This window comes from uncultured Maribacter sp., assembly GCF_947496775.1.
Classification (GTDB): domain Bacteria; phylum Bacteroidota; class Bacteroidia; order Flavobacteriales; family Flavobacteriaceae; genus Maribacter_B.
The window spans coordinates 1-57,671 of sequence record NZ_CANMDU010000009.1; the positions used below are offsets into that span (position 1 = coordinate 1).

Genomic DNA, 57,671 nt, shown 5'->3' on the forward strand with positions numbered 1-57,671 from the left:
TGGTACTGCTACACCAAGTGGGAGAGTAGGAAGCCGCCTTCTTCAAAGTCCGATACATTACGTATCGGACTTTTTTTTTTGACTATAAATTAAAAATTAACCCCTTTATGTATACGGATATCAGAAACCAATGATTTTGATTAGGATTCTTTTTCTATAAAATAGAAACTCTATAGGGAAATTGGAGGTGTAACTTGTGAGTTTAACATATTTTACTCGATAATCGAGATTTAAATGCTCCGACGCAAGCGTCGAAATCAATGCTAATTTTCCTTCTAATGACTCGTGGACTTGACCCGAGGTTGTTTGCTATTAGACTCTATGATAGGTCGTTGGTTACGAAAATATGTTATTTAGATTAGGAGCAATCAAAGTTTAAATAACGTGTCAAAGACTTAATAACAGCAGATATTTCAGGTAAAATTGCTAAAGTAACATAAGGCCAGAGCAGAGCATTTAGCAGAACGAGTAGATAAGAAGACTATCATTTTTGATATGTTAATCGATTTGGCTGAAAAAGAATATGATATTCAAATAAGAAAAAATTACAAGCCCAAGTTATTGGAGAGTTCAAAGAAGAACACAAAGAAACTCTAGTTTCTATCTGTAATTTACTTGAGCTAGATAGACAGGTATACTATCGATCCATTAAGGCTAAAGTTTATAAACAATCTATAGTACAGTAAGTGATATTGCCTATTTAGGTACAAGGAATAATCCAACCTATTTAGCTTTAATTACTGATGCTTATTCTAAAATAATAGGTTGTAAGGTATCTAATTCTCTAGTAGTAGAAGGTTCGCTAAGAGCATTGCAAAAGGCTCTTTATAATAGAAAAAACAAAAACATTCCTCTAATACATCATTCAGATAGAGGACTGTAGTATTGTTTTAATGATTATCAAAACTTGTTGGTTCAGAATAATATTCAAACTAGTATGGCTGAAAAATATGGCCATTATAAAAATGCAATAGCATAAAGAGTCAATGGGATTTTAAAACAAAAATTTAATATAAATCAGAAAGTAAACGACTTAAATATCAAAACTAAATTAATTAGAGATGTTATAGAAGTTTACAACCACATTAGACCACATGTATCACATATACTTACTCCCAAGCAAATGCGTCAACAAAGGAAACTAAAATCAAAACAGTATAAAACAAAAATTCTCAGAGAAGTTAGCTTCTCTGAGAATTAAATAATAATTTTAATTATCAATAATCTGTATCGATTATTCAGGACTAGTCAATTTTATATTATACACCAGGTAAATCTCCCACAGCATTTTTGGAAGATAAATCGGATTTTCCCATTAGGTATATATCTACTTGGCGAGCAGCTTCTCTACCTTCTGATATAGCCCAAACAATTAATGATTGTCCACGACGCATATCACCTGCTGTAAATATATTAGAAACATTAGTCTGGTATTTTCCATAAGCTGCCTTATAATTAGAACGAGCGTCTTTTTCTAGTCCTAATTTATCTGCAAGTGTGGTCTCCGGTCCTGTGAATCCAAGCGCTAATAAAGCTAAGTCACAAGGCCAGGTTTTTTCTGTTCCTTCTATTTCAATTAATTTAGGACGTTGTCCAGGAACCATTTCCCATTCTACATTAACGGTTTTAAGAGCTGTAAGCTTTCCGTTTTCATTCGTTACGAACTCTTTGGTGTTAATTAACCAGTTACGTTCTACTCCTTCTTTATGCGAAGAAGAAGTTTTTAATTGTAAAGGCCAAAAGGGCCATGGAGTAGTAGGGGAACGATGCCCAGGTGGTTTTGGCATAATTTCAAAATTTACTACTGATTTTGCTCCTTGACGGTTGGATGTTCCGATGCAATCTGAACCAGTATCTCCCCCTCCAATTACAATAACATTTTTGTCTGTAGCTAGAACTTGGTTTTTAATTTCTTGTCCAAAAACTACTTTGGTTTGCTGTGTTAAAAAATCCATAGCTTGTACTACACCGTCAGCATCTATACCTGGAGTTGGTAAGCTTCTTCTTTCTGTAGCACCACCACAAAGGACAATGGCGTCAAAAGATTTTAGTTCTTCTACATCGTAGTTTACACCAACATTTACATTTACTTTAAATATAATGCCTTCAGCTTCAAGGATAGCGACACGTCTATCAATAATTCCTTTTTCTAATTTAAAATTTGGAATACCGTATCGTAGCAATCCACCAATTTCATCATCTCTTTCAAAAACAGTAACTGTGTGACCAGCTCTATTTAACTGCTGAGCAGTTGCCAATCCGGCTGGACCAGAACCAACAACCGCAATTGTTTTTCCTGTTCTTGTTTTAGGAGGTTGTGGTTTAATCCAACCTTCTTTAAAAGCACGTTCTACTATGTTTTTTTCTATATTTTCTATAGATACAGGATCCTCTATTATACCTAAAACACATGCTTGTTCGCATGGTGCTGGGCATAAACGCCCTGTAAATTCAGGAAAATTGTTAGTAGAGTGTAATATCCAAGAAGCTTTTTGCCATTCTCCTTGGTGTACCATGTGATTAAAATCTGGGATTAAATTACCAAGTGGACAACCACTATGGCAAAAAGGTATTCCACAATCCATACAACGAGAACCTTGCTCTGTGATTTTTTTCTCACTCAAAGGAACTGTAAATTCATTATAATGCTCTACACGATCTTTTACAGGTGTGTATGCTTCATCTTTTCTTTCGAATTCTTTAAAACCTGTTACTTTTCCCATTGTCCTATGCTGTTGTTAATTCTTCTACCATTACTTCACCTTTTGCTAAACGAGCTAATGCTTTTTTGTATTCTGTAGGCATTACTCTTACAAAATTCTTTAAGCTATTATCCCAGTCTGCTACTAATTTTTTTGCCAAAGCACTATTTGTATATGTAATATGTTTTCCAATCCATTGTTTTAAATCTGCAGCGTCTTCTGGTAAGATTTCTTCAAAATCGATAGTTTCTGTATTACATAATCCATTTGTAAATTTATTTTCAGGATCATATACGTAGGCAATACCGCCACTCATTCCAGCAGCAAAGTTTCTTCCAGTATTTCCTAAAACTATAACTTTTCCTCCAGTCATATATTCGCAGCCATGATCACCTACCCCTTCTACAACGGTTGTGGCTCCAGAGTTGCGAACAGCAAATCTTTCTCCTGCAATACCGTTTATAAATGCTTCTCCTTCTACAGCGCCAAACAAACATACATTACCTACTATAATATTGTTTTCGGCAATAAAATCTGCTTTAGCAGGTTTCTTTACAATAATTTTTCCGCCAGATAGCCCTTTTCCTAAATAATCGTTGGTATTACCTTCTAAATTAAATGTTACTCCGTTTGCTCCAAAAGCTCCAAAACTTTGACCAGCTGATCCGGTGAAATTTAAGTTTAACGTATTTTCTGGTAATCCAAGATGTCCGTGTCTTTTGGAAATTTCATTGCTAATAATGGCACCTACTGTTCTGTCTATATTACATATAGGATATTCTAAAGTAGTTTGTACTTTATTTTCTATAGCATTTTTAGCATCTTTTAAGATGGTAAAGTCTAAAACATTTTCTAAGTTATGATCTTGCTTTTCAGAATTTTTAACAGACATCTCTCTATAAGACTCAGGTCTGTAAAGTATAGAGGATAAATCTAATCCTTTGGCCTTATAATGTTTAATAGCCTTGTTAGCATTTATTTTATGGGTTTGACCAATCATTTCATCCATGGTTCTAAAACCTAATTGTGCCATAATACCTCTTAATTCATTTGCTACATAATAGAAGAAGTTGATTACGTGTTCTGGGGTACCTTTAAAGTTTTTACGTAATTCTTTATCCTGGGTAGCGATACCCACTGGGCACGTATTTAAATGGCATTTTCGCATCATAATACATCCAGAAGCTACTAATGGAGCAGTTGCAAAACCGAATTCTTCAGCACCTAAAAGTGTTGCAATTGCAACATCACGTCCTGTTTTTAACTGTCCGTCACATTCTACAACAATACGAGAACGTAAGTTGTTTAGAACTAATGTCTGTTGTGCTTCGGCTAAACCAAGCTCCCAAGGAAGGCCTGCATGCTTTAAAGATGTTAATGGAGAGGCTCCAGTACCACCATCATAACCAGCAATTAAAACAACATCTGCTTTAGCCTTAGAAACTCCTGCTGCAATAGTACCTACGCCAACTTCGGATACTAATTTAACATTTACTCTGGCCTCGCGATTTGCATTTTTTAAATCATAAATTAATTGGGCTAAGTCTTCAATAGAATATATATCGTGATGCGGTGGTGGAGAAATTAACCCTACAAAAGGAGTAGAATTTCTTGCTGCCGCAATCCATGGTAATACTTTTTCTCCAGGTAATTGTCCCCCTTCACCTGGCTTAGCTCCTTGAGCCATTTTTATTTGAATCTCTCTGGCATTTGTTAGATAATGGGATGTAACACCAAAACGACCAGATGCAACTTGCTTAATTGCTGAGTTACGACTATCTCCATTAGCATCTGGAATAAAACGTTTTCTGTCTTCACCACCTTCACCAGAATTAGATTTACCTCCAATTCGGTTCATAGCAATTGCCAAATTTTCATGCGCTTCTCTAGATATAGATCCATAAGACATTGCCCCTGTTTTAAAACGTTTTACAATTTCTGTCCAAGGTTCTACTTCGTCGAGTGGAATAGGGTCAAGGTTGTCAAATTCAAATAATCCTCGAATAGTCATTAAATTCTCGGACTGTTCATTTACTGCCTTGGCATATACATTATAGCTGTCTTGATCATTTAATCTTACAGCTTGCTGTAGTTTAGAAACGGTAGTAGGATTAAACATATGTCTTTCTCCATTACGTCTCCATCTGTAATCTCCACCAATATTAAGACCTAATCTTTTATCTATAAATGTGTCTGGATATGCATATTTGTAACGCTCAGTAATTTCTTTTTCAATTTCATATAACCCAATACCCTCTATTCTTGAAGCAGTATATGGGAAGTATTTTTCTACGAATTGAGAATTGAAACCAACTATTTCGAATATTTGAGAACCTCTATACGAATGTAATGTAGAGATTCCTATTTTGTTCATCACTTTTAGGATTCCTTTACCAATAGCTTTGTTAAAGTTATCTACAGCTTTTTGTTCATCTATGCCTGTAATGAAACCTTCTTTAACCTGCATTCTGATAATTTCATTTACCATATATGGATTTATGGCACTAGCGCCATAACCAAATAAAGTGGCAAAATGATGTGGCTCACGCGGTTCCGCAGATTCTATGATAATATCAAAATAAGACCGCTTACGAAGTCTGTTTAATTGATGGTTTACATAAGAACAAGCTAATAAGGCTGGGATAGGAGCTAAATCTTTATTTACACCTCTATCAGATAAAATAATAATATTAGTTTTTCTTTCTAGTGCTTTTTCAACTTGTACTACAATATCTTCTAGGGCATCTTCTAAACCATTTAATCCTTTGGCTTTAGGGTATAACATATGAATGGTCTCCGCTTTGAAGCTTTCTACGGATACCGCTCTAATTTTTTCTAAATCGGCATTAGATATTACCGGATTTTGGATTCTTAATTTTCTACACTGTCTCTCGGTAATGCTGAAAATATTTCTGTCTTTTCCTAAATTTAAACTAATATCAGTTACTATTTCTTCACGAATTCCGTCTAGTGGCGGGTTGGTAACTTGAGCGAATAATTGTTTAAAGTAGTTAGATATTAATTGTGGTCTGTCTGATAAAACAGCTAAAGGGGTATCAATCCCCATAGAACCTAGTGCTTCTTTACCTACAATGGCCATAGGGGTAATTACTTCCTGAATATCTTCAAAAGTGTAATTAAATAAACGTTGTCTTGTTTTAATATCTATAGTTTCTATAGGACAAGTTTCGTTATTATAAGGTATATCTTTTAAGTGAAGTCTTGTTTTGTCTAACCATTCTTTATATGGTCTTTCTAAAACAATTTTATCTTTAATTTCTTCATCTTTAATAATACGTCCTTCATTCATGTCTACCAAGAACATTTTTCCCGGTTCTAAACGTCCATGACTTTCTACGTCTTCTGGGGCAACTTCTACAACACCAATCTCTGAAGACATGATAAGCTTGCCGCTTTTGGTAACGGTATATCGAGAAGGTCTTAATCCGTTACGATCTAAAAGTGCACCTATATAATCTCCGTCTGTAAAAGGAACAGAAGCTGGTCCATCCCAAGCTTCCATGATACAAGCATTATACTCGTAGAAAGCTTTTCTTTCCTCGGACATTGTTTTGTGCTTTTCCCAGGCTTCAGGAATCATCATCATCATTACTTCTGGTAAAGACCTTCCGGTATGCGTTAGCAGTTCTACTACCATATCCATAGAGGCAGAATCAGATTTTCCAGGTAATATTATTGGAAATAATTTATCTATCTGAGGGCCAAAGACATCACTCTTCATGATTTCTTCTCTAACACGCATTCTACTTACGTTACCACGTAATGTGTTTATTTCTCCATTTTGACACATGAAGCGGAATGGTTGTGCTAATTCCCAAGAAGGCATAGTATTCGTGGAAAAACGTTGGTGTACTAATGCCAAACGAGTTACTAGATCTTTCTCTTGTAAATCTTTATAGTATGGCCCAATATCTTCGGGCATTATAATACCTTTGTATATTAAGGTAGTGTTAGATAAACTAGGAAGGTAAAAATAGTCGGCTTGCGACATTTTAGATTTTCTAATCGTATGTTCCGTGATTTTACGAGCGGCGTATAACTTAGCTTTAAAATCTACTTCTGTTATTTCTTCTGTTTGCCCAATAAAAATTTGCTCAATATTAGGCTCAGAGGCTAATGCAATTTCTCCTAATTGGGTTGAATCTACAGGAACTTCTCTCCAACCTAGAATAGAAAGTCCTTGTGCTTTTATTTCTTTCTCAAATTCTTTTTTGCAGTAGTTGTATTGGTTTTTTGTTTTAGGTAAAAATACCATACCTACACCATACTTTCTTTGCTCCGGAATGTCAAAATCGCATACCCTTTTAAAGTAGTCATGAGGAATATCAATCAATAACCCGGCTCCATCTCCTGTTTTTCCGTCAGAACTAACACCTCCACGATGTTCTAGCTTTACTAAAATTTCTAAAGCATCATGAATGATTTGGTTGTCCTTTTCTCCTTTAAGGTTGCAAATAAAACCTGCTCCACAGTTTTCATGTTCAAATTCTGGTAGGTATAACCCTTGTTTTTTCCACTTCATAGATTATCGTATTTCTTCAAAAATATCATTTTATTTAAGTTTTTTGTAGCGTTAAATGTTTAATGCTAAAAAAAACCTAATGATTATAATAAAACCTTTAAAAATATGTAAATAGTGATGTTTGTAAGGTTAAAATTATCATAATGATAAAAGTAATGCTTTGAAGACAGTTGAAAAAGGTTTTTCGGGGGGTGATGCTTTGGATTAAGTGTTTTGTAACAAATAACCCTAATAATATTAATGAGGTAACAGGGGAGGGGTGAAAATAAAAATAGCTCTACCCTAAAATGTAAGGGGTAGAGCTATTTTGTTGTAAGATGTTTTTGGTTTAATTTTTTAAGATACCTCTAGAGATAACGATTTTTTGAATTTCAGAGGTTCCTTCATATATCTGGGTAATTTTAGCATCTCTCATTAAGCGTTCTACATGGTACTCTTTTACAAATCCATTACCTCCATGTATTTGTACAGCTTCAATGGTTGTGTCCATTGCAACTTTAGATGCGTAAAGTTTGGCCATAGCGCCAGATAGGTCAAAATTATGCCCTTTATCTTTGTCCCATGCTGCTTTGTAAACAAGGTGTCTTGCAGCTTCAATTTGGGTATGCATATCTGCTAATTTAAATGCTATAGCTTGGTGGTTAGAAATTTCTGTGCCAAATGATTTACGTTGATTAGAGTATTCTTTAGCTAATTCATAAGCGCCTGTAGCAATTCCTAATGCTTGAGAAGCAATGCCTATTCTTCCTCCGGATAAAGTTTTCATAGCAAATTTAAAACCAAAACCGTCTTCGCCAATTCTGTTTTCTTTTGGGACTTTTACATCATTAAAAATTAAAGAATGCGTATCACTACCTCTAATCCCTAATTTATTTTCTTTAGGACCAATTTCAAAACCTTCGGCTCCTTTTTCCACTATTAAGGCATTAATGCCTTTATGCCCTTTTTCTTTATCGGTTTGTGCAATAACGATATAAACGCTAGCAGTACTGCCATTTGTAATCCAGTTTTTGGTGCCATTTAGCACATAATAGTCTCCTTTGTCTATTGCTGTTGTTTTTTGTGAGGTTGCATCGCTACCAGCTTCTGGTTCTGATAAGCAGAAGGCTCCAATAATTTCTCCAGTAGCTAGTTTAGTAAGATATTTTTCTTTTTGCTCTTCTGTTCCGTATGCTTCAATACCATAACAGACCAAGGAGTTATTTACGGAAACAACTACAGAAGAAGAGGCATCTACTTTGGATAACTCTTCCATTACAATGGCGTAGGAAACAGTGTCTAATCCGCTGCCTCCGTATTTTGGATTTACCATCATTCCAAGAAAACCTAGCTCTCCCATTTTTTTTACTTGTTCCGTTGGAAACTGTTGCGCATCGTCTCTTTCTATTACTCCAGGAAGTAATTCGTTTTGAGCAAAATCCCTTGCGGCTTGTTGTATCATTTTTTGCTCTTCTGTTAAAGTATAGTCCATATAATTGAAATTATGATAAAATATAATCGCTAATATAAGGTTATAATGCGATATTCGCATAATTAGAAGGCTATTAATTTTGTGCAAATACAGCTGTTTGTATATATTTGCTTTTCTAGAATTGATTTTTAATAATATTATATGAGGCAGCAGTAACCCCTTTTTTTGGGGAAACAGATTTTATTTTTTTCGGAGATTATTTAGAAAACAAATATCATATACTAATTTTATTATAATTAATTCTTATGAAAGAATTACTACATACATACGAGAATAAGCAAGCTGAAATAGTTTTTAATTGGAAAGATTCTGAAACAGAGGCTGAGGGTTGGACAGTAATAAACTCTTTAAGAGGAGGCGCCGCCGGAGGAGGAACCAGAATGCGAAAAGGGTTAGATGTTAATGAGGTTTTGTCTTTGGCAAAAACTATGGAAGTAAAGTTTACGGTATCTGGGCCTGCTATTGGTGGAGCCAAGTCGGGGATTAATTTTGATCCCAATGACCCTAGGAAAAAAGGAGTTTTAAAGCGTTGGTATAACGCTGTTGCGCCATTATTAAAAAGTTATTATGGAACTGGTGGTGATTTAAATGTTGATGAAATTCATGAAGTAATTCCTATTACGGAAGATGCTGGAGTTTGGCACCCGCAAGAAGGTGTTTTTAATGGGCATTTTAAACCAACAGAGGCAGATAAAATAAATAGAATAGGGCAACTTAGGTTAGGAGTTATAAAAGCTATAGAAAACGCTAATTATTCTCCTGAAGTTTCTAGGAAATATACCGTTGCCGATATGATTACTGGGTATGGTGTTGCAGAGGCAGTAAAGCATTATTATACTATTTACGAAGGAGATGTAAAAGGAAAAAGAGCCGTAGTCCAAGGTTTTGGGAATGTGGGAAGTGCTGCGGCATATTATTTGGCTTTAATGGGTGCTACCATAGTGGGTATTATAGATCGTGATGGGGGAATTATTAAAGAAGAAGGTTTTTCATTTGATGAGATTAAAGGTCTTTTCTTGAATAAAAACGGAAATACTTTAGTTGCTCCCAAAGCTGACTTTATTCCTTTTGAGGAAATCAATGAACGTATCTGGACCTTAGCTACAGAGATTTTTGTACCGTGTGCGGCATCTAGATTAATTACAAAGGAACAAATATCTAAAATGATAGATACCGGCTTAGAGGTTATATCTTGTGGGGCTAATGTTCCTTTTGCCGATAAGGAAATATTTTTTGGACCTATAATGGAATATACCGATGGTAAAGTAAGTTTAATTCCCGATTTTATTTCTAACTGCGGAATGGCAAGGGTGTTTGCATATTTTATGGAAAAAAGAGTTGGTATAGATGATGAGTTGATTTTTACAGATACCTCTAATACAATTAAGGAAGCATTGTTAAAAATATATCAACAAAATTCTTCTACATTAAATATTAGTAAAACAGGATTTGAAATTGCATTGAAGCAATTGGTGTAAAACGGTTTTATTAATGGAGTGATAAAAAAACTACTATTGATTCAATCAATAGTAGTTTTTTGTAACATAATATTTACTGTTATATGCTATGCTATTACATTATAATTTTTTATGAATATATCTTGTGCACCTTTTAAAAGGTAGCAAATTTTTTTTATTCCTATTTTCTGCCACTTCTTTTGCTGATAAAAAGTCAATTTTGAATATCTTTAGCAAAAATTCTTCAAAGTTTATTATAAACAAGGATTTAGTATTAACATTGAAATCCACTAATTTAAACCAATCCAAAAATGGAGACTATAATTATTATTGTTTTTTTGGCAGGATATTTAGCCATTACCTTAGAACACAACCTTAAAATTGATAAATTAATCCCAGCCTTGGCTATGATGGCTATTTTATGGGCAATAATCGCATTAACGCATATGGATGTTTTTGAGGTTAATGCGGAGCTAAGAGAATTAGAGCCGACCCAGATTGAAGAAATACTGCTGCATCACTTAGGGAAGACAGCAGAAATTTTAGTTTTCCTATTGGGTGCGATGACCATAGTAGAGATTATTGATTATTTTGATGGTTTTGCTACTATTAAAGGGTATATACGAACAAGAAGTAAGCGTAAGCTTTTATGGTTATTTTCAATTTTAGCATTTATTTTATCCGCTATAATAGATAACTTAACAGCTACTATTGTTTTAATAACAATTCTTCAGAAAGTTATAAAAGATAGAGAGACAAGACTATGGTTTGCTGGTATGATAATTATAACTGCCAATGCAGGTGGAGCTTGGTCTCCTATTGGGGATGTTACCACTACTATGTTGTGGATTGCTAATAAAGTGTCTGCTTTAGAGTTAGTGAAACATGTATTGTTGCCATCTATAGTTTGTATGGTTGTTCCTGTTTTATTGGCGAGTAGATTTAAAGCTTTTAAAGGAAACATAGATAGTGAATTAGGTGGTTTGGAAGAGCCTAAATCTAAGTTTGGTTCCACTATGTTGTATTTGGGTTTAGGAGCAATAATTTTTGTTCCTTTCTTTAAGACGATTACACATTTACCTCCTTATGTTGGTATGATGCTTTCTCTTGCAGTTGTTGCAACTTTTGCAGAGATATATAGTAATTCTAAATTTAGTATTTCTAATGTAGAGGGTGAAGGAGATGATATCGTGGGGCACCATAGTCCAGTACATCATTCGTTATCTAAAATAGAGCTGCCAAGTATATTATTCTTCTTAGGGATATTGTTAGCAGTTGCTGCTTTAGAGTCTTTAGGGATGTTATTCCATTATGCGGAAGGACTGAATTCAGCGATTCCCAATACAGACATTGTAGTTATGTTATTTGGTGTTGGTTCTGCTGTTATTGATAATGTGCCTTTAGTTGCAGCGAGTTTGGGAATGTTTTCTGAAGGAATGGATAATCCTTTATGGCATTTTATTGCTTATTCTGCTGGAACAGGTGGTAGTATGTTGATAATTGGTTCAGCCGCTGGTGTAGTTGCTATGGGAATGGAAAAGATAGATTTCTTTTGGTATTTCAAGAATATTGCTTGGTTGGCGCTTATTGGTTTTCTTTCTGGAGCAGGCGCATTTATATTTTTACGTGATTTTGTGCTTCATGGATAATTTAATAGATAAAATGGCGTTATAATGGCAACTCCAATAAGAGAAATTATATGTTATTGTTTCAAGATTTAGCGCAGGATACTCCTGCTGGAGAGGTAATCTCCGAAGAAAAAACATTATCTGTTGTAGACCTAATTTTTAATGGTGGTACAGGAAGTGTAATTATTATATCTGTATTATTTATTATGTTGGCCGTGGCTCTATATATTTATTTTGAGCGATTGTTGGCGGTAAATGCTGCTTCAAAAATTGATAAAAATTTCATGAATCAGATACGTGATCATGTCACCAATGGAAAGTTAGAAGCGGCCAAGTTGTTATGTGCTCAAACCGATTCTCCTGTAGCTAGATTAACAGAGAAAGGGGTTTCTAGAATAGGAAAACCTTTGGATGATATAAATACCGCAATTGAAAATGCAGGTACTTTAGAGGTCTATAAATTAGAGAAAAATGTAAGTATATTGGCAACGGTTGCTGGGGCTGCGCCAATGATTGGTTTCCTTGGAACTGTAATTGGTATGATTTTGGCATTCCATGAAATGGCAAGTAGCGGAGGACAAGCGGAAATGGGGTCTTTGGCTTCTGGTATTTATACGGCAATGACAACAACAGTAGCAGGTTTAATTGTTGGTATTATAGCGTACATCGGATATAACCATTTGGTGAATAGAACGGATAAGGTGGTGCATAAAATGGAGGCAAATGCGGTAGATTTCTTAGATTTATTAAACGAACCTCTTTAGAAACACTGTATGAAACTAAAAGGAAGAAATAAAGTAAGTCCAGACTTTAGTATGTCCTCCATGACAGATATAGTTTTTCTGTTGTTAATATTTTTTATGCTTACAGCAAATTCTCCGAATGCTCTAGATTTACTATTACCTAAAGCAAAGGGGAAATCTACTAATACACAAAACGTGTCCGTTAGTATAGATAAAAATTTGCAATACTACGTTAATAATGAGAGAATTAACGGAGAATATATTGAAATTGAATTAAAAAAGGCACTAGAAGGACAAGAAAAACCCACTATTATTCTTAGAGCAGAAGAAAGTGTTGCTATTAAAGAGGCGGTAAACGTTATGGATATTGCAAATAGAAATAGTTATAAGGTTATTTTGGCAGTGCGACCAAATTAATGGCATTTTTAGACACTAAACATAAGAAAAATTCTTTCACTATAACTACACTTTTATTAAGTGTGCTTTTACTTGTCCTTTTTTATATAGGTCTTACGTATATGGATCCACCAGAGGAAAATGGTATATCTGTAAATTTTGGTACAACCAACTTTGGAAGTGGAAGAGTGCAACCTAAAGAAAAAATTAGATCAGAGCCTTTGGATACGCCTCCAGAGGAAATTATGCAAGAGGAGGTGGTAGAGGAGCAGGTGCAAGAGCAAGTTTCGGAGCCAGAAGTTGCAAAAGAAGCGCCTACTGAGAAAGTTCTTACTCAAGAAAGTGAAGAATCTATTAAGGTGAAACAGCAGCAAAAAGCAAAGAAAAAAGCAGATGATGCTGCTAAGAAAGCAAAGGCTGAAGCGGCGCGTATAGCTAAAGAAAAGCGAGACGCTGAAGAAAAAATAAGAAAAGAAAAAGCAGCAAAAAAAGCAAAATTAGATGCTATGATGGGTGGCTTAAATAAATCGGATGGAACGGCTTCTGGTAGTGAGGGAGATGATGCTAAAGCAGGAGATAAAGGGCAACCTAATGGAAATCCTTATGCAACTAGTTATTACGGTAGTCCAGGTTCGGGTAGCGGTACAGGTGGCTATGGGTTAAATGGTAGATCTTTAGTAAACAAAGGGAAAGTTGCGCAAGAATGCAATGAAGCCGGTAGAGTGGTAGTAAAAATAATTGTAGATAGAAATGGAAAAGTTATAAGTGCCACTCCAGGTGTTAGAGGTACTACAAATAATAACCCATGCCTATTAGAGCCTGCTAAACGAACTGCATTTAAGCATAAATGGAACTTGGATTCCAAAGCTCCAAGCCAACAAGTTGGTTTTGTTGTTGTTAATTTTAAACTAGGAGAGTGACCTATTTAGAAACCTTGGATTGGATGTTCGGGCAACTTCCAATGTATCAGCAAAAAGGGAAATCTGCTTTTAATGCTAAGTTAGAAAATATAAAAAAACTAGCATTACATCTTCAAAATCCGCATCTAAAATTTAAAACTATACATGTAGCTGGAACTAATGGTAAAGGGTCTAGTAGTCATATGTTGGCATCCATTTTACAGGAAGCAGGCTATAATGTTGGTTTGTATACATCACCGCATTTAAAAGACTTTAGAGAACGAATTAGAATTAATGGTCTTCCTATTTCAGAATCATATGTTGTTAATTTTATAGAAGAGAATAAAGCTTTTTTTGAAGCTAATAATTTGTCTTTTTTTGAGATGACAGTGGGAATGGCCTTTGATTATTTTGCTGATGAAAAAGTAGATGTAGCTGTGATTGAAGTAGGGTTAGGAGGTAGATTAGACTCTACTAATATTATTATGCCAGAAGCTACTTTAATAACCAATATAGGATTAGATCATACCGATTTATTGGGAGATACTTTACCAAAAATAGCTTTTGAAAAAGCAGGGATTATAAAAGAGAATATTCCAGTTGTTATTAGTGAATACCAAGAGGAAACGGCTAATGTTTTTAATGATATAGCTAAAAAGAATAATGCAGAAATAATTTTTGCATCTACTTTGGATAGTAAGGAATATATAACGGATTTATTAGGATCGTATCAAACGAAAAATATAAAAGGGGTAGTAGCTCTTTTAAAGGTTTTAAAGACTTTTAAAGTCACAGAAGAGAATATTAAGCAAGGTTTAAAAAATGTAGTAAATAATACAGGTTTATTAGGTAGGTGGCAGGAGCTAGGCTCTAAACCTTTATTAGTTTGTGATACTGCTCATAATCAAGAGGGATTAAAATTAGTTGTTAATCAGATAAAAAAGCAAAACTACACAGATTTACATATTGTTTTAGGTTTTGTAAAAGATAAGAATTTAGAAACGGTATTGCCGTTATTTCCAAAAAGTGCAAAATATTATTTTTGTAGACCAAATATTTTTAGAGGATTAAATGAAGGTGATTTAAAAAGTAAAGCGAAACTTTTTGGTTTAAAAGGAAGTGTATATAACTCAGTTTCAGAAGCTTTAATTGCGGCGAAGAAAAACGCTAACGAATCTGATTTTATTTTTGTTGGTGGAAGTAATTTTGTAGTAGCAGAAATACTTTAAAATTTTTCATTTTTTCTTTTGACAAAGTAAAAAACTATTATATATTTGCACACCCTTAACAAGGGCTCTTAGCTCAGTTGGTTCAGAGCACCTGCCTTACAAGCAGGGGGTCACTGGTTCGAATCCAGTAGGGCCCACAGTAATAAAAAAGCTTCCAATTCATTGGAAGCTTTTTTTATTTGTGCTAAGTTAGACCGAGGAATTTTGGCTCAACACAAAAAGTTATGGAGTAGTTAAATAAGGGTGAACTTTGAGTTTAAGAATTTCTATGTCCTCAGGCGCTTTATTTGTAGCTGCTAATTTATTACTTCCCGAAGGCCTTGTTCGGTATTTTGATATGACCAAGCATGAGATTAAAGGAGAAGAGATACACTTTTACTTTACAGTATTAAATACAGTACCCCAAAAGAATTTAAAGAAGCCAATCTAAATTCCAAAGGTTTCTTTGGAGAAGCTGCGGTTCAATATTTTCCTATGCCTGGTACGAATGTATTTCTACATATTACACGACGTAAATGGCTTAATGAATCTACGCAAAAGGTAGTTACAAGAGATTGGTAATTAGTAGCAAAAGGAACTAGAATTACTAGTGGTTTTGCTGCTTTTTTTAAAAGAGATCCATTAGTGGCAATGCATCCAGTGCGGCAGTTGTATCGAAGTTCTATGGTGTGAACCCTAGAAGTATGCAAAGGCAACACAAAGATTATTTAAGCGACTTACTGTCTTGGAATCAAAAGAAACATGCAAAAAATTGGATGTTGTTTCCTAAGAATCTAGGAACTTATCTTTCTTTGGACGAAACCGCTTTTTCCAATGGAGATCTATATACCATACTGACCAAAAAAAAGCAAAAGAAAGAAGCCGTAACAGCTATGATTAAAGGAACCAAAGCAGAAGTGGTCATTAAAATTCTACGCAAGATTCCTGTAAGACAACGAAAAAAAGTAAAAGGGGTTACTTTGGATATGGCTGATAATATGGGACTCATTGCTAAAAAATCATTCCCTAATGCCACACAGGTTATAAATAGGTTTCATGTACAGAAACTAGTCTTGGATGCCCTTCAAGAAATCGGAATTAAGCGTAGACGGGAAGCTCTCGATATTGAAAACGATGCAATAGAAAACTCTAGAAATAATCTTTGAAATATACCCCCTGAACTATTTACTAATGGAGATGCCTTAAGACAGCTTTAACCCGAAGTAGATATCTGCTATATAAGAACAGAGGTAAATGGGCGCATAATCAATCCGAAAGAGCAAAAATACTCTTTCAGCGATATCCTGATATTGAAAAAGTGTACAAGTTGTGCTAAAACCTATCTTGGATTTTTGACAACACCAAAGACAAAACTTCGGCACTAATATGATTGGTTAAATGGGATAGAAAAGTAGGACAGGTCAAATTCAAAAGCTTTAATAGTATATCTAGAACAATGTCTATTCATTACAAGAACATCCTAAACTACATTGATAGCAGAAGCACCAATCCTTCTGCGGAATTTTTTAGTTAGTTTGTTGAAAACTATTTGGGTAGGTTTGGGGAAGTAAATCTTTATTGTTGTTGCAATAAATTAAAGTTTAAGGATATTTTACAAAACATCTAAAATTCTTTCTAATGCCATGCCACGGGAACCCTTAATTAATAGGGAGGATTTTTTTGGCACCTTGTTTTGTTTTAAATAAGTCTTAAGGTTTTCGAAAGTTGCAAATTTCTTAAGGGAAGTTCTGGTTTGGTAAAAATTTTCTCCAATTAAATACACAGACTTAAAATTTAATTCCTGAGCTATATCTGCAATATTTTGATGTTCCATATTGGAAGAGCTTCCGAGTTCAAACATATCACCTAAGAATAAAACTTTATTATCCTCTTTAATGTTGTTAAAATTCTCCAAAGCGGCTATCATACTAGTTGGGTTGGCATTGTATGCGTCGAGTATTATTTTATAACCTTTCTTTTTTATAATTTGAGAGCGGTTGTTTTCTGGAACATAACCTTCTATTGCATCTTTTATTTGGGGTAGTGGAATCGAAAAATACTTTCCTGTAATAATAGCGGCACAGCAATTTGTAAAATTGTATTTACCTATAAGTTGAGATTCTATTGTGTTATTTTCTACCTTTAGAGTAACAAAAGGATTGGAACTTAAAAGTTCAATTATATAATACTGCGTTTGTTTTTGAGAAAAGCCATATTTTTTAATATAATTGCTTAATTTGTTTTTTTGAATTGGGTCATCCGCATTTAAGAAAACTTGCTTTTGATTTGTAGTTAAGTAATTGTATAATTCGCTTTTTCCTTGAATAACACCTTCGATGCCTCCAAAGCCTTCTAAGTGCGCTTTTCCAAAATTTGTAATATAACCGTAGTCTGGTTCAGCAATAGAGCATAAAAAAGCAATCTCTTCTTTATGGTTTGCGCCCATTTCAACAATGGCAATTTCGGTATCCTTTTTTATGGATAAAAGGGTTAGTGGAACGCCTATATGGTTATTTAAATTTCCTTTAGTAGCTATGGTCTTGTATTGTTTTTTTAGTACTGTATGAATAAGTTCTTTGGTGGTTGTTTTTCCATTACTACCAGTAATACTTATTACTTTTGCTTTACAATGTTGTCGATGGAAATTAGCTAATTGTTGTAGAGTATTTAAAGCGTCTTTTACGAGAATAACATTGTCATTTTCAGGAAATAAATCTTCATCAACAATTGCAAGATGTGCTCCTTTAGAGATGGCTTCTTCAGCGTATAAATTGCCGTTAAATTTTTCTCCTTTAAGGGCGAAAAAAATACTATTATCATTTATTTTTCTGGTATCCGTACTAATTTTAAAGGAGCGTAAAAAATGGGAATGTAATTCTTCTATTGTCATGGTTCGAAGATATAAAAAAAGCCCTTTTTGTAAAGGGCTTTTTTAATCGTTTTTTAAGAGAAATTATTTTGCTTTCTTTCCTCTAATTGTTTTGTTTTTAGTTTTAGACTTAGAACCTACTCTAGACATTGCGCATCTAAAGCCAATGTAATCTGTAGCCATGTATTGTGGCATGTATCTTCTTTGTGCGGGATCTAGCCAATATGCTCTGTCTCTCCAAGAACCACCTTTAAAAACTCTTACTTCATTGTTAATTAAAGATGTCCTGTTGTTAGATTTGTCGTACTCACGTATTAAATTACCCAAAGAATCTTTTTGCACACTATGTTTAGGTGCGTCATACATCTTTTTTTGATTTTCTTCATCTTCATCACTGAATCTATCATAAAATCTAGAAGAACTTGCGTCACCATCTCTGTAACCTCTATTGTCACTAGAAGAAAAATTTGTTCTTAGGTAAGTTTCGTCTTCATCAACTGGAATCATTTTTATTTCGCCAGGTAAATTTAAAGCGACAACTTTTCCGTTTGGTAGCGTATCATAAACTATAGAATCTCTAAGCACGTTTACTTTTCCGTCTTCTCCAATAGCCGTTTTCATATAGATATTACCTCTGTAATAATTAAAGTCACTTACTTCGTCATCTACTATCGGTCTATATACGTCAGAAACCCATTCTGCAACATTACCAGCCATATCGTATAAGCCTAAATCATTTGGTTTGTAGGACATTACTTGAGCGGTAATATCTGCTCCATCATCGGACCACCCTGCAATTCCGCCATAGTCTCCTTTTCCTTGTTTAAAGTTGGCTAATTGGTCTCCACGGCCAACACGTTGTCCATTTCTAGTATAATCACCTTCCCAAGGATATTTTTTTCTACCTCTATAGTTGTTGTATTCTCTAGATCCAGATTGTGCTTGAGCTGCGTATTCCCATTCTGTTTCAGTTGGTAATCTATATTCTGGCATAATTACTCCACTACTTCTGTTAGCAAAATTGCTAACACTATCTTTTTTCATTTTACCTTGCAATGAGTCTATTTGTCCGTTATAAACAGATTCAGGTCTATTTAAATACGCTTCCGTATTAAAAGTTCCTGCATCTTCTCCAGAAAGGGCTTTATATTTAGCATCTTTAGCTAAATATCCTTCTCTTTCTAGCATTACTTCATTTACTCTATCTGTTCTCCATTCTGCAAATTGTGTTGCTTGAATCCAGTTAACACCTACTACTGGGTATTCCGCATATGCAGGATGACGTAAATAATTATTAGTCATAGTTTCGTTAAAACCTAATCGATTTCTCCATACTAAAGTATCAGGTAATGCTCCTTTATATATGTTTGCATATTTAGGGTTTTCAGGAGGGTATACGCTTTTTAAATAATCTAAGTACTCTAAGTACATAACATTGGTAACTTCTGTTTCGTCCATATAAAAGGACTGTACGTGCTGGGAAGTTGGCGTATTGTTCCAATCATGCATTACATCATCTTGTACTTTACCTTTGGTAAAAGTACCGCCTTCAATAAAGACTAAACCAGGAGCAGTTTCTTGCTCTTTAAAATCTGAATTGAATTGGAAACCACCTTCTTTTGCATTTATTTTCCAGCCGGTAGCTCTCGATACATTTTTAGAAGATGAGGTCTTTTTACAGCTGGTAACTGAAAAACCTCCTGCTATTACAGCACATGAGAGTACAACTTTAATAAACTGTTTTTTCATAATTAGGACTTGAGTTCAAATTGTTTACTACAATAAGCAGTAGTATGGAAATTTGTATTTAGATTAATTTTAGGCTTACTTTCGGGATATAAAACGGCAATTTGTATAGAATATTTTATAGATTAAAAATATTTTTGAAATCACATTAAATATATATCCAAAAGATAGGTTATAAAATGGATAACGCTGGAAATCCTGTTATATTATTAGTAAAAGCGAATCTTTTATTATGAAATTATTGTGTTTAAATTGGAAAATATATTATATGTAGGAAAAAGCTTATTAAGTGAATTGTGAAATAATATTGTTACTCAACACAAGATATCAAAGAAATGGTCGTTTACCTGTTGAGTAGCTACGTTAAAGATTTGTAGTTAATTATTAGATTCCTAAATCAACTTTTGTAAAATGAAAAAATTATCGTTACTTTTTTTAATCGTTTTTGCTTTTAAATTAAGCGCTCAAGATGACCGTGTAATTACTACTGCGGTTCCTTTTTTAACAATTGCGTCTGACGCTAGAGCAGCAGGTATGGGAGATATGGGAGTAGCCACTTCCACTGACGCTTTCTCGCAACAATGGAATCCTGCTAAATTTGCTTTTGCAGAAAGAAAAATGGGAATAGGAGTTAGTTATACTCCTTACTTAGAAAGTATCATTACGGATATAGCTTTGTTAAATGCAAGCTATTTTAACAAGATAGATGATAGAAGTGCTTTTGCTCTTAGTTTGCGTTATTTTACGTTAGGAGAAATAGAATTAAGACAATTTGCAAATGACCCTGGTTCTTTGGCTAAACCAAATGAATTGGCTTTAGATGGTTCCTATTCTTTAAAATTAAGTGAAACATTTTCAATGGCAGTGGGAGGTAGATTTATAAGGTCTAATCTGAAAATTCCTCAGGCTAATAATTCAGAAGATTCGCAAGCAGCTACTTCGTTTGGGGTGGATATTGCTGGTTTTTACCGTTCTCGAGAGGTTGCGTACAGTAGCTTTGATGGTCGCTGGAGAGCAGGCTTTAACTTGTCTAATTTGGGAGGTAAAATTCAGTATGACGAAGGAGGACAAGAGAATTTTTTGCCAACTAATTTGAAATTTGGACTTGGCTTCGATTTTATTTTAGATCAAGATAATACCATAGGATTAACGACAGAATTTAATAAACTTCTAGTGCCTACGCCTCAGGATTTTGACAATGATGGCGATGTGGATAGTGTGGATAATGATGAATATCAACAAATAGGAGCTTTTGAAGGAGTATTTAAATCCTTTGGAGATGCGCCAGATGGTTTTGGAGAAGAACTAAAAGAATTTACTTGGGCGTTGGGAGCGGAATATACGTACCAAGACTCTTTTATGTTAAGAACGGGGTATTTTAATGAAAGCGAAGAAAAAGGTTCTAGGAAGTTTTTTACTTTAGGGGCTGGTTTTAGATTTAACTCTGCTCAGATAGATTTATCTTATTTGTTTTCCACATCACAAGTTAGAAACCCTCTAGAAAATACGTTACGTTTTTCTTTGACATTTAATTTAGGTGAAGAATTTTTTAATGAGTAAGAAGTATAAAAACTAAATAAAAAAAAACCTGCAGTAATGCGGGTTTTTTTATTCCCATTAGTGGGTTTATAAAAGCAAACTTTCTTTAGTGTTCTAACGCGTTTCCAAGATATTGCATCTTTATATATTAAGGTAAAGATTGTTTAGCATTTTTTACTCAGATTATGGGAAGATGTTCTAATTTTAGAAAAAGTTTACTTACGTTAACCAAGATTTAAGTTTTCGAGGCTTATCTTGGGATAAAAATTAGTTTCCAATTAATGCCTAGAAAGTTTATCTCGTGGTAGATAACTAGAATATAATTATGATAAAACAAAATATAAGTTTCGATATCTCTGTATATGATTCCATAGAAGAATTATTGTTGGGAGATAAAGAACTAATGCAATTAGCAATTTTAGCCAGAGAAAAAGCGTATGCACCATACTCAAGTTTTAATGTTGGGGCTGCAGTTTTGTTAGAAAATGGTAAAATAGTAACAGGTAGCAATCAGGAAAATGCGGCATACCCTTCAGGTTTATGTGCAGAAAGAGTAGCGGTTTTTTATGCCGGTGCTAATTATCCTGGAATTAAAATAGAAAAAATTGCAATAACAGCAGCATCGATTAATTATGTTGTAGAGAAACCTGCCGCTCCTTGTGGTAATTGTAGGCAGGCAATTTCGGAATATGAGGTTAAGCAAAAAGCTCCTATAGCCCTACTCTTGATGGGGGAAAAGGGGAAAGTGTTAAAATGTGATGCAATAGCAGATATTTTACCGTTAGCTTTTACTAGTAATTATTTATGAAAAAAAGAGTTGTGTTTTATTCTTTTTTGTATCGGGCAAAACGTTTTTTAACAAAAGCTATTTTAAAGGTTAATTTTTACTTGTACGTTTTACTGCATTTTTTTTTATCCATTCATTAATATGTGTATTTTTGCGCTTCCTAATTAGATGAAACTTGTTTTATTTAGTTAATGATATAGAATCCTAATAAAAGACCTGATTAATGGAAAAAATCACAAAAGAAACGTATCTAAATTGGTATAAGGACATGTTGTTCTGGAGAAAGTTTGAAGATAAACTTGCTGCAGTTTATATTCAACAAAAAGTAAGAGGGTTTCTTCATTTATATAATGGGCAAGAAGCTGTTTTGGCCGGAGCGTTACATGCGATGGACTTGACAAAAGATAGAATGATAACAGCCTATAGAAATCACGTGCAGCCAATAGGTATGGGTGTAGATCCAAAGCGAGTTATGGCTGAGCTTTATGGAAAAGTTACGGGAACATCCAAAGGAATGGGTGGTTCCATGCATATTTTTTCTAAAGAGCATAGATTTCATGGAGGACATGGAATAGTTGGTGGTCAGATTCCTTTAGGAGCAGGTATGGCGTTTGGAGATAAGTATCATGGAAGTGATGCAGTTACGTTATGTTATATGGGAGATGGAGCAGTAAGACAAGGGGCTCTTCACGAGACTTTTAACTTAGCAATGTTGTGGCAGTTGCCAGTAGTTTTTGTTTGCGAAAATAATGGTTATGCAATGGGTACATCTGTTGCTCGTACCGCCCATACAGAAGAAATATGGAAGTTAGGATTAGGATATGAAATGCCATGTGGACCTGTAGATGGAATGAACCCCGTTACTGTAGCACAAGAAATGAGTAAAGCCATTGAAAGAGCAAGAAATGGCGGAGGACCTACTTTCTTAGAAATGAAAACATACAGATATAGAGGTCACTCTATGTCAGATGCTCAACATTATAGAACAAAAGAAGAAGTTGAGGAATACAAAAAAATTGATCCTATTACGCAAGTGTTAGATGTAATTAAGGAGAATAATTATGCAACTGAAGAAGAAATAGCACAAGTAGCTAAAGATGTTAAAGCTTTGGTATCTGAGTGCGAAAAATTTGCAGACGAATCAGATTATCCTCCAATAAACCAATTATATGATATGGTTTATGAAGAAGAAAATTTTCCATTTGTAGAACATAAAATATAAGTAAATGGCAATAGTAATTAATATGCCTCGCCTCAGTGATACAATGGAGGAAGGTACAGTAGCTAAGTGGCTTAAAAATGTTGGTGATAAAATTGAAGAAGGAGATATCCTTGCAGAGATAGAAACTGATAAAGCTACGATGGAATTCGAATCTTTTAATGAAGGTACTTTGCTTCATATTGGTATTGCCGAAGGAGATGGGGCACCAGTAGATACTTTGTTGGCAATAATTGGAGATGAAGGTGAAGATATTTCGGGTCTATTAAACGGTTCTGGAGTATCGGCTGAAGAGCCAGCTGTTGTTGAAGAAGCAATAGAAGAAGTTGTTTCAACAACAGAATCTGTAGAAATTCCTGAAGGTGTAGTTATTATTAATATGCCTAGATTGAGTGATACCATGGAGGAAGGTACTGTGGCCGCTTGGTTAAAAAATGTTGGCGATAAAGTAGAAGAAGGCGATATTCTGGCAGAAATTGAAACGGATAAAGCTACTATGGAATTTGAGTCCTTTAATGAAGGTACTCTATTACATATAGGTATTGCTGAAGGTGAAGGCGCACCTGTGGATACTTTGCTGGCGATTATTGGTCCAGCAGGTACGAATGTAGATGGGCTTTTAAATGGGGTTCCCGTTGCGGCTCCGAAAGAAGCTACAGTTGCAGTGGAAAAAACAGCAGAAACGAAAGTTGTTCCTGCAAATGAAGCTACCTCTGTTCCTGATGGTCAAAGAGTGTTTGCATCACCCCTAGCTAAAAAAATAGCGAAAGATAAAGGTGTTAATTTAAGAGATATAAAAGGTTCCGGAGATCATGGTAGAATTGTAAAGAAAGATGTTGAGGGGTATACTCCATCACAATCTGCTTCCGTAGAACCAGTTGTAGCAACTACGGCAATTGCAAGTGCTGCCCAATTAATTTTACCAGTAGGAGAAGAGAGCTCAGAAGAAGTGAAAAATTCTTCTATGCGTAAGACTATAGCTAAAGTGTTGGTAAACTCTAAGACTACGGCACCACATTTCTATCTAACTATAGAAGTAGATATGGATAATGCTAAAGCTTCTAGGGCACAAATTAATGGATTACCGGACACTAAAGTATCTTTCAATGATTTAGTAGTAAAGGCTTGTGCAATGGCACTACAAAAACATCCTCAAGTAAATACTTCATGGAATGGTGATACTACTAGATATAACAAACATATTAGCGTAGGTGTCGCTGTAGCAGTGGATGAAGGATTAGTTGTTCCTGTTTTAAAGTTTACGGATCAAATGAGTTTATCTCAAATAGGTGCTTCTGTAAAAGAATTAGCAGGAAAGGCTAGAAACAAAAAGCTTACTCCAGCTGAAATGGAAGGTAGTACATTTACAGTATCTAACCTTGGTATGTTTGGTATTACTGAATTCACTTCTATAATAAATCAGCCAAATTCAGCTATATTATCTGTTGGCGCTATTGTTCAAAAGCCAGTAGTTAAGAATGGAGAAATTGTTGTTGGTAATACTATGAAAGTTACATTAGCTTGTGATCATAGAACGGTAGACGGAGCAGTAGGAGCACAATTCTTAATGACTTTAAGGTCGTTCTTAGAAAATCCAGTAACAATGTTGGCATAATATATATTGCAAATGTTGCTCAGAATATAAAGCATTCAGATTTATCTGAATGCTTTTTTTATCTTTATAACTTAAAGTAAGTTTATGCTAAAAATAATTCAAATTGCAATTTTAATATTGCTCGTAAGTTGCGGGTCTACAAAATTGAAAGAAACTGATGCTTCCAATATACCCAATAATCCAGAAGGGGTAAAAGGCAAAATTGTAGAAAATAAAGATAGTAGTGATAATTCTTTAATAGCTAATAAAGATTTAGCGGAAAAGGTGGAATTTTCGTCTGCGGAAGGTATTTCCTCAATAATGGCTTTTTTGGCATCTGATGAACTCCAGGGAAGAGATTCTGGAAGCGAAGGAATAGAAAAGGCAGCAAAATTTATTGAAACGAAATTTAGTAAAACTGGGGTGCTTCCTTTTTTTGAAAATTACCGAGATACCATTTCTAATTTTGATAAGGCTGCTTATAATATGGTTGGTATTGTAGAGGGTAGTGATCCTGTGTTGAAGAATGAGTATGTTATTATAGGGGCACATTATGATCATATAGGTATCCTTTCGGGAGGAGAAGATACTATTGCGAATGGGGCAAATGATAATGCGTCTGGAACCAGTGTTGTTTTAGAATTGGCACGCTATTTTGGAAAGAATAAATTAAATAAGCGTAGCATTATATTTGCTTTGTTTACTGCGGAGGAGAAAGGTTTATTAGGGTCTAAGCATTTGGCAAAAACTCTTAAGACCAAGAATTTAAATCTTTATGCTATGTTGAATTATGAAATGGTTGGAGTGCCTTTAGTGGATAAAGATTATTTAATGTATGTTACAGGATACGAACTATCTAATCTTGCAACTATTAGTAATAATTATGGAGGAGAAAAAGTAATTGGCTTTCTTCCAAAAGCTAAAGAATTTAATCTTTTTAAAAGATCAGATAATTATCCTTTTCATGAAACTTTTAATGTGCCATCTCAGACTTTTTGCACTTTTGATTTCACGAACTTTGAGCATTATCATAAAGTAGGAGATGAGAATGAGTTAATGGATTTTAATCATATGGCAAATGTTGTAAATACATCCATTCCAATTATAGAAGGAATAGTAAATTCTAGAACAAAAGAGATACATTACTAATGGCAAACGTTATTATTACAGGTACTAGTCGTGGAATAGGATTTGAACTGGCTAAGCTTTTTGCAGAAGAAGGACATAATGTACTGGCTCTTTCTAGAAATAGTAAACCAATTGAAGAATTGAATCATAGTTTAATTCAGACATTTCCTTTTGATATAAATGAAGAAAAAGACATCCAAACAGTTAGGTCTTATTTAGAAGATAATTGGAAAACCGTGGATGTGTTAATAAATAATGCGGGAGCCTTATTGAATAAACCTTTTTTAGAAACTACAGCAGAAGAGTTTCATGAAGTGTACAAGGTTAATGTATTTGGAGTTGCTGAAATTACAAAAGCGGTGTTGCCTTTTATGGTTAAAAATAGTCATGTGGTTACGATAAGCTCTATGGGAGGTGTGCAGGGAAGTGCAAAATTTTCTGGCTTATCGGCTTATAGCTCTAGTAAAGGAGCAGTAATAACTTTAACAGAGTTATGGGCAGAAGAGTTTAAAGAAACTGGACCATCGTTTAATGTTCTTGCTTTGGGAGCTGTGCAAACGGAAATGTTAGAAGAAGCTTTTCCTGGATACGTAGCGCCAACGACCGCATTAGAAATGGCGTCTTATATTAAGGAGTTTGCTATAAACGGTCACAAGTTTTATAACGGTAAAATGCTTCAAGTGTCTAATAGTACACCATAATTTTGATTGAATTTTATTTTAACTAAAATGGAGAGTACTTTAATAAAATATTTACCGGAAAGAGCTGTGGTTATGTGCTTACAGCTTATTAAAGTAAATAGAGTACATCTTAAAATAGTAAACGAAAGAGTTACACGGCACGGAGACTATAGGAGGTTGTCCAATGGACAACATCAAATCACGGTAAATGTTAATTTAAACAAATATAGGTTTTTGATAACTCTTGTGCATGAAATTGCGCATTTAGTGGCTTTTGAAAAATACGGAAGAGCTATAAAACCTCATGGTACGGAGTGGAAACGTACTTTTCAATACTTAATGTTGCCTTTTATAAGGCCAGAAATTTTCCCATCGAATATATTGCCGTTATTGGCAAGACATTTTAAAAATCCAAAGGCTAGTAGCAGTACAGATGAAAAATTATTTATAGCATTAAAAAAGTATGACGCACAACAATCAGAAAATTCTTACGTTTTTGAAATACCAATAGGCAGTATTTTCAGAATTTATAATGGTAAATTATACAAAAAAGGAAATAGAAGAGTTAAAAGAATAGAGTGCATAGAACTCGCAACTGGTAGGATGTTTTTGTTTCAACCAAATGCAGAGGTAGAATTAATAAAAGATTAGTATGAATAAGAATTATTATGCCGTTTTAATGGCGGGAGGCGTTGGTTCAAGATTTTGGCCAATTAGTACATCGGAATATCCTAAGCAATTTCATGATATGCTTGGAACAGGAAAGACATTAATCCAAAAAACTTTTCAGCGTTTAAATAAATTTGTACCAACAGAAAACATACTTATTCTTACTAATGAAAGGTATAATGATTTGGTTTTGGAACAGTTGCCAATGGTAACTCAAAATCAAGTAGTATTGGAACCTGCAATGCGTAATACTGCGCCTTGTATTTTGTATGCTTCTTTAAAAATTCAGAAAATGAATCCTAATGGCGTTATGATAGTTGCGCCAAGTGATCATTGGATAGAGGATGAAGATGCTTTTGCAAAAGATGTAACAGCATGTTTTGATAAATGTGAAAAGGAAGATGTATTGTGTACTCTAGGAATTAAGCCAAGTTTTCCGAATACAGGATTTGGTTATATAGAATATAATAAGACAAGCGAGACGGCGATAAAAGAGGTGAATCAATTTAGAGAAAAACCGGATTATGAAACGGCTAAAGATTTTTTGGCCCAAGGCAATTTTCTCTGGAATGCAGGTATTTTTATGTGGAGTGTATCTACTATTGTCAATGCATTTAAGAATTTTCAGCCAAGTCAATATGCATTGTTTGAAAAAGGATTATCGGTCTATAACACCTCTTCTGAACAAAATTTTATTAATGAAAATTATCCTAAAGCAGAAAATATTTCTATTGATTATGCTATTTTGGAGCAATCTAAGTCCATTTTTGTTTTACCAGCAACATTCGATTGGAACGATTTAGGTACATGGGGCTCTTTATATGATAAGTTAGATAAAGACTCAGAAAACAACGCTGTTGTAAATAGTAAAGCCTTAACAGAAGATGCCCAAGGGAATATGATTCGTTCTCCTAAAGGAAAAATTGTTGTTGTTGATGGTTTAAATGATTATATTATTGTAGATAAAGAAGAAGTTTTATTAATTTATCCTAAAACGAAGGAACAAGATATAAAAAAGGTACTCAATAAGGTTAAAGAAAAATTCGGAGATGAGTACGCTTAATTAATTATGAGTGAAAATTTAGATCAAGAAAATTCTAATAGTGTTATTGAAGAGGTTAATAGCGAAGAGGTAAAAAAGGACTTTCAAGGACTTCTTGGAAGTGCAAAACAGTTTCTGAAAGAGTTATTAGATATTCGCCAAAACACAGACTTAGAAGCTACTAAGGAAGCTATTATCGCAGATATACCTTTTAAAGGGCATACTTCTTGGATTTTAATTTGTTCTATTTTTATTGCTTCTATAGGTTTAAATGCAAATTCTACCGCAGTAGTAATAGGCGCCATGTTAATTTCACCTCTTATGGGGCCTATTTTAGGTATAGGTATGTCCCTTGCAATTAACGATGTAGATACTTTACGGCGATCTTTGAAAAACTTTGCTGTAATGGTAGTTCTAAGTATATTAACTGCTTATTTATTTTTTGTTGTATTTCCACTTCGAGACGAATCGTCAGAGCTTTTGGCGCGTACTGCTCCAGATATTAGAGACGTTCTTATTGCATTTTTTGGAGGCTTAGCATTGGTAATTGCCAGAGCTAAAAAAGGAACCATGGCATCCGTAATTTTTGGTGTTGCTATTGCAACAGCTTTAATGCCTCCGCTCTGTACCGTCGGTTTTGGTTTGGCAATAAACAATTATGAATATGCTTTAGGTGCAATGTATTTATTTAGTATAAATACAATATTTATAGCGTTAGCAACCTTTTTAGTTTTAAAACTTTTGCGTTTTCCAATGGTACGCTACGCAAACTCTCAAAAAAGAAGGCGTATAGGAAGAATAGCATCATTAGTAGCGATTTTGGTTATGATACCTGCGGGAATGACTTTTTGGGATGCGCTACAAGAATCTTTATTTAAAAAACAGGCGCAGAGTTTTATTACAGAAAAAGTAGCGCCTTACCAATTTTCTGGCTCTGGTAGGTTTATGGAAGATTTTACTGATATAGAATTTAATGGAGGAAAGGAGCCGTTTATTGAGTTGGTTTTTATGGGTAATGAAACAATACCAGATAATATTATTGCTACATGGAAAAAACAAAAGAATGAGGATGAAGATTTTGCAAGATTAAAGGGGGCAGAATTACATATTATTCAAGGTGCAAAAAATGAGCAAGTAGATCAATTGAAATATGTGGATCAATTATATGAATCTCAAAAAACCGAATTAATAGATAAAGATGCTCGAATCCAGCTATTAGAAAAAACATTAAGTAAATTAGGTAAGTTCTCTATTCCTTTTGAAAATATTAGTTTAGAGGCAAAAACGAATTATGAGAATTTGGAAGCCTTAAGCTTTTCCCCGAAAATACAAACCAATTTTACGAAATTGGATACTATTCCTGTTTTTGAAATACAATGGAAAAGAGAAGCAAAAAGATTTCAAACCGAGGCAGATACTAAGAAACTGCACGCATGGTTAATATTAAGACTGAAAGACAGTACTATACAGTTAAAAGAGATTATTCAAGATTAATTTCGTTCCTCTACAAACATTTGACGTACCTTTTTAAATAAGTCAGAGGAATATACAAAATCGGTTACGGCTTTATTATCCGTTTTAAATATTTCATTTTTAGAACCTTCCCATTCTTTTAGACCATTTTTAAGAAACACAATTTTTTCTCCGATTTCCATAACAGAATTCATGTCATGCGTATTAATAACGGTAGTGATATTGAATTCTTGCGTTATTTCTTGAATTAAATTATCAATAATAATAGCTGTTTTAGGGTCTAATCCTGAGTTCGGCTCATCACAAAATAAATATTTAGGGTTCATTACTATGGCTCTAGCTATAGCTACTCTTTTTTGCATACCCCCGGAAATTTCTGATGGATATTTATGATGGGCATCGACTAGATTCACTCTCTTTAAAACGGTATCTACACGATCCTGCATTTCGGACTTTCCTTGTTTAGTAAACATTTCCAACGGAAACATTACATTGCCAGCAACGGTCATAGAATCAAATAAAGCACTTCCCTGAAATACCATCCCCATTTCTTGCCTTAAATCTCTCTGTTCACTTTGTGTTAGTTCCGTATAGACTTTACCGTCATAGGAAATATTTCCTTCTTCGGGAATAAAAAGGCCTAATAAACATTTAAGGAAAACAGTTTTGCCAGAACCACTTTGTCCTATTATTAAATTTGTTTTCCCCTTTTCAAAAAGTGTCGTAACACCTTTAAGAATATGGGCTTTGTCAAAAGATTTGTGAATATTATTTACTTCTATCATTAGCCTAAAAGGAGTTGCGTTAGTATGTAATTAAATATTATAATGACTACACTTGTCCAAACAAAAGAGGTGGTACTAGCTTTTCCTACCTCTAGTGCACCGCCTTTCATATAATAGCCATGAAAAGATGGAATGGTAGCTAGTACAAAGGCAAACACTATTGTTTTTATAAAAGAATACGTTATGTGAAACGGAATAAAATCTAGCTGAAGGCCTTCAATAAAATCTGCACTGGTACTGAAACCCCCAAAAACCCCGGCAAACCAACCTCCGAATATACCAACATACATTGCTATGGCTATTATAAAGGGGTAAAGCATTAATGCAATAATTTTGGGAAAGACTAAATAGTTTAAGGCGTTTACGCCCATAACTTCTAAAGCATCTATTTGTTCCGTAACTCGCATTGTTCCAATACTGGATGTTATATACGAGCCCACTTTGCCTGCCATTATAATAGAACAAAATGTAGGGGCAAATTCTAAAATAATAGATTGTCTTGTGGCAAAGCCCACTAAATTTTTAGGAATTAATTCGCTAGTTATATTTAATGCTGTTTGTATAGCAACTACACCACCGATAAAAAAGGAGATAAAAATAAGTATTCCTAAAGAACCATAAATAAGTTCATCAATTTCCTTGAGAATCAAAGATTTCATTATGCTCCATTTGGTAGGTTTTTTAAAAACCTCCTTTATCATTAAAGCATAACTGCCGATTGACGCTATATAATTCATATATTAAATATATATTTCTTTGCGTAAAAATAACAATAAAGCTTGTCATTTAACTTCCATTTAATTTTTTTAAGAGGTATTTTATTTACTTTTACCTCGTCAATTTAGATATTATGCATGCCAAGAAGATTATAGCATTAGTATTACTTTCTTTATTTTTTAATTTTTCAAATTATAACTACGGTCAAAGGAAAAAAAAGGTAGAAAATAAAGAGAAAGAAGTAACAAATCCAAAATTAGTGGTTGGAATAGTCGTTGATCAAATGCGATATGATTATCTAACTCGTTTTTTTAATCATTATGGAGAAGGTGGTTTTAAGAAGTTATTAAGGGAGGGGTATAGTTGCAGAAATAATCATTTTAATTATGCGCCAACAAGTACTGGACCTGGTCATACCTCAATATATACAGGAACTACTCCTGCAACACATGGAATTATAGGGAACAATTGGTATGATAAAGAGGAAGGTGTATCGGTATATTGTGCAGCAGATTCTACATATTCATCTGTGGGAACAAAGACAAAAGCTGGCGCCATGTCACCGCACAGAATGTCCGTTACAACTATGACGGATCAATTAAGATTACATACCCAAAATAGAGGAAAAACAATAGCAATTGCTTTAAAAGATAGAGGAGCTGTGTTACCAGGAGGCCATACGGCAAATGCGGCATATTGGTTTTATGGAGGCAATGAAGGTAATTGGATAACAAGTACTTTTTATATGAATGCTTTGCCTCAATGGGTTGCGAAGTTTAATTCTAGCAGAAGAGTAGATGCTTATAAAAAATCCTGGAATACAATCAAGGATATTAATACGTATAAAGAAAGTGGATTAGATAACACCATGTACGAAGGGCTTTTTATAGGGGAATCTGCCCCTATATTTCCGCATAACCTTTTTTCTTTATGGGACGCAAATGAACATTATGATATTTTAAAAGCTACTCCTTATGGAAACAGTATAACGACAGATTTTGCTATTGAAGCGTTAAAAGGTGAAAATTTAGGTAAAGACAATAACACCGATTTCTTAGCAGTTAGTTTTTCTAGTACAGATTATGTGGGGCATAAGTTTGGTGTTAATTCTAAAGAAATACAAGATACTTATCTGCGATTAGATAAAGACTTAGAACGTTTATTTATTGCATTAGACAAGGAAGTAGGTAAAGGAGAGTACACACTATTCCTAACTGCAGATCATGCTGCAATACATGTTCCTGCTTATTTAAAAGATAATAAAATACCTGCAGGTTATGTTGAGAATAAAGGGATGAAACTTAGATTAAAGGAATTTTTAGAATATACATATGGAACTACCGATATTGTGAAGAATTTTTCTAATCTTCAATTTTTCTTAGATCATAAAATCATCAAAAATTTAGAATTAGAGGTTAGTGAGGTACAGGAGGCAATAGCAAAAGAAGTTTTAAGTTATTCTGATGTTGATAGGGTTTATACAGGGAATCAAATGTGGAAAAATCAATACACTAACGGTATTCCTTATATATTACAAAATGGTTTTAATCAAAAGCGTTCAGGCGATGTATTAGTTGTTTTAGCTCCTGGCACTATTCATTATCCTAAAACAGGCTCGACTCATGGTTCTCCTCAAATTTATGACACTCACGTTCCTTTATTGTTTTATGGAAAAGGAATTAAAAAAGGATATACATTTGAGAGAACAGAAATACCTGATATAGCACCAACAATAACTTCATTGTTAGGTATAGCTTTTCCAAGTGGAACTACAGGAAAACCAATTGTTTCTGTTTTAGAGTAATTTTATATTATGGATAATAGGCCTATTGGTATTTTTGATTCTGGAATTGGAGGCACTTCTATATGGAGAGAAATACAGGCGCTTCTTCCTAATGAGAATATTATTTATTTAGCTGACAGTATCAATGCACCATATGGTGAAAGGCCCAAAGAAGAAATACTAAAGTTGAGTATTAAAAATACGGAGTATTTATTAGCGCAAAATTGTAAGTTAGTTGTTGTGGCATGTAATACAGCAACAACTAATGCAATAGATTACCTAAGAACAAATTACGCTATTCCTTTTATTGGTATAGAACCAGCGATTAAACCAGCAGCATTACAATCTAAATCTAAAATAATAGGCGTTCTAGCAACAAAAGGAACGCTTTCTAGTAGTTTATTTCATAGTACAGCCGAAAACCATGCTAATGGAATTAAAATAATAGAAAGAGTTGGTAAGGGATTGGTTCCTTTAATTGAAAGTGGAGAGTTAAAAGGAGAAAAAATTAAAACCCTTTTATTAGGGTTTTTAAATCCTATGCTAAAGGAAGGAATGGATTATTTAGTTTTAGGTTGTACGCATTATCCTTACTTAATACCTGTTTTAAAAGAAATTCTACCAACGGATGTAAAAATTATAGATTCAGGTGAGGCAGTAGCTAGACAAACAAAATCAGTATTAGAAAAAAATGGAATTTTAAATACTTTAAATTTTAAAAGTAAGCATCAATTTTTTACGAATGCAGAGGAAGAGGTCCTTGAGAATATGGTGCAAAATGAAGATATGATGGTCTCTGTATCTTATTTAGATTTTTAAATACGTTAAATAAGTAAAGGCATATTTGTGCTTGTCGTCTTTGGGATGATGTTCTTTCTGTGTTAGTTTCCAAATACTATTATTAATTTCTGGAAAGAATGTATCCGCATCTAATGAAGTATGTACTCTTGTTAATTCTATTTTAGTAGCAAATGCTTCTCCTTGCTTATATATTTCTCCACCACCGATAATAAAACAATCTTCATTTTTTACCCATGCGAAGGCTTCTTCAAGAGAGTGCACAATAATACAATCGGGATAATTTACCGTATAATTAATATCTCGTGTAATAATTATATGAACTCTATTAGGTAATGGTTTAGGAAAACTCTCGAAAGTTTTTCTACCCATTATTATTTTATGTCCCGTTGTTAGTTTTTTAAACCTTTTAAAGTCATCCGGTAAATGCCATAATAAGTCATTGTCTTTTCCTAAAGCATTGTTTTCTGCAGCTGCAGCTATCATAGTTATGTTATACACTACTCTTTTTTTTTATTGATGTTATGTGTTGGAAATTCAGTTTCTATTTCTTTCTGAATTTCTAGAATACGTTTTTTTTGTTTGGAAACTAGTTTTTCTCTTTGTAGTCTTTCCCAATCTTTGCCCATAAATTTTTGAGTAAAAAAAACATTGAAAATATGAATAACAAATAAAAATGCCCAAAAGGTTATACCCCAGATAAACCAATTGTACTCCTCTCCGTATTTAAGAATTTTATTCACTAGAATTAAAAATACACTTCCAATCAAGAAAATTACAAAATGAGTATATAAACGTTTCTTTTGTTTAATACGTATTTGAGCGTTTTCTAATAGTTCATGTTGTTCAACATCTAAAGATGGTGCTTTTTTATTCTTGGAAAACATGGCAATACTTATATTTACATCAAAGATACAGTAATTCGTAAATAACACGGTGCATATGGATAAGCTAAGAAGTAAATTTCCAGTATTAAGACAATACATTTATGCCAATACAGCTTCTTTAGGTTTATTTTCTGAGGATTTATTAGATTGGAGACAGGAACATGATTTAGACTTTTTATTGGGAGGAAGTACCATGAGGTCCAAAAGTTTAGAAATAATACAACGAACAAGAGAATCAGTAGGTTCTATGTTTCATTGCAAAAGTGATTCTGTAGCTTTGATTTCTAATTTTTCTCTTGGTATTAATATGGTATTAAGTTCTTTAGAAAAAAATAGAAAAATATTATTACTGGAGAATGATTACCCTTCGGTAAGTTGGCCGTTTGACTCTCGCGAATTTAATATATTAAAAATTCCTGTTTCTACTGTTTTAGAAAAAGATATAGAAGAAGTTGTAGAAAAGGAAAAAATTCAGGTTCTGGCATTAAGTATTGTTCAATGGGTTAATGGAGTGAAAATAGATTTAGATTTTCTAAAGAAATTAAAGGCCCAAAATCCTAATTTATTAATAATTGCGGACGGTACTCAGTATTGCGGAACAGAAGATTTTAATTTTGAAGAATCTGGTATAGATATTCTTGCGGCAAGTGCTTATAAATGGTTGTTATCGGGGTACGGAAATGGCTTTATGCTTTTCAAAGAATCTGTTAAAGATAAATTTAATATTCCTATCATTGGTTTTTCAGCTGCAGGAGCAGATGAAACCCAAAAAAACAATATACCTTTTGTTAAAAAGTTCGAGCCAGGACACTTGTCCTGTTTGGTTTTTGGAAGTCTAAACTTTTCTGTTGAATTTATGATGAAAATAGGTATGGATAAAATTGAAAAGAGGATAAAAGAAATATCTGCCTATGCAAAAGAAGAATTCATCAAATTAGATGTATTAGAAGACCTCGTAGTAAATAGGAAGATACATAGTTCTATATTTTGCATAAATGGGAATGATAAACTATTTCAACACTTAACGGATAATGGTGTGGTTTGTTCACAAAGAGGAGAAGGAATAAGGTTTAGCTTTCATTTTTATAATACAGAGAAAGACGTACAAGAAATAGTTAAAATTGTAAAAGCTGCAAAATAAAAATTGTATTTGTAGGAAAAATGAGAGGTCTTTTTTCGTTTTAGGTGTTAAATGTTATTAATATATTATTAAATCGATAATAATGATATTAATCATTGTTAATGAGGTGGTTATTGTGTTATTTTACGCTGTATTTTAACTTATTATATCATGGCTATTGCAAAACAGTATTTAAAAACGAAACCAATTTGTAAGGTAACCTTTACAGTTCCTGCAAGTGAAGCAAAGAAAGTGGAAGTTGTTGGGGATTTTAATAATTGGAAACCAAAAGGAGCAGCTTTAAAGAAATTAAAGAATGGTACTTTTAAAGGTACTATGAATTTACCTAGAGAGTCTTCTTTTGAATTTAAGTATCTTATCGATGGTGCTTATGTAAATGAAGTCGAGGCAGATGGTTATCAGTGGAATGAGTATGCTGGTTCGGAGAATGCGGTGTTAAAACTATAGTTTTAAGTAAACTTAGAATACGTTACGCTTTACTTTATAGTAACGTATTCTAGGTATATTATTATTCTGTTATCTCAACACCTTTCCAAAAGGCTACATGATTCTTAATTGTTCTGGCGAGTTCACTAACTTCTGGGTAAAACCAAGCTGCGTCTAAATTTTCCTTACCATCTACATCTATAGTGTAGTAAGATGCTATTCCTTTCCAGGCACAAGTAGTATGCGTGTTACTTTCTCTGAAATATTCTTTTTTTATGCTATCAGCAGGAAAATAGTGATTGTTTTCAATAACTACGGTGTTATCACTTTCTGCTATTATTGTATTATTCCAAATTGCTTTCATAAGATGTCTTTTTAGTCTGGATTTAAATATTACTAGATTGTTTACGGAAAATATAATTTTTATAATATGTTTTTTCGTCACTAAATTGTGTTACAATTTCTAAGCCTGCGGATTTTGCAATATGTTCCACGGTTTGGTCATCATACTTTTGAGAGACTTCCGTATGTATGGTTTCCCAAGCTTTAAATTCTATTTTTAAATCTAAATTTTTTAGTGTTACCTCTTGGTCTTTTGTAGAAACTAAATAACTTTTAGCGGTACCCGTTTCTGGGTTGTAAGTTTCCCAGTGTTTAAAGGCGTCTAAATTAAAGTTCGCATCTAAAGAGGTGTTAATTCTTAATAGAATGTTTTTGTTAAAAGCAGCAGTTATTCCTGTAGGGTCATTATAAGCATCGAGTATGGTTTGCGGGTTCTTTTTTAAATCGAACCCCACTAAAAATAAATCTTCGGAATGCATATAATCCCCAATAGAATTTAAAAAATCAATGGCCTCGTGGTGTAGCATATTCCCAATATTAGAGCCTAGAAAGAGAATAATTTTTTTTACATCATTCTGTATATGTGCTTTGTTTAAAGCATCAAAATAACTCCCCTGTAATTTTTCTACAGTTACATTTGGTAGCTCTTGGTTTAAGGATTTTTCTAAGAGATCTAATGCATTTTGACTAATATCTATAGGTTGGTATTTAAAATCTATTTTTTTATGAGAAAAATATTCTAATAATATTTTGGTCTTTTTGCCGTCTCCAGCGCCTAATTCAATAAAACTAAAGGCTTGTTCATGCTTGTAGAAAAGGGCAGATATTTCTTCTTTATACTTTTCTAAAATAGAGAATTCGCAATCTGTTAAATAGTATTCTGGCATTTTCATTATATCCTGAAAAAGCTTATCTCCATTAGCGTCGTAAAAATATTTAGAAGATAATTGTTTAGGATATTTTGTTAGACCGTTATAGATGTCCTCCTCAAAAGCATTAGTGAAAAGAACTTTAGTGTTTTCTTGCATTTTCTCTTTGTCGTAATTATTTGGCTAACCTTAATCCTGTAAATTGCCATCTAATATTTGTTGGAAAAAAATTGCGATATGTATGTCGGGTATGGTTTAAAGGAGTAGCAATAGAACCTCCGCGGAGTACTTTTTGGTTAACCATAAACTTACCATTATATTCTCCCAATGCACCATCCGCTTTTGCGTATTCAGGGTATGGTAAATAGGCACTTTCTGTCCATTCCCAGCGTTTTCCCCAATCAAAATGACTTTGCGCAACTTCCCATTCGAACTCCGTGGGAAGTCTTAATTTTTTGTATTGCGCATAGGCAAAAGATTCATAATAAGAAATATGGGTTACAGGGGCCTCTAGGTTAATTTCTTGAAGACCATTAAGGGTATAATAGTGCCATTTATCCTCTATTTTGTGCCAGTATAAAGGTGTTGTAATTTTATTGGAGTTTACCCAGTCCCAAGCTTCAGCATGCCAATAATTATGATTGTTGTAGCCGCCAGCTTCTATAAAAGCAATATATTCTTTATTAGTTACTAATTTGTTAGCTATTTGGTATTCCTGTAGGTATACCTTATGAACGCCTAACTCATTGTCATAGCAAAAAGAGTCATTTTTATGTCCAATTTTGTAAACACCTTCGCTTATGGAAATCCATTCTTGTTCTATGTTTTCAATGGAGCACTCTTTTATAATAGTATTATATTTTGGCAATAAAGGGTTGTTCCCTAGAATATATTTAATATCTGTAAGAAGTAACTCTTGGTGTTGTTTTTCGTGGTGAATTCCTATTTCTAGTAGTTTCAACAGTTCAGTGCTAGGAGCAGATTTCATGAGTTCTTCTATAGCCTTAGTAACATATCTTCTGTAATCGTATATTTTTTGTACAGAAGGTCTAGATAAATTACCTCTATCAGAACGAACAACTCTTTTGCCAACAGACTCATAATAGCTATTAAAAACAAAAGAAAAATCGTCATTAAAGACAGCGTATTTTTTGGAATGTGGCTTAAGAATAAACTCTTCAAAAAACCATGTAGTATGCCCTAAATGCCATTTGGGTGGCGATACATTTGCTATTGGCTGTACAACATAATCTTCGGTCTCTAAAGGGCTACATATATCTTCGGTATGCTTACGTGTCTCCATAAAAAGGTTGAGATACGAGTTTGTAAGGGTCATAAAATGATTTTCCATTAAAGATAAGGATTATGTAAAAGACAAAAACAGTTAAAATAGCCGAAAGGCTTTATTGTAATCTAAAAGAAATGGGAATAGAAAAAGGAATGGGTGTTGGTTTTCCGTTAATTAAGCCAGGTTCACATTTAGGAATAAGCTTAATTATTCTAATGGCTTCTTCTTCCAATATTTTATGCGGCCCTTTAGTTTTAATATTACTAATAGTACCTTCTTCATTTATTTTAAACATAATAGAAACTCTACCTTGTAGTCTCATTTTTTGAGCCTTATTAGGGTATCGAAAATGTTGTCTAATATGTGCTTCCATTTGATTGTTGAAGCATACTCTGGCATCCTTATTAGTTAGATTTTCGCAACCTTGAAAAACAGGAACTTTTTCTACAACACCACCTGTGTATTTTTTTTTATTTGGGATTGGATGAAGTTTTGTTTCTTTCCCATTTTTACGGATATAAAATTTATACCATAAATTATGATAAGAAATAAGTGGTGTTTTTTTGTTTGCAATTTCTTTAATATTGGTGTTTAGGAAAATAGCATTGATTACGGGGTCTAGTTTTTGCAATTTTTTACCAGAAATCCATGTGTAGCTGTTATCTTTATTTAAGCTTTGGTCTGGATTAAAAACAAGCCTAGCTCCTACGTAAACTGTATCTTTTTTTTGTTTAGAAATTAGTTTTAGATACTTCTTTTCATGGAGTTTGTTGTTTACTGATTCCTGAAAATAAGTCACAAGACATTCGTTAGTATCCGTAGCATCGCTACAATTCTCTAGTATTATTTGTTCTTGAGGAAAGTAAATAGAAGAATCTTTATTTTGAGAAAAAACGAGATTACTTAAAGTGAAAAATAGGATGCTTAGTAGTTGTAATTTAGTCATCATAACGAATTATAGTTCGTATGGCTAAGATATTACAATAGCAATTAATTTTATAGGTATTTAATCATGGATACTGATGGTTTTTCCTTCAAAATAAAATTTAAAAGTATAATTAAATCTATCGAAATAGTTTTATGGTATAATCGAACAATTCTGTTCCGCCCCAATTTCCATGACCCGGAATTATAACTTTTGCGTTTGGGTACTGCCATTTTATTTTTAGTACAGTTTTAGACCATTGCGCTGTGTTTGCATCTCCTAAATAACCTTTGCTTGCGCCAACACCTTTTATTAAGCATCCACCAAAAATGGCATTATCTTTAGGAAAGTATCCTATAATATTATCTTTTGTATGCCCTTCTCCATAAAAATCGGCATAAATATTTTCATCTCCGATACTAAGTATTAGGTTATTGTCAAATTCCGTGATAGGTTTTGAAAACTTTTGTCCTTTCTTCTCTAGTAATTCAAGAGTACGTTTGTACACATGTAGTTGTATGTTGTGTTTTTCAAACTCTTGTAAGCCGCCAATACAATCTTCATGGAAATGTGTTGGAATTAAAGCGATTATTTTACTATTTAGTTTTTTGGTAGTAAAGTTTATTAGTTCTTGGGAACTTTTGTTATCTGTAGGGGTGTCAAAAACAATAACCTTATTGTCATTTAGAACTAACATTCCGTTACAGGCTACTTTTCCGTAATCTTCTGTATATAAATAAGAAATATGTGCGTAAATATGATTAGTAATCTTTTTAATAATTAAGTTGTCCGTTTTATAAATCGGGCTATCCTTAGGAAGTTTTCTTTGCAATCGTTCATTGGAGAAACTAGCCGTACTAACTTTTGTTCCTTTGCATGAAAAAAACACTATTGCTATACATAGGAAAGGCACGGATAATAACTTATTCATTAATATTACTTTTTAGAATAAAATTATATAGCTACTATTCCTTTAATATGGGGGTGAGGATTATAATCACTTAAAGTGAAATCCTCAAAATTAAAATCAAAAATATCTTTAACTTTTGGATTTAAAGTCATTTTTGGTAGAGGTCTTGGCTCTCTACTCAATTGTAGTTCTACTTGCTCCATATGATTGTTGTATATATGGGCATCACCAAAGGTGTGTATAAATTCTCCAACTTCGTACCCACAAACTTGTGCCATCATCATGGTAAACAAGGCATATGATGCAATGTTAAAAGGAACGCCAAGAAAAATATCGGCACTACGTTGGTATAATTGGCAAGAGAGTTTACCATCTGCTACATAAAACTGAAAAAAAGCATGGCAAGGAGGTAGGGCTGCTTTACCATTGGCAACATTCTCTGAAAAAGATTTAGAAGTATCAGGTAATACGCTAGGATTCCAAGCAGAAACTAACATTCTTCTGCTATTTGGGTTGGTTTTGAGAGAGTGAATAACCTCTTTTATTTGGTCAATTTCATCGTTGTTCCAATTACGCCATTGGTGTCCGTAAACTGGTCCTAAATCTCCATTTTCGTCTGCCCATTCGTTCCAAATACGAACGCCATTTTCTTGCAGGTACTTAATGTTGGTATCTCCTTTTAAGAACCAAAGCAACTCATACACGATAGATTTTAAATGTAATTTTTTTGTAGTAACCATGGGGAACCCTTTACTTAAATCAAAACGCATTTGATGTCCAAAAACACTAACAGTTCCGGTACCAGTACGGTCTCCTTTTTGGTTTCCTGTTTCTAATACGTGTTTTAGTAAATCGTGATATTGTTTCATAAAAATGTGTTGCTTAATATTAGTAAAAATAGAAAAAGAATTTGTGGTACGGCAAGGAGAAAGTTAATAATTATCCATTAATTATTAACTGCTAATTTTAAGTTAAGAGTAAGTATTTATCCCAGAATCATTCCGGCAATGGTAGCGGAAAGTAAAGAGGCTAAAGAGCCTCCTAAAACGGCTTTCATTCCAAATTCTGAAAGTGTTTTTCGTTGCCCTGGTGCTAAGGAACCAATGCCACCTATCTGAATACCGATAGAGGCAAAATTGGCGAAACCGCATAGCATATAGGTTGCCATAATGATGGATTTGTTATATGTAAAATGCGTGGCGTTGGCCATATCTTTAAGTTCTGCTAATTGTATGTATCCTATAAATTCACTAGCAGCTAATTTAATTCCTAAAAGCTGCCCCATGAGCATAATATCTTCATTAGCTACACCAATGAGCCACATTAAAGGGGCAAATATAGTTCCTAATATAGCTTCTAAAGAAAGTCTTTCATAAGACGTGTTCTCAACTAAAAAATTATTTATATGGGTTAATTCACCAAATGCTCCAAAAACCCAATTTATCATTGCAATAAATGCCACGAATACAAGAAGCATAGCGCCGACGTTTACAGCTAATTTTAGACCTTCTGTTGTACCATTTGCAATTGCATCTAAAAAATTAGCACCTATTTTTTCAGAAGAGACATTAACATCTGTGTTTATTTCTTCTGTTTGGGGGTATAGTATTTTAGAAATAACAATTGCTCCTGGTGCAGCCATTACAGATGCGGCTAATAAGTGTTTCGCAAATTGCAAGCGTAATACGGGGTCATCTCCTCCTAAAAAACCGATATATGCGGCAAGAACAGCCCCAGCAACGGTTGCCATACCACCAATCATAACCAAAAGAATTTCCGATTTGGTCATTTTTTCTAAATACGCTTTTATTAATAAAGGCGCTTCGGTTTGTCCTAGGAATATATTGCCTGCAACACTTAAACTTTCTGCACCCGATATGCCTAAAGATTTAGATAATAACCAAGCTAAACCTTTTACTACTTTTTGTATTATTCCTAGATAAAACAATACAGATGTTAGAGCAGAGAAAAATATAATGGTGGGTAGTACTTGAAAAGCAAATATAAACCCAAAGGTATCCATGTCTACAACAAGTCCTTCAAATAGAAATTGACTTCCAGCTCTTGTAAAGTCTAGGATTTTTACAAAAACCTGACCTAAACCTTCAAATATTTTCTGAATAAAAGGAACTTTTAATACTCCAATAGCAATAAACAATTGAATAGCCAATCCAATACCAACGGTTTTCCAGTTTATGGCTTTTCTATTGGCACTAAATAAATAGCATATAAAGAGCAAAACAAGCATGCCCAAGACACCTCTTGATAGACTGTTGAAAGAAAAGCCTGCATTAGGTATTACTTTATTAGTCGGAGCAGATATGTCGTTAATAATAGTGGTCTGGTTTAAGGTAGTTATGCTGTCTTGTATACCAATTTCTTGTGAGAATGATGAAAAAGTAAATAAGAAAAACACAAGTACTACCAAACTCCAACTTTTCATGCAAATCTTTTTAAAAATCAATTACGTTTGGATATTTCATCCCTTAATTTAGCAGCTTTTTCGTAGTCTTCACTGGCTACTGCTTTATTTAATTCTTTATGAAGTTCGTCGGTAGTTAACTCTGTGTAGCCATCTGTAGCTCCAGATTCTATTTCTACAGGTTCCCCACCTTCTTGTAAAATTTCGTCAACCATTATGCTATCGTCATTTTCTTCTTCTTTATCTTTGTCTTTTGAAGAAAATTTCAAGAAAATACCGGCCTTATCTAAAATGGTCTTATACGTAAATATTGGAGCGCTAAAACGTAAGGCTAATGCAATAGCATCACTTGTTCTGGCATCTATTATTTCTTCTATACCATCCCTTTCACAAATAATACTAGAATAGAATACTCCATCTACTAGTTTGTGAATAATTACTTGTTTTACAATAATCTCAAAACGATCCGAAAAATTTTTAAATAAATCGTGGGTTAGGGGTCTAGGAGGTTTTATTTCCTTTTCCAATGCTATTGCTATAGATTGAGCTTCAAAAGCCCCTATTACAATAGGTAATTTACGGTCGCCTTCCACTTCATTTAAAATGAGGGCATATGCGCCATTCTGCGTTTGGCTATAGGAAATACCTTTTATTTTTAATCTTACTAAGCTCATAAATAATTGTAAAAAAGAAAAAGGCTGTTTAAATAGATGGGTATCCCGAATATTTAAACAGCCCATTAAGAGCACAAATTAACAAAAATTAAGTGTTTTGAGCTTTAAATTCTTTTAATTTTTCGATGAGTTGAGGAACAACCTCAAAAGCATCTCCTACAATACCATAGTCAGCGGCTTTAAAAAAAGGAGCCTCAGGGTCCGTGTTTATAACAACTTTGGTTTTGGAGGAGCTTACCCCAGCTAAGTGTTGTATTGCTCCAGAGATACCAATAGCAATATATAGATTACTAGCGACCGGTTTTCCAGTTTGTCCTACATGTTCTCCATGTGGTCTCCATCCAAGGTCAGAAACAGGTTTGGAACAAGCAGTAGCTGCACCTAAAACTTCCGCAAGCTCTTCTATCATTCCCCAATTTTCGGGACCTTTTAATCCTCTACCTCCAGATACAACAATTTCAGCATCTGCAATAGTTGCTTTTCCAACTACTTTGTCTACTTCTACAGATTTTGTAGAAAAATCGGTATCGTTTAAGGATACTGAAAAATCTTCTACACTTGCTGTAGTATTGTTTTCTGTAATTCCGTACGAATTGTTAGAAACGGCTATAACTTTTATATCCGTTTTTATTTCTGTAAAGGCAAAGCCTTTATTACTAAAAGTAGTTCTTTTTACTATAAAAGGACTTGTGCTTTCTGGAGTAGCGACAACATTAGGTGTGTAACCAGCTTTTAAAGAAGCGCTAACTAGAGGGGCAAGATACTTAGCATCTGTACTAGAGCTTGTTATAATAACTTTTGCATCTTCAGCTTTAGCCGCCTCAATGATAGTATTAGCATAGGCCTTTGCATTAAAGTCTTTTAAGCTGTCATTGTTTACTTGAAGTACTTTAGAAACACCGTAAGTGCCCAGAGTGGCATTTTCTTCACAATTTATGGATATAGCTGTTACCGTAGTTCCTAATTGCTTAGCAACTTCAGCGGCATAAGAAGCAACTTCAAAAGCATTTTTTTTGAATTTCCCGTTTTCGGATTCCGTATATATTAAGACTGACATTTTTCTTGAGTTTTCGAGTTCCAAAAAGTGGAACTTGGGATTTATATTAAATTACTTTGGCCTCGTTGTGAAGAAGGTTAATCAATTCGTCAACATTGTTAGCATCGACCATTTTAACTGCACCTTTGGCTGTTGGCTTTTCAAATTTAGTATCCGCAGTTGCATTTAATGCTTCTATAGGTTCCAAAACGGTTAGTTTCTTTTGTCTAGCCATCATAATTCCTCTCATGTTGGGAATTTTTAAATCGGATTCTTGAACCAATCCTTTTTGACCACCAATAATTAAAGGTAAGGACGTGGATATGGTTTCTTTACCACCGTCAATTTCTCTTTGAGCAGTAGCATTTTCTCCGTCTATTTCAAGACTTATACAAGTATTTACAAAATTCATGTTTAATAATGAAGCCAAAATCCCTGGAACCATTCCTCCGTTGTAATCTATTGATTCTCTACCGGCTATTACAAGATTGTAATCTCCATTTTTAACAACTTCAGCTAATTGTTCTGCAACAAAGAAACCATCTGTAGGTTCTGCATTTACACGAATAGCTTCATCTGCTCCAATGGCTAAGGCTTTACGAATAGTTGGTTCTATGGTTGGGCCTCCAACAGATACCACGTGTACTGTTGCTCCTTGTTTTTCTTTAAACCACATGGCTCTTGTAAGTCCAAACTCATCATTTGGGTTTATAACAAATTGCACACCATTGGTGTCAAACTTTGTGTCACCATCCGTAAAATTAATTTTGGAAGTAGTGTCTGGTACGTTACTAATACAAACTAATATTTTCATCTAATAAATTGGCTTTTAAAAATGATTGGGCTAAGATAGCTAATAATTTTCAAATTTACTATGCATGCATAGTAAATTTATAACTTTTTTTGATAATTATGGTTCTTATTTTGATATATATTTTCCTATTTTTGCGTGCCTTTAGGGTATTTAATTTAGGAATATTATTGTTATAAATATGAAAACACTACAATTTAGAGAAGCTATAGCGGAAGCTATGTCCGAAGAAATGAGAAGAGACGAATCCATTTATTTAATGGGTGAGGAAGTTGCTGAATATAATGGAGCTTATAAGGCCTCTAAAGGAATGTTAGATGAATTTGGTCCAAAGAGAGTTATAGATACTCCTATTTCAGAACTTGGTTTTGCTGGTGTTGGTGTTGGGTCTACAATGACTGGTAATAGGCCAATTATAGAATTTATGACTTTTAATTTTGCGTTAGTAGGCATAGATCAAATTATAAATAATGCGGCTAAAATTAGACAAATGTCTGGTGGTCAGTTTCCATGCCCTATTGTATTTAGAGGGCCAACAGCATCTGCAGGTCAATTGGCTGCAACACACTCTCAAGCTTTTGAGAGTTGGTACGCAAACTGTCCAGGTTTAAAAGTAGTAGTACCATCTAATCCTAAAGATGCCAAAGGATTACTTAAGGCAGCCATAAGAGATAATGACCCTGTAATATTTATGGAGTCAGAACAAATGTATGGCGATAAAGGAGAAATGCCAGAAGGAGAGTTTGTTATTCCGTTAGGAGTAGCGGATATCCGTAGAGAAGGATCAGATGTAACTATAGTTTCTTTTGGTAAAATTATCAAAGAAGCAGATAAAGCAGCCGATGAGTTAGCGAAAGAAGGTATTAGTTGTGAAATTATAGATTTGCGTACGGTTAAACCGTTAGATTATAAAGCGGTTTTAGATTCTGTTAAAAAAACGAATCGTTTAGTAATTTTAGAAGAGGCTTGGCCTTTCGGGAATGTAGCTACAGAAATTACATACCATGTACAATCCCATGCGTTTGATTATTTAGATGCACCAATAGTTAAGATAAATACTGCAGATACACCAGCACCTTACTCTCCAGTTTTATTGGATGAGTGGTTACCAAACCATGAGGATGTAGTGACAGCCGTTAAAAAAGTGTTATATAAATAAAATAAACACCACTTTTTTGTAAAAGTATTATAGCTTCGCCGACAGAAACTGTCGGCGAAGCTTTTTTATTGGTATGCTTTTTGCGTATACAGATGATTAGAACATAAGATTAAATGAAAAAAATAGTTTTTGTATTGTTGTTTTTGGCAACAATATTGGGGCATTCACAAACCAAGGTGTCTGGAATTGTAATAGATGACTTGGGAGAGCCCGTAGCATTTGCTAATGTATTATTTAAGAATTCTACAGAAGGAACTATTACCAATGATAATGGTAGGTTTTATATGGAATCTGAAAGTGATTTTAAAACTTTAGTAGTTTCTTTTATTGGCTATGAAAGTAAAACCATAACATTGACCAGTAAGGTAACTTACGAGATGAAAGTGGTTTTAGAGCCTTCTAGAGAGCAGTTAAATGAGGTGGTGCTTATAGCAGGCAAACAATCTAAGAAAAATAATCCTGCGGTTGATATTTTACGCAAAATATGGGCTAAGAAGAGAGAAAATGGAGTGCGTAAGTTTAAGCAATATGCTTTCGATAAATATGAGAAAGTGGAATTCGATTTAAATACAATAGATAGTGCTTTAATGAAACGCAAAATCTTTAAAGGGTTAGAATTTGTCTTTCAAGATTTAGATACTTCAAGAATTACGGGAAAAACGTATTTGCCCATATTTTTAAATGAAACTTTTTCTAAGGTGTATGGAGATAATATTACCAAGCAAGAAAAAGTAGAAGTTCTGGGGAATAAAAACTCTGGTTTCGACAACAACCAAGCTATAATAGCCTTTGTAAAGGATTTGTATCAAGATTATGATATATATGACAACTACTTAAAGTTTTTTGATAAAAGTTTTACCAGTCCCTTATCTAGGACAGGAATAGACACATATAATTATGCGTTAAGAGATAGTGCCTACATAGATAATAAATGGTGTTATAATATTGTGTATTACCCAAGAAGAAAAAATGAATTAACTTTTAAAGGAGATTTTTGGGTAAACGACTCTACCTATGCTATTAAGAGTATAAATTTAGAAGTTACCAAAAGCGCAAATATAAATTGGGTAAAAGAGATTTATATAGAACAGGATTTTGATGTGGTGAATGATTCCGTTTTTCTTTTAAAAAGGGATTATATGTTAAGTGATTTTAGTTTTAAAAAGAAGGAGAAATCTAAAGGGGTTTACGGAAAAAGAACAACAGTTTACGATAGGTATAAGTTTGATAATGAAAAACCAAAAGATTTTTATAAGACAGATGGTAATCCGTTTGATCCCGAAGTTGTTGTAAAAGATGATGCATTTTGGGCAAAAAATAGGTTAGAGGCTTTAAATAAAGATGAATCTGGTATATACAAACTGTTAGATACCTTGAAGACCGTTCCGAAATTTAAGTCTTACTATAATATAATTAGTATTCTGGGGTCTGGTTATGTAGAAATTGATAAATGGAACATGGATATAGGTTCAGTGTATGATGTTTTTGGATTTAATGATGCAGAAGGTCCCAGGGTTCGTTTGGGGGCGAGAACATATTACGGGTCTAATGACAAATGGCGTATAGAAGGGTATGCTGCATATGGTTTTAAAGATCGTAAAGTAAAGCATGGAATATCGGCCAAATTTTTATTAGATAATAAGAGTAGACTAATTATTTCTGGAGGTAATAGAAGAGATATAGAACAACTTGGGGTTAGTTTAACAGCAACTAATGATGTTTTAGGTAGAAGTATAGCATCATCTTCATTACTTACAGTAGGAGCAAATAATAGGCTTACTAATATTAACTTAAGTGCGCTAAGTATAGAGGCGGAGCCTTTAGCTAATGTGAGAGTCTCTGTTGGAGGTACGTATAGAAAATTAAATTCCGCATTGCCAGATGACTTTAGTTTAGATTATGTTGATTTAGAAAATCCTACAGGAATATCCTCAGAGGTAAGACAGTTCGATTTTAATACTATTTTAATATATACTCCAGGTAAGAAAACAATTGGTCATGGAGTAGAAAGAAGAGATATTAATGATAATTATAGTACCCTCTTATTAAATTATACAAAAGGTTTAGATGGGGTTATGGATAGCGATTTTAACTATAGTAAGCTTCAGTTTTCGTATAGTCAACCCTGGCAAATTGGAGGATTTGGTAGATTGTATAGTACTTTAGAAGTTGGAAAAACTTTTGGAGAAGTTCCTTTAGGTTTGTTAAATGTTATACCCGGAAATCAGACATTGTTTTCTAATTACGGAACCTTTCCTAATTTGGATTTTTATGAATTTGTAACAGATACCTATGCAGCTTTGCATTTAGAGCATAATTTTAATGGAAGACTTTTTTCTAGAATACCGCTAATTAGAAAATGGAATTTAAGAGAAATTGTTGGTTTAAGAGGGGTTTGGGGAGACCTTTCGGATGGGAATATAGCACTAAATACCCCAGCAAATAGTAGTACTCCTTTATTGGCCCCATCTCAAAAGATTTATTATGAATATTCTTTTGGAATAGGTAACATTTTTAAAATTTTTAGAATAGATTTTAACTTCAGGGGTAACTATTTAGATGCTCCAGAAGCAAGGCCGTTTAGCGTAACAGGTTCTTTTGGGTTTAAATTTTAAAAAATAATCTATAATTAATACAATTTCATTAAGGAGCTCACGTTCATTTGTTAACTTTGCATATGAAAAAAATGACTAAAAAAATGGCAGAAAAGAATAATATAACTTTTGATGTTTTAATTGAAATACCAAAAGGGAGTAGAAATAAATATGAGTACGATTTTACATTAAATAAAATTAGGTTTGATAGAATGCTTTTTTCTTCTATGATGTACCCTGGAGATTACGGTTTTGTTCCGGAGACATTAGCATTAGACAGCGATCCTTTAGATGTTTTAGTACTAGGTCACCTGCCAACTTATCCAATGGTAGTCATGGAAGTAAGGCCAATAGGCGTTTTTCATATGACAGATGAAAAAGGACCAGATGAAAAAATAATTTGCGTACCCGTTTCTGATCCTATTTGGAGTAATAATAAAGATATTAGCGATTTAAATCCTCACAGATTAAAGGAGATTGAGCACTTTTTTAAGGTGTATAAAGACCTTGAAAAAAAGAAAGTTGATACCGGTGGTTGGGGAAATGCTGATGAGGCAGTTAAAATATATCATGAATGTGTGGAACGTTATGAAAAAAGCGAGCACAAAAAGAAACGTACTTTTACAATCTAAACTATTGAAAATCATAAAAAAAGCCGCTTTTAATTTTAAAAGCGGCTTTTTTTATAGTTATTGATTTCATACTTTTACTATCATATAACTAACAAATTGATAATATCATATGGAATTAATTGTAAATTATTTATGGGCCTTTGGTATTTTGGCCCTGATTTTTGTCGGAATAAAAAATGCATGGGTTTCCAAGCAAGATGAAGGAGATGATACGATGGCAAAAATCGCTAAGAATATTGCAGAAGGAGCAATGTCATTTTTAAAGGCAGAATACAAAGTTCTGTCTATTTTTGTTATTGGGGTAGCGGTATTACTTTATTTTAAGGGTAATTCGGAGCAAGGCTCTAATGGAATGGTAGCGGTTTCTTTTATTGTTGGGGCTATTTGTTCTGCTCTAGCAGGTTTTATAGGAATGAAAGTTGCAACCAAAGCTAATGTAAGAACAACGCAGGCAGCAAGAACATCTTTAGGAAAGGCTTTAGAAGTAGCTTTTGCAGGTGGTGCAGTAATGGGACTGGGAGTTGTTGGTTTAGGTGTTTTGGGTCTTAGTGGATTATTTATGATTTATAGTGGACAAGGATGGGGCTTAGGAGAAGTATTAAATGTACTTTCGGGATTTTCTTTAGGGGCATCTTCCATAGCACTTTTTGCTCGTGTTGGAGGTGGTATTTACACAAAAGCAGCTGATGTTGGGGCCGATTTAGTAGGTAAAGTAGAAGCTGGTATTCCAGAGGATCATCCATTAAATCCGGCGACAATTGCAGATAATGTTGGGGATAATGTAGGAGATGTTGCGGGTATGGGAGCAGATTTATTTGAGTCCTATGTTGGGTCTATTATAGGTACAATGGTTCTTGGAGCGGTTTACGCTAGTTTGCCAGAGTTTCAAGCCTCTTTTAATGGTTTAGGAGCGGTTTATCTTCCTTTGGTTCTTGCTGCAGTAGGTATTTTAATGTCTATTTTAGGAACATTTTTTGTTCGTGTTAAGGATGGAGGAAATCCACAAACAGCTCTTAATATTGGAGAGTTTGGTTCTGCTGGTTTAATGTTGGTAGCTTCCTTTTTTATTATTCAAAAAATGTTACCAGAATCTTGGGTAGAAGCAGGAACTACATATACCTCTATGGGAGTGTTTTGGGCAACGATAGCTGGGCTAGTTGCTGGATTGTTGGTAGGTAAAATTACTGAGTATTATACGGCAACTGGAAAAAAACCAGTTATGGATATTGTAAAGCAATCGGAAACTGGAGCAGCAACAAATATAATTGCAGGTTTAGGAGTAGGAATGATGTCTACGGCTATTCCTATTTTGTTAATTGCAGCAGCGATTATGATTTCTCATAACCAAGCAGGTCTTTACGGTATTGCAATTGCAGCGGTAGGGATGCTAGCAAATACAGGAATACAATTGGCGGTAGATGCTTATGGCCCTATTTGTGATAATGCTGGTGGTATTGCAGAAATGGCAGAATTACCAAGTGAAGTAAGGGAGCGTACCGATAAACTAGATGCAGTTGGTAACACTACGGCGGCAATTGGTAAAGGATTTGCTATAGCATCTGCAGCTTTAACGGCATTAGCTTTATTTGCGGCTTTTATGAAAACAGCAAATGTTACTTCTATTGATGTCTCTAGACCAGATATTATGGCAGGACTTTTAATAGGGGGTATGTTGCCATTTGTATTCTCTGCATTGTCTATGAATGCTGTAGGTAGAGCAGCTATGGCAATGATAGAAGAGGTACGTCGTCAGTTTAGAGATATTCCTGAATTGAAAGCGGCATTAGGAGTTATGCGTAAGTATGATACAGATATGTCTAAGGCTTCTGCAGAGGATAGGGCAATATTTGATGCAGCGAATGGTGTTGCGGATTACGGAAAATGTATAGATATTTCTACTAAAGCGTCTATTAAAGAAATGGTATTTCCAGGCCTTTTGGCTATAGCGGTTCCTGTTATTGTAGGTTTTGGAGGAAAGCTAGTAGGTATAGGTGGTGCTGAAATGTTAGGGGGACTTTTAGCGGGAGTAACTACTTGTGGTGTTCTTATGGCAATCTTTCAGTCTAATGCTGGTGGGGCTTGGGACAATGCTAAAAAGACGATTGAAGAAGATGGTCGCAAAGGAACGGATGTTCATAAAGCAGCAGTGGTTGGTGATACAGTTGGTGACCCTTTTAAAGATACTTCTGGACCATCTTTAAATATTCTTTTAAAATTAATGTCGGTAGTGGCATTGGTAATAGCACCGAGTATAGCATTAGATGCTGAAGAAGGGGTTGCGGCTTATGTTAGTGAAAAGAATACAGAAACTGCAAATGTAGAAATGACTGTTATAAATAAAGATGTAGCAGAAGCTACTGTAGTTTATGCTTCAGTAGAAAATGGAAAAAAAATAACAGAGGAAAAAATATTTTCAGGAACAAAAACAGAAGTAGAAAAGCAATTGCAAAACTTTGAAAGTGTAAACGTGAAAAGTAGGGATGAGTCAACGGATATTACTGTTGAAAAAATAGAAGTTAAGAAGAATTAAGTTTTATTTTTTAATTAATAATAAGGCCGTCTTACTTTTATGTGAGACGGTTTTTTATATTTAGTTTTAGGGAAACAAATAATATGTTTAAGAAAGATAAGTTACAAATTATTCCATTTAAAACCTATGGGACTTTAACTGATTTATATTTAAGAGGAAGGGCTCTAGAAGATGAAAACATAGATTTACATAAAAAAGGGTTGTGGTCTGTATTTGTAAATACTTGGAAAAGATTTGAAACAGACGAAATAGAAAATGCTGCTTTGAAAATTGAGCTTAAAAATGAAGTTTCGTTATATGTGAAAACGGATTCGGAAGGGTATTTTTTGGTAGATGAAGCTACGGAAAATTTATCGAAAAATATATCTAAAGATGGATGGTTAAATTATACCATTCAATATGAAAACCCTGCTGCTTTTAAAAATGAGATAGTGGCAAATAATACTTTTACAGGAGAAATGCTAGTAGCTCTTCCAAATACGGAATATGGTGTTATTAGCGATATTGATGATACTATTTTGCATACAGGTGTTGCCTCAAAATTTAAATGGAGGGCAGTTTTTAATACTTTTTTTATTCATGTTATGAGTAGAAAAGCATTAGAAGGGGCAGCAGATTTTTATAGTCAATTGCATAGAGGAAAATTAAAAAACAATTGTAACCCCATTTTTTATGTGAGCAATAGTCCGTGGAATTTATATAAGTATCTAGATTTTTTTCTTAAAAAAAATAACTTTCCTAAAGGAGCAATTTTACTTAGAGATTTAAGGCATTTGTTTGATAAAACACCAAAACCAAAAATACCGCATAAGTATCACGAGATTCAGAATATATTAGATACGTATCCAAAGTTATCTTTTATTTTAATTGGGGACTGTGGCGAGCATGACCCCGATATTTATCTAGACATAGTTGCGAAAAACCCTAATAGAATATCTGCTATTTACTTAAGATCTGTAAAGAATAAGAAAAAAATGTCTCGAGTTACGCAATTGTTTAAAGATTACACGGAGGTAGATGTTTTGTTGGTGTATAATACTAACGAAGCTATTAGGCATGCAAAAGATTGCGGTTTTATTTAAAAGCTACTTTAAATAATGTAAAGAGGTTTTAGGTTCTACTTCATATGGTACTTTGTCTTTCTCAAAAATGCGAGCGGTTAAAGATTTTCCTTCTAAAATACAGATATCGTTTTGAACTCTTATCCAGCTTCCTTCTCTAAGACCTACCACAGGTGTTTTGTTGAATTGATGGAACTCCTTTATTCTTGTTTCTCTAGTTTCGCCTTTATGAGTAGAATTTGGGTCTGGATCTAGATAGTGGGCGTTAATGTTAAAAGGAACAATCCCTAAAGTTTTAAAACTTGGGGTGTACACAACGGGCATATCATTCGTCGTTTTCATACTAACACCAGCAATATTACTTCCTGCGCTTGTTCCTAAATATGGTGTTCCGTTTAATATAGAATCTTGTAAAGGTTGTATCAGGTTTTTTCTATATAATGTAGAGACTAGAACAAACGTATTTCCTCCTCCGGTAAAAATTCCGGTAGCTTTTTGTATTGCTTCTATTGGATCTTTAAAATCTTGAATCCCAATTAGTTTTTTTCCAATCTTATTAAAACCTTTTTTTGCGATGGAAGTATATTCTTCGTACGAAATGCCACTGGGCCTCGCATATGGTATAAAAAGCACTTCTTTGGTATCTTTATATAATTCGTTTATAGCATCAAAAAGATATTCTAAATAAGTACTGTTGTGAATGGTTGAAGTACTAGCAAGTATACATTTAGTCATTAGAAGAGACCATTAATTTCGGCGTCAATTTTATTGATAATTGTTCCTAAATCCTCCGGTTTATCAACAAAATCTAATTCATCTACATCTATAATTAATAATTTACCCTTACTGTATTTGTGTGCCCATGCTTCGTAACGCTCGTTTAAACGACTTAAATAATCAATAGAAATAGTATTTTCATATTCTCTTCCTCGTTTATGAATTTGACTAACCAAGTTGGGTATAGAACTCCTTAAATATATGAGTAAGTCGGGTGGTTGCACTAAAGTTTCCATAAGCTCAAATAGGCTAGAGTAATTGCTAAAGTCTCTATTTGTCATTAAGCCCATTGCGTGTAGGTTAGGAGCAAAAATATGTGCATCTTCATAAATAGTACGATCCTGAATAATACTTTTTCCGCTTTCTCTGATTTCAAGAATTTGTCTATATCTACTATTTAAAAAATAAATTTGTAGATTAAAGCTCCAGCGTTCCATTTGATTATAAAAATCATCTAAATATGGGTTGTCCGCTACTTCTTCAAAATGAGGTTCCCATTGGTAATGTTTGGCTAGTAACTTGGTTAATGTTGTTTTTCCTGCGCCAATATTTCCTGCGATAGCAATATGCATTTTTAGATGTTTTTGTGGTTAGATTTCTAATGAAAAAATAATGCATCACAATATACAAGATAACAATAGGAAGATAAAATCTTTAGAGAAATATCCGATGAAAAAAATAAATTTCACCTTATAGAGAATAAATAGGCCAAAACAGTTAATGGAAAATAGAGTTTTTTACAGGTAATAGGCATTTTTGTTATAATAGGTTAAACCTTTAATTATGCAAAAAGTGGAGTTTATGCTTTGAAGCTAAAATATAAAAGTTATGTACTTCTTAATATGCTCTTGTTGAGCACATAGAATAACGGTTATGCTCAAGACTTTCAAGCTAAAGCGTCGTTTGTTGTTCTAGAAAATTGAATACAGTAGGTTTTAATCGTCGTTTCTTAAAAATTTTATAACAACCTCTGATTGTAATTATACAGATAAAGCGAATAGATTAGATAATACATATACTTTTTTAAAGTCTAAATTAACTACTCAAAAAAAGATAATACTTAGGAATTTGGAATAAAAGGGGCAAGCTTATTAAATACAGATAGTACTAATGATTTTTATATAGCTACTGTATCCTATTTAGTGCAACCAAGATATACTATAGAAACTGCAAAGTATGAGTTGTAAGTAAAACGAATAACTTTAGAGTTTAAAGTGTTTAGAATTTGTAACAAAGCACTTTTTCTCTTTTACGCAATTTATTTTGGTAATCTATTTTGACATATTTTTGAATAGCACTACTTTTGTATCTTAAATCTACGAGGAAAGATTTGACTGCTTGCAACCTCTAAAAATGCTAAAAAACAGATTTTAATACTCTAATCTTTGGAGTATTAAATCTATTATAGCACAGGTCTATACAGGAATGTTTTTTCTCATTAAAATAGTGTTATGTCTTATTTATTTACATCAGAATCTGTTAGTGAAGGACACCCAGATAAAGTGGCGGACCAAATTAGCGATGCCTTATTAGATAGTTTTTTAGCTTTTGACCCAGAAAGTAAAGTAGCTTGTGAAACTCTTGTAACAACAGGGCAAGTAGTATTGGCAGGGGAGGTAAAAAGTAATACCTATTTAGATGTGCAGAATATAGCTAGAACGGTAATCAATAAAATAGGGTATACAAAAGGAGAATACCAATTTAGTGGAGATTCTTGTGGCGTAATTTCTCTTATTCATGAGCAATCGCAAGATATTAATCAAGGGGTAGATAGAGGGGAAAAAGAGCAACAAGGAGCTGGTGATCAGGGAATGATGTTTGGTTATGCAACCAAAGAAACAGAGAATTACATGCCACTGGCTTTGGATATTTCTCATAAAATTCTTCAGGTTTTGGCGGAGTTAAGAAGAGAAAATAAAGAGATAAATTATTTAAGGCCAGATGCTAAGTCTCAAGTTACTATAGAGTATTCTAATGATAATGTGCCACAGCGTATAGATACCATAGTTGTTTCTACCCAGCACGATGCTTTTAATGCTGATGATGAGGTAATGCTTGCAAAAATTAAAAAAGATATTGTTTCTATTTTAATACCTAGAGTTAAGGCGCAATTGCCCGTAGATACGCAAGCTTTATTTGATGATCAAATTACATATCATATAAACCCAACAGGGAAATTTGTAATAGGAGGACCTCATGGAGATACTGGGTTAACAGGTCGCAAGATAATCGTGGATACTTATGGAGGAAAAGGAGCTCATGGAGGAGGTGCTTTTAGTGGTAAAGACCCAAGTAAAGTGGATAGAAGCGCGGCTTACGCGGCAAGACATATTGCTAAAAATTTAGTTGCCGCTGGGGTTGCAGATGAAATATTAGTACAAGTTAGTTATGCAATTGGTGTAGTAGAACCGACCTCAATTTTTGTAGATACTTACGGAACGGCTAATGTAGATTTAACAGATGGAGTTATAGCGGAAAAAGTATCTGGACTTTTCGATATGCGTCCATTTGCCATAGAAAAACGTTTAAAATTAAGAAACCCTATTTATTTAGAATCTGCTGCTTATGGGCATATGGGTAAAGAACCAAAAATTATAACTAAAGTGTTCGAGTCGCCGTACAATGGTAGAGTAGAAAAAGAGGTAGAGTTGTTCACTTGGGAAAAATTAGATATGGTAAATGAAGTTAAAACATCTTTTAATTTGTAAGTCATCTATTTTTTTAAAATTATAAAAGAAGAACCTTAGCGGGTTCTTTTTTGTTTTTAGTAAATTTAAGCGACTAATTAAATGAAATATGAAAAGTAATGTTTGGTTATTTATTATAGCCTTATTTGTAGTGTCTTGTAAAGAAGTTGTAACACTTAAAAATACAGAAGAAGATACTTATGTAAAGGATAACTATTCTAAGCAAGAAGTAGAAATAAAAATGCGAGATGGAGCAACACTGCATACTACCATTTATACCCCTAAAGATACTTCTAAAGATTACCCTATTTTAATGCAGCGAACTCCATATAGTTCTAGTCCGTATGGAGAAGGGAAGTTTAAAAAGAATATTGGACCAAATATTCACCTTATGAGAGAAGGAAATATTTTTGTTTACCAAGATGTTCGTGGACGGTGGTTAAGTGAGGGGTCTTATGAAAATATGCGTGCTTATATTCCTAATAAAAAAACAGATAAAGATGTAGATGAAAGTTCAGATACTTATGATACCATTGAGTGGTTGGTGAATAATGTGAAGCATAATAATGGTAAAGTTGGTATATGGGGAATATCTTATCCAGGGTATTATTCAACTTACGCTAC

General features: G+C 33.8%; 50 protein-coding genes and 1 tRNA gene (1 of these 51 running past the window's edge). 30 read left to right on the top strand and 21 right to left on the bottom strand.

Translation table 11 applies throughout. The features are described 5' to 3' along the window. Window positions 1-991 precede the first annotated feature (991 nt). Window positions 992-1,201 carry a hypothetical protein gene (locus Q0856_RS18135; RefSeq protein WP_366139612.1) on the top strand — a complete coding sequence of 70 codons (210 nt, stop codon included), beginning with the start codon at window positions 992-994 and terminating at the stop codon, window positions 1,199-1,201. A 58-nt stretch (window positions 1,202-1,259) separates the two neighbouring features. Here the strand turns inward: Q0856_RS18135 and Q0856_RS13820 are convergent, their stop codons facing one another. From Q0856_RS13820 to Q0856_RS13830, 3 genes are all read right to left on the bottom strand, one after another. After that, a complete protein-coding gene (locus Q0856_RS13820) occupies window positions 1,260-2,723 on the bottom strand; it encodes a glutamate synthase subunit beta (protein WP_298505970.1) in 1,464 nt (487 codons plus the stop codon). Window positions 2,724-2,727: 4 nt separating this feature from the next. Continuing rightward, the gene (gltB, locus tag Q0856_RS13825; protein WP_298505973.1) at window positions 2,728-7,245 is read right to left on the bottom strand and encodes a glutamate synthase large subunit; all 4,518 of its coding nucleotides are present in this window, start codon (window positions 7,243-7,245) and stop codon (window positions 2,728-2,730) included. Between the two features lie 328 nt (window positions 7,246-7,573). Next, window positions 7,574-8,716 (bottom strand): acyl-CoA dehydrogenase family protein, encoded by a 1,143-nt coding sequence (locus Q0856_RS13830; protein WP_298505976.1) that lies wholly within the window; start codon window positions 8,714-8,716, stop codon window positions 7,574-7,576. Window positions 8,717-8,961: 245 nt separating this feature from the next. Here Q0856_RS13830 and Q0856_RS13835 point away from each other — a divergent pair, with 245 nt between their 5' ends. The 9 genes from Q0856_RS13835 to Q0856_RS13875 all read left to right on the top strand — a co-directional run bounded on the left by Q0856_RS13835 (window position 8,962) and on the right by Q0856_RS13875 (window position 16,213). Then, complete coding sequence (locus Q0856_RS13835) at window positions 8,962-10,194, top strand: Glu/Leu/Phe/Val dehydrogenase dimerization domain-containing protein (RefSeq protein WP_298505977.1); 1,233 nt, start codon at window positions 8,962-8,964, stop codon at window positions 10,192-10,194. A gap of 290 nt (window positions 10,195-10,484) precedes the next feature. Next, a complete protein-coding gene (gene nhaD / locus Q0856_RS13840; protein ID WP_298505980.1) occupies window positions 10,485-11,822 on the top strand; it encodes a sodium:proton antiporter NhaD in 1,338 nt (445 codons plus the stop codon). A 50-nt stretch (window positions 11,823-11,872) separates the two neighbouring features. Continuing rightward, complete coding sequence (locus Q0856_RS13845; RefSeq protein WP_298505983.1) at window positions 11,873-12,565, top strand: MotA/TolQ/ExbB proton channel family protein; 693 nt, start codon at window positions 11,873-11,875, stop codon at window positions 12,563-12,565. 9 nt (window positions 12,566-12,574) lie between these two features. Next, window positions 12,575-12,961, top strand: a complete 387-nt coding sequence (locus tag Q0856_RS13850) for a biopolymer transporter ExbD (RefSeq protein WP_121068890.1) — start codon at window positions 12,575-12,577, stop codon at window positions 12,959-12,961. Continuing rightward, the gene (locus Q0856_RS13855) at window positions 12,961-13,860 is read left to right on the top strand and encodes an energy transducer TonB (RefSeq protein WP_298505986.1); all 900 of its coding nucleotides are present in this window, start codon (window positions 12,961-12,963) and stop codon (window positions 13,858-13,860) included. The genes Q0856_RS13850 and Q0856_RS13855 overlap by 1 nt, the downstream gene beginning before the upstream one ends. Further along, window positions 13,857-15,068: a folylpolyglutamate synthase/dihydrofolate synthase family protein gene (locus Q0856_RS13860; RefSeq protein WP_298505989.1), complete on the top strand. Its 1,212-nt coding sequence runs from the start codon at window positions 13,857-13,859 to the stop codon at window positions 15,066-15,068. The genes Q0856_RS13855 and Q0856_RS13860 overlap by 4 nt, the downstream gene beginning before the upstream one ends. A gap of 62 nt (window positions 15,069-15,130) precedes the next feature. After that, window positions 15,131-15,205: transfer RNA gene (locus tag Q0856_RS13865), tRNA-Val, on the top strand. A gap of 113 nt (window positions 15,206-15,318) precedes the next feature. Continuing rightward, window positions 15,319-15,498, top strand: a complete 180-nt coding sequence (locus Q0856_RS13870; RefSeq protein ID WP_298505992.1) for a hypothetical protein — start codon at window positions 15,319-15,321, stop codon at window positions 15,496-15,498. Between the two features lie 253 nt (window positions 15,499-15,751). Next, window positions 15,752-16,213, top strand: a complete 462-nt coding sequence (locus tag Q0856_RS13875) for a transposase (RefSeq protein ID WP_298505995.1) — start codon at window positions 15,752-15,754, stop codon at window positions 16,211-16,213. A 446-nt stretch (window positions 16,214-16,659) separates the two neighbouring features. Here the strand turns inward: Q0856_RS13875 and murF are convergent, their stop codons facing one another. Beyond that, window positions 16,660-17,937, bottom strand: coding sequence for a UDP-N-acetylmuramoyl-tripeptide--D-alanyl-D-alanine ligase (murF, locus tag Q0856_RS13885; RefSeq protein WP_298505998.1), 1,278 nt, complete (start codon window positions 17,935-17,937; stop codon window positions 16,660-16,662). 63 nt (window positions 17,938-18,000) lie between these two features. Continuing rightward, the gene (gene gldJ, locus Q0856_RS13890; RefSeq protein ID WP_298479528.1) at window positions 18,001-19,665 is read right to left on the bottom strand and encodes a gliding motility lipoprotein GldJ; all 1,665 of its coding nucleotides are present in this window, start codon (window positions 19,663-19,665) and stop codon (window positions 18,001-18,003) included. 408 nt (window positions 19,666-20,073) lie between these two features. Between gldJ and porV the strand changes: the two genes are divergently transcribed. The 9 genes from porV (at window position 20,074) to Q0856_RS13935 (ending at window position 29,814) form a co-directional block, all read left to right on the top strand. Continuing rightward, on the top strand, window positions 20,074-21,222 hold the full coding sequence (porV, locus tag Q0856_RS13895; RefSeq protein WP_298479525.1) for a type IX secretion system outer membrane channel protein PorV: 1,149 nt from the start codon (window positions 20,074-20,076) through the stop codon (window positions 21,220-21,222). Window positions 21,223-21,526: 304 nt separating this feature from the next. After that, window positions 21,527-22,009 carry a cytidine deaminase gene (locus tag Q0856_RS13900; RefSeq protein WP_298506001.1) on the top strand — a complete coding sequence of 161 codons (483 nt, stop codon included), beginning with the start codon at window positions 21,527-21,529 and terminating at the stop codon, window positions 22,007-22,009. A 202-nt stretch (window positions 22,010-22,211) separates the two neighbouring features. Continuing rightward, entirely contained in the window at window positions 22,212-23,210 is a 999-nt protein-coding gene (gene pdhA / locus Q0856_RS13905) for a pyruvate dehydrogenase (acetyl-transferring) E1 component subunit alpha (RefSeq protein WP_298479519.1), read from the top strand. Between the two features lie 4 nt (window positions 23,211-23,214). Next, a complete protein-coding gene (locus Q0856_RS13910) occupies window positions 23,215-24,822 on the top strand; it encodes a pyruvate dehydrogenase complex dihydrolipoamide acetyltransferase (protein WP_298506003.1) in 1,608 nt (535 codons plus the stop codon). 84 nt (window positions 24,823-24,906) lie between these two features. Continuing rightward, the gene (locus Q0856_RS13915; protein ID WP_298506005.1) at window positions 24,907-25,950 is read left to right on the top strand and encodes a M28 family peptidase; all 1,044 of its coding nucleotides are present in this window, start codon (window positions 24,907-24,909) and stop codon (window positions 25,948-25,950) included. Beyond that, window positions 25,950-26,630 carry an SDR family oxidoreductase gene (locus Q0856_RS13920; RefSeq protein WP_298506007.1) on the top strand — a complete coding sequence of 227 codons (681 nt, stop codon included), beginning with the start codon at window positions 25,950-25,952 and terminating at the stop codon, window positions 26,628-26,630. Before Q0856_RS13915 ends, Q0856_RS13920 begins: the two co-directional genes overlap by 1 nt. Window positions 26,631-26,657: 27 nt before the next feature. Then, window positions 26,658-27,260 (top strand): SprT-like domain-containing protein, encoded by a 603-nt coding sequence (locus tag Q0856_RS13925; protein ID WP_298506009.1) that lies wholly within the window; start codon window positions 26,658-26,660, stop codon window positions 27,258-27,260. A gap of 1 nt (window position 27,261) precedes the next feature. Further along, entirely contained in the window at window positions 27,262-28,341 is a 1,080-nt protein-coding gene (locus Q0856_RS13930) for a mannose-1-phosphate guanylyltransferase (RefSeq protein WP_298479505.1), read from the top strand. Between the two features lie 6 nt (window positions 28,342-28,347). Beyond that, window positions 28,348-29,814: a DUF389 domain-containing protein gene (locus Q0856_RS13935; RefSeq protein WP_298479503.1), complete on the top strand. Its 1,467-nt coding sequence runs from the start codon at window positions 28,348-28,350 to the stop codon at window positions 29,812-29,814. On the opposite strand, the gene Q0856_RS13940 is transcribed toward Q0856_RS13935, so the two are convergent. After that, complete coding sequence (locus tag Q0856_RS13940) at window positions 29,811-30,578, bottom strand: ATP-binding cassette domain-containing protein (protein WP_298506011.1); 768 nt, start codon at window positions 30,576-30,578, stop codon at window positions 29,811-29,813. The genes Q0856_RS13935 and Q0856_RS13940 overlap by 4 nt on opposite strands. Continuing rightward, complete coding sequence (locus Q0856_RS13945) at window positions 30,578-31,315, bottom strand: ABC transporter permease (RefSeq protein ID WP_298506014.1); 738 nt, start codon at window positions 31,313-31,315, stop codon at window positions 30,578-30,580. The genes Q0856_RS13940 and Q0856_RS13945 overlap by 1 nt, the downstream gene beginning before the upstream one ends. Before the next feature lie 113 nt (window positions 31,316-31,428). On the opposite strand from Q0856_RS13945, the gene pafA reads away from it, so the two are divergent. Beyond that, on the top strand, window positions 31,429-33,099 hold the full coding sequence (gene pafA, locus Q0856_RS13950; RefSeq protein ID WP_298479494.1) for an alkaline phosphatase PafA: 1,671 nt from the start codon (window positions 31,429-31,431) through the stop codon (window positions 33,097-33,099). A gap of 9 nt (window positions 33,100-33,108) precedes the next feature. Further along, the gene (murI, locus tag Q0856_RS13955; protein WP_298479491.1) at window positions 33,109-33,897 is read left to right on the top strand and encodes a glutamate racemase; all 789 of its coding nucleotides are present in this window, start codon (window positions 33,109-33,111) and stop codon (window positions 33,895-33,897) included. Here the strand turns inward: murI and Q0856_RS13960 are convergent. Both Q0856_RS13960 and Q0856_RS13965 read right to left on the bottom strand, forming a co-directional pair. Further along, window positions 33,886-34,377 (bottom strand): dihydrofolate reductase, encoded by a 492-nt coding sequence (locus Q0856_RS13960; RefSeq protein ID WP_298479488.1) that lies wholly within the window; start codon window positions 34,375-34,377, stop codon window positions 33,886-33,888. The two genes, murI and Q0856_RS13960, sit on opposite strands and share 12 nt — an antisense overlap. Further along, a complete protein-coding gene (locus tag Q0856_RS13965; protein WP_298506016.1) occupies window positions 34,377-34,763 on the bottom strand; it encodes a 2TM domain-containing protein in 387 nt (128 codons plus the stop codon). Before Q0856_RS13965 ends, Q0856_RS13960 begins: the two co-directional genes overlap by 1 nt. A 55-nt stretch (window positions 34,764-34,818) precedes the next feature. On the opposite strand from Q0856_RS13965, the gene Q0856_RS13970 reads away from it, so the two are divergent. Beyond that, window positions 34,819-35,904: an aminotransferase class V-fold PLP-dependent enzyme gene (locus Q0856_RS13970; RefSeq protein ID WP_298479482.1), complete on the top strand. Its 1,086-nt coding sequence runs from the start codon at window positions 34,819-34,821 to the stop codon at window positions 35,902-35,904. Between the two features lie 150 nt (window positions 35,905-36,054). Beyond that, complete coding sequence (locus Q0856_RS13975; protein WP_298479479.1) at window positions 36,055-36,351, top strand: isoamylase early set domain-containing protein; 297 nt, start codon at window positions 36,055-36,057, stop codon at window positions 36,349-36,351. A gap of 61 nt (window positions 36,352-36,412) precedes the next feature. Here the strand turns inward: Q0856_RS13975 and Q0856_RS13980 are convergent, their stop codons facing one another. The 10 genes from Q0856_RS13980 to Q0856_RS14025 all read right to left on the bottom strand — a co-directional run bounded on the left by Q0856_RS13980 (window position 36,413) and on the right by Q0856_RS14025 (window position 45,610). Further along, entirely contained in the window at window positions 36,413-36,694 is a 282-nt protein-coding gene (locus Q0856_RS13980; protein WP_298479476.1) for a DUF427 domain-containing protein, read from the bottom strand. A gap of 22 nt (window positions 36,695-36,716) precedes the next feature. After that, window positions 36,717-37,700, bottom strand: coding sequence for an L-histidine N(alpha)-methyltransferase (locus Q0856_RS13985; protein ID WP_298506019.1), 984 nt, complete (start codon window positions 37,698-37,700; stop codon window positions 36,717-36,719). A gap of 16 nt (window positions 37,701-37,716) precedes the next feature. Beyond that, window positions 37,717-38,892, bottom strand: a complete 1,176-nt coding sequence (gene egtB, locus Q0856_RS13990) for an ergothioneine biosynthesis protein EgtB (protein ID WP_298506022.1) — start codon at window positions 38,890-38,892, stop codon at window positions 37,717-37,719. A 52-nt stretch (window positions 38,893-38,944) separates the two neighbouring features. Continuing rightward, window positions 38,945-39,778 (bottom strand): energy transducer TonB, encoded by an 834-nt coding sequence (locus Q0856_RS13995; protein WP_298506025.1) that lies wholly within the window; start codon window positions 39,776-39,778, stop codon window positions 38,945-38,947. A gap of 115 nt (window positions 39,779-39,893) precedes the next feature. After that, entirely contained in the window at window positions 39,894-40,685 is a 792-nt protein-coding gene (gene bla / locus Q0856_RS14000) for a subclass B1 metallo-beta-lactamase (protein ID WP_298506027.1), read from the bottom strand. Between the two features lie 23 nt (window positions 40,686-40,708). Then, on the bottom strand, window positions 40,709-41,533 hold the full coding sequence (locus Q0856_RS14005) for a thymidylate synthase (RefSeq protein ID WP_298506030.1): 825 nt from the start codon (window positions 41,531-41,533) through the stop codon (window positions 40,709-40,711). 116 nt (window positions 41,534-41,649) lie between these two features. After that, entirely contained in the window at window positions 41,650-43,107 is a 1,458-nt protein-coding gene (locus Q0856_RS14010) for a nucleoside transporter C-terminal domain-containing protein (protein WP_298506033.1), read from the bottom strand. 17 nt (window positions 43,108-43,124) lie between these two features. Next, on the bottom strand, window positions 43,125-43,760 hold the full coding sequence (locus Q0856_RS14015; RefSeq protein ID WP_298479456.1) for a bifunctional nuclease family protein: 636 nt from the start codon (window positions 43,758-43,760) through the stop codon (window positions 43,125-43,127). Between the two features lie 88 nt (window positions 43,761-43,848). Then, window positions 43,849-44,817: an electron transfer flavoprotein subunit alpha/FixB family protein gene (locus Q0856_RS14020; RefSeq protein ID WP_298479453.1), complete on the bottom strand. Its 969-nt coding sequence runs from the start codon at window positions 44,815-44,817 to the stop codon at window positions 43,849-43,851. Between the two features lie 46 nt (window positions 44,818-44,863). Beyond that, a complete protein-coding gene (locus Q0856_RS14025) occupies window positions 44,864-45,610 on the bottom strand; it encodes an electron transfer flavoprotein subunit beta/FixA family protein (protein WP_298479450.1) in 747 nt (248 codons plus the stop codon). A gap of 178 nt (window positions 45,611-45,788) precedes the next feature. Here Q0856_RS14025 and Q0856_RS14030 point away from each other — a divergent pair, with 178 nt between their 5' ends. From Q0856_RS14030 to Q0856_RS14050, 5 genes are all read left to right on the top strand, one after another. Beyond that, window positions 45,789-46,766 (top strand): pyruvate dehydrogenase complex E1 component subunit beta, encoded by a 978-nt coding sequence (locus Q0856_RS14030; protein ID WP_298479446.1) that lies wholly within the window; start codon window positions 45,789-45,791, stop codon window positions 46,764-46,766. A gap of 113 nt (window positions 46,767-46,879) precedes the next feature. Next, window positions 46,880-49,381 carry a DUF5686 family protein gene (locus tag Q0856_RS14035; protein ID WP_298506036.1) on the top strand — a complete coding sequence of 834 codons (2,502 nt, stop codon included), beginning with the start codon at window positions 46,880-46,882 and terminating at the stop codon, window positions 49,379-49,381. A gap of 83 nt (window positions 49,382-49,464) precedes the next feature. Then, window positions 49,465-49,992: an inorganic diphosphatase gene (locus tag Q0856_RS14040; RefSeq protein ID WP_298479670.1), complete on the top strand. Its 528-nt coding sequence runs from the start codon at window positions 49,465-49,467 to the stop codon at window positions 49,990-49,992. A 109-nt stretch (window positions 49,993-50,101) separates the two neighbouring features. Further along, window positions 50,102-52,522: a sodium-translocating pyrophosphatase gene (locus Q0856_RS14045; RefSeq protein ID WP_298506038.1), complete on the top strand. Its 2,421-nt coding sequence runs from the start codon at window positions 50,102-50,104 to the stop codon at window positions 52,520-52,522. Between the two features lie 83 nt (window positions 52,523-52,605). Next, on the top strand, window positions 52,606-53,604 hold the full coding sequence (locus Q0856_RS14050; RefSeq protein ID WP_298506041.1) for a phosphatase domain-containing protein: 999 nt from the start codon (window positions 52,606-52,608) through the stop codon (window positions 53,602-53,604). 3 nt (window positions 53,605-53,607) lie between these two features. Here the strand turns inward: Q0856_RS14050 and pepE are convergent, their stop codons facing one another. Further along, entirely contained in the window at window positions 53,608-54,318 is a 711-nt protein-coding gene (gene pepE, locus Q0856_RS14055) for a dipeptidase PepE (protein WP_298506044.1), read from the bottom strand. Further along, entirely contained in the window at window positions 54,318-54,932 is a 615-nt protein-coding gene (locus Q0856_RS14060) for a deoxynucleoside kinase (RefSeq protein WP_298479431.1), read from the bottom strand. Before Q0856_RS14060 ends, pepE begins: the two co-directional genes overlap by 1 nt. Before the next feature lie 879 nt (window positions 54,933-55,811). Between Q0856_RS14060 and metK the strand changes: the two genes are divergently transcribed. Together metK and Q0856_RS14070 are read left to right on the top strand one after the other, a co-directional pair. Beyond that, window positions 55,812-57,068, top strand: a complete 1,257-nt coding sequence (metK, locus tag Q0856_RS14065) for a methionine adenosyltransferase (RefSeq protein ID WP_298479428.1) — start codon at window positions 55,812-55,814, stop codon at window positions 57,066-57,068. An 88-nt stretch (window positions 57,069-57,156) separates the two neighbouring features. After that, window positions 57,157-57,671: the start of a CocE/NonD family hydrolase gene (locus Q0856_RS14070; RefSeq protein ID WP_298506047.1), read on the top strand. It continues 1,411 nt past the right edge of the window; only the first 515 of its 1,926 coding nucleotides appear in the window; the start codon lies at window positions 57,157-57,159; its stop codon lies off the right edge, out of view.

What these genes read in the sequence shown, in the direction of transcription:
- Q0856_RS14005 (WP_298506030.1), bottom strand. Translation starts at nt 41,533, where the DNA reads ATGAAACAATATCACGATTTACTAAAACACGTATTAGAAACAGGAAAC.
- murF (WP_298505998.1), bottom strand. Translation starts at nt 17,937, where the DNA reads ATGACAATAGAAGAATTACATTCCCATTTTTTACGCTCCTTTAAAATT.
- metK (WP_298479428.1), top strand. Translation starts at nt 55,812, where the DNA reads ATGTCTTATTTATTTACATCAGAATCTGTTAGTGAAGGACACCCAGAT.
- Q0856_RS13925 (WP_298506009.1), top strand. Translation starts at nt 26,658, where the DNA reads ATGGAGAGTACTTTAATAAAATATTTACCGGAAAGAGCTGTGGTTATG.
- Q0856_RS13820 (WP_298505970.1), bottom strand. Translation starts at nt 2,723, where the DNA reads ATGGGAAAAGTAACAGGTTTTAAAGAATTCGAAAGAAAAGATGAAGCA.
- Q0856_RS13850 (WP_121068890.1), top strand. Translation starts at nt 12,575, where the DNA reads ATGAAACTAAAAGGAAGAAATAAAGTAAGTCCAGACTTTAGTATGTCC.
- Q0856_RS14060 (WP_298479431.1), bottom strand. Translation starts at nt 54,932, where the DNA reads ATGCATATTGCTATCGCAGGAAATATTGGCGCAGGAAAAACAACATTA.
- Q0856_RS13970 (WP_298479482.1), top strand. Translation starts at nt 34,819, where the DNA reads ATGGATAAGCTAAGAAGTAAATTTCCAGTATTAAGACAATACATTTAT.
- Q0856_RS13935 (WP_298479503.1), top strand. Translation starts at nt 28,348, where the DNA reads ATGAGTGAAAATTTAGATCAAGAAAATTCTAATAGTGTTATTGAAGAG.
- Q0856_RS14010 (WP_298506033.1), bottom strand. Translation starts at nt 43,107, where the DNA reads ATGAAAAGTTGGAGTTTGGTAGTACTTGTGTTTTTCTTATTTACTTTT.
- Q0856_RS13945 (WP_298506014.1), bottom strand. Translation starts at nt 31,315, where the DNA reads ATGAATTATATAGCGTCAATCGGCAGTTATGCTTTAATGATAAAGGAG.
- Q0856_RS13995 (WP_298506025.1), bottom strand. Translation starts at nt 39,778, where the DNA reads ATGATGACTAAATTACAACTACTAAGCATCCTATTTTTCACTTTAAGT.
- gltB (WP_298505973.1), bottom strand. Translation starts at nt 7,245, where the DNA reads ATGAAGTGGAAAAAACAAGGGTTATACCTACCAGAATTTGAACATGAA.
- pepE (WP_298506044.1), bottom strand. Translation starts at nt 54,318, where the DNA reads ATGACTAAATGTATACTTGCTAGTACTTCAACCATTCACAACAGTACT.
- gldJ (WP_298479528.1), bottom strand. Translation starts at nt 19,665, where the DNA reads ATGAAAAAACAGTTTATTAAAGTTGTACTCTCATGTGCTGTAATAGCA.
- pdhA (WP_298479519.1), top strand. Translation starts at nt 22,212, where the DNA reads ATGGAAAAAATCACAAAAGAAACGTATCTAAATTGGTATAAGGACATG.
- Q0856_RS13975 (WP_298479479.1), top strand. Translation starts at nt 36,055, where the DNA reads ATGGCTATTGCAAAACAGTATTTAAAAACGAAACCAATTTGTAAGGTA.
- Q0856_RS13830 (WP_298505976.1), bottom strand. Translation starts at nt 8,716, where the DNA reads ATGGACTATACTTTAACAGAAGAGCAAAAAATGATACAACAAGCCGCA.
- Q0856_RS13855 (WP_298505986.1), top strand. Translation starts at nt 12,961, where the DNA reads ATGGCATTTTTAGACACTAAACATAAGAAAAATTCTTTCACTATAACT.
- porV (WP_298479525.1), top strand. Translation starts at nt 20,074, where the DNA reads ATGAAAAAATTATCGTTACTTTTTTTAATCGTTTTTGCTTTTAAATTA.
- Q0856_RS14015 (WP_298479456.1), bottom strand. Translation starts at nt 43,760, where the DNA reads ATGAGCTTAGTAAGATTAAAAATAAAAGGTATTTCCTATAGCCAAACG.
- Q0856_RS14035 (WP_298506036.1), top strand. Translation starts at nt 46,880, where the DNA reads ATGAAAAAAATAGTTTTTGTATTGTTGTTTTTGGCAACAATATTGGGG.
- Q0856_RS13920 (WP_298506007.1), top strand. Translation starts at nt 25,950, where the DNA reads ATGGCAAACGTTATTATTACAGGTACTAGTCGTGGAATAGGATTTGAA.
- Q0856_RS14050 (WP_298506041.1), top strand. Translation starts at nt 52,606, where the DNA reads ATGTTTAAGAAAGATAAGTTACAAATTATTCCATTTAAAACCTATGGG.
- Q0856_RS13910 (WP_298506003.1), top strand. Translation starts at nt 23,215, where the DNA reads ATGGCAATAGTAATTAATATGCCTCGCCTCAGTGATACAATGGAGGAA.
- egtB (WP_298506022.1), bottom strand. Translation starts at nt 38,892, where the DNA reads ATGGAAAATCATTTTATGACCCTTACAAACTCGTATCTCAACCTTTTT.
- Q0856_RS13980 (WP_298479476.1), bottom strand. Translation starts at nt 36,694, where the DNA reads ATGAAAGCAATTTGGAATAATACAATAATAGCAGAAAGTGATAACACC.
- Q0856_RS14025 (WP_298479450.1), bottom strand. Translation starts at nt 45,610, where the DNA reads ATGAAAATATTAGTTTGTATTAGTAACGTACCAGACACTACTTCCAAA.
- Q0856_RS14045 (WP_298506038.1), top strand. Translation starts at nt 50,102, where the DNA reads ATGGAATTAATTGTAAATTATTTATGGGCCTTTGGTATTTTGGCCCTG.
- murI (WP_298479491.1), top strand. Translation starts at nt 33,109, where the DNA reads ATGGATAATAGGCCTATTGGTATTTTTGATTCTGGAATTGGAGGCACT.
- Q0856_RS14020 (WP_298479453.1), bottom strand. Translation starts at nt 44,817, where the DNA reads ATGTCAGTCTTAATATATACGGAATCCGAAAACGGGAAATTCAAAAAA.
- bla (WP_298506027.1), bottom strand. Translation starts at nt 40,685, where the DNA reads ATGAATAAGTTATTATCCGTGCCTTTCCTATGTATAGCAATAGTGTTT.
- Q0856_RS13875 (WP_298505995.1), top strand. Translation starts at nt 15,752, where the DNA reads ATGCAAAGGCAACACAAAGATTATTTAAGCGACTTACTGTCTTGGAAT.
- Q0856_RS13845 (WP_298505983.1), top strand. Translation starts at nt 11,873, where the DNA reads ATGTTATTGTTTCAAGATTTAGCGCAGGATACTCCTGCTGGAGAGGTA.
- Q0856_RS13965 (WP_298506016.1), bottom strand. Translation starts at nt 34,763, where the DNA reads ATGTTTTCCAAGAATAAAAAAGCACCATCTTTAGATGTTGAACAACAT.
- pafA (WP_298479494.1), top strand. Translation starts at nt 31,429, where the DNA reads ATGCATGCCAAGAAGATTATAGCATTAGTATTACTTTCTTTATTTTTT.
- Q0856_RS13930 (WP_298479505.1), top strand. Translation starts at nt 27,262, where the DNA reads ATGAATAAGAATTATTATGCCGTTTTAATGGCGGGAGGCGTTGGTTCA.
- nhaD (WP_298505980.1), top strand. Translation starts at nt 10,485, where the DNA reads ATGGAGACTATAATTATTATTGTTTTTTTGGCAGGATATTTAGCCATT.
- Q0856_RS14030 (WP_298479446.1), top strand. Translation starts at nt 45,789, where the DNA reads ATGAAAACACTACAATTTAGAGAAGCTATAGCGGAAGCTATGTCCGAA.
- Q0856_RS13985 (WP_298506019.1), bottom strand. Translation starts at nt 37,700, where the DNA reads ATGCAAGAAAACACTAAAGTTCTTTTCACTAATGCTTTTGAGGAGGAC.
- Q0856_RS13900 (WP_298506001.1), top strand. Translation starts at nt 21,527, where the DNA reads ATGATAAAACAAAATATAAGTTTCGATATCTCTGTATATGATTCCATA.
- Q0856_RS13915 (WP_298506005.1), top strand. Translation starts at nt 24,907, where the DNA reads ATGCTAAAAATAATTCAAATTGCAATTTTAATATTGCTCGTAAGTTGC.
- Q0856_RS14040 (WP_298479670.1), top strand. Translation starts at nt 49,465, where the DNA reads ATGGCAGAAAAGAATAATATAACTTTTGATGTTTTAATTGAAATACCA.
- Q0856_RS13835 (WP_298505977.1), top strand. Translation starts at nt 8,962, where the DNA reads ATGAAAGAATTACTACATACATACGAGAATAAGCAAGCTGAAATAGTT.
- Q0856_RS13940 (WP_298506011.1), bottom strand. Translation starts at nt 30,578, where the DNA reads ATGATAGAAGTAAATAATATTCACAAATCTTTTGACAAAGCCCATATT.